Origin of the sequence: Pseudanabaena sp. CCNP1317 (assembly GCF_034931345.1) — a bacterium.
In the GTDB taxonomy this organism is placed as follows: Bacteria; Cyanobacteriota; Cyanobacteriia; order Pseudanabaenales; family Pseudanabaenaceae; genus Pseudanabaena; species Pseudanabaena galeata.
Genome location: NZ_JAYGIF010000107.1, coordinates 1 through 48,864, shown reverse-complemented (window position 1 = coordinate 48,864; position 48,864 = coordinate 1). Strand labels below are relative to the sequence as shown.

The following is a 48,864-nucleotide window of genomic DNA, read 5'->3' as shown; positions in this document are numbered from 1 at the left end:
TACGCCTTATACATTTATCAAGATTGTAGAATACTGATAAGCTAATTATAGCATAGATAACTTCTATTGATTCGAGAATCGCTCAATTTGTTTCTGGCTCACTTTCATCCCGTCACTCATCCTTGTATACGGATAGAGTGCGGGACTTCTCGTTCGCGTTAGTTAAAAACCAAACCCCATAAGGATTTTAAAAACACAAAATGGCTACTCAAATTGTGGCATTTCTAGGGCAACTGGGGCAAACTCTAGTTGAACTGCGGCTTGGCGGACTTTAGCAGCAAAGGCGAGAGGATCGAGGTCGAATTGCTCGAATAGTTCCCGTCCGCGCAGACAGCGTAATTCAGGACTTTCGGCAGCACCACTGACTACCCACAATACAAAATCCTTGTTGCTACGGGCATTTTCAATCTCGATCGCCGAAATTGCAAAGGACTCGCGATCGCTGGTAAAGCTCTTAATTACTACTGCTTCACTCAGATCATCTTTGGTACATTCAAGATCGTATCCAACTTGGGATTTATCTACCGATCGCACCATCCAGCCTTCACGCATATACTGCGCCATCACCGAAATCATCGCCAGTTTTTCGGCAGTGCTAGGATCTTCGATGGAGAAAGGAATTGGTTTTTCAACAACTTTCTCAACGACACGATCAACAAACTTTTCAACTACGCGATCAACGACCTTCTCGACTTCAACGAATTTCTCAACCTCAACTATTTTTTCGACTTCTACAATCTTCTCAACCTCAACAATCTTTTCCACTTCCACTACCTTTTCCACAATCTTCTCGACCTCAACAATCTTTTCGATCGCTTCAGTCAAATTAGATATGGCAGCTTCTGCGTTAGAGATAGCGACTTCATTAGAAATTGGTTCCGTCGCCATAATGAGTCTGCTAGTCTCTTCATCATGATCGTCACTACTATCGGTACTCGTAGACATAGCTAGCGGCCCTTCAGCAATAATTTCGGGCGGATTATCGTCAACAGCATTGGTGTCAGTTTCAGCAGCGCCGATCGCATAGCTGCTTCTTGGTCTAGCCTTAGGCAGAGAATCAATTGCAAGGGTTTCCAACAACTCTTTCGCTTTTTTTGCCTTTTCAGGTTTACCCTGAGTTTGATAGAGAACGATCGCTTTGCGGAAATCATCGCCTGCAAGGGTTTCATCGGCAGTGTCAGGCTGAGAATAAGCTAAGCCGCGATAGTAATAGGCATCGACGTTGCTTGGCTGTAACTCGATCGCATGGCTAAAGTCCCGAACTGCTTCAGGAAATTCCTTAAGAATATAATGGGAGCGTCCTCGTCGGAATACTGCCAAATCTCGCTCAGGGCTGATCTCAAGGGTTTTACTATAGGCAGCGATCGCCTGTTCGTAGCTCTTAAGCTTGAAATAGGTATTGCCTAGAGAAAAATGAGCATCGGCATAATTTGGATCAATGGCGATCGCTGCCTGAAAATCCGCCATCGCTTGCTGAAACTGTCCTAACAAGAAATTAATTTCGCCACGCTTGTAATAGGCCAGCCTCGCCTTATCGGGACGCATGGAAATAGCCTTGCCATAATCTCCCACCGCTTTGGCATATTCCCGCAAACTTACATGGGCATCGCCTAGCCCCAAATATGCCTTGATAAAATTAGGGTTGAGTTTCAGCGCTTGCCGAAATGACTCCAACGCATCTTGAGGGAAACCTTGTTGAATATCCTCTAATCCCCAACGGTAGTAAACATCAATCAGACTAATGCCCTTGCCTGCCCGAAAAGCCTTTTGGGTTTGACGTTCCCACTCGCGATCGAGCATTCGCACATATTCTTCACGAAATACACCCGCATCACTCTGTGGCTCAAGGGGCATTCCTTGAAAATGTGGCAGTTGGCGCAAATAATCTGTCCTGAGTGGCTCATCAAAGTTGACACAGGCATCCCAAGCCACCCATACCCGAAAATTATTAGCTTGTGAGTCAATATCGTAGGCTTCACTCAGTTCCCGATAACGAGCCGATCGCAGTTTGAGTTGATATTCACGATCCGCAGGAACCACTGTCCCCGAAGCAAAATAGCCCTGATTGGCACTACCAATCCGCTTAAAGTAAGCGCGATCGCCCGCCTTGAGCGTTTGAATATTGCCGCAGTTCCACGTAACGATATACTGCTCCCCCTCGGAGATATCGGCGATCGCTTCACGAATGAAATCGCGAATCTCTGGCTCAGTCTGTTCGTTACACAGAAAAATTCTTGTGACCATAGGGCTATTATCTTATGTTTGAACTGATTGTATCTAGAAAATAGAGGGAGTGCTTGGCACTCCCTCTATTTTCTCAAATTTGAGCGTAAACAAGATCGGGACGCAAATCACGTGCGCCATTTAAATAAATATGTTTGATTTGGTGCTGCTCAAGCGGTGTATTTACATGAATTAATACTCTGATACAGCGCTCTAAACTACCTTCAACATACATTTGCTGCACATCTAAAAGTGGGACATTTTCCCATTGCGATCGCGATCGGGCGATTTTGGCAGGAAAGACCACATCAATATCTGTTGTTGCCGAAAAAGTAGCACTTACTATTTCGCGCGGATCAATATCATTTTGTGCCTCGATCTCCTCCATAAGCTCTAGCACAGCCCTCTCTAGGGCTTCGTATGTATTTGCCTCAACTGTTGTTGCACCACGAACGCCACGTACACGCCAACCCACGTTTTACACCATCCGTACTGTATGTAAATGTTTTTGATGTTTAAAGTAACTAGGCTAAACCTCCAAATATGTACCGCTCGCTGCGCGAGCGGTACATATTTGGGCTTCGGTTTTTAATTATGCCGAGGTACTAATCATATTCATCATTTATCAGATTACCCCTAAAAAACAATGTTAAGTTAATTGCGATCGCCTAAAACATAAAATCTCTAGTGAATATGAGTAGTGTCTTTAAAGTTTCACCACTGATTCGGATTACTTTATTACTGTTATATACCGCGCTCACTGCTCCTTTGCCCTTTTTGAGCAACTTTACCCATGCTGCGATTCCTGCCTCATGGTTAAGTATTGGCTTAGTAATCGGGTTTGTGTTTTTGTACGGGGCGCTAAGCGATCGCGTTATTCTTGACGATCAAGGGATTAGTTTGGTTTACCCACGCTGGTTTCCAAATTTATTGCGTAAGGGGTGGTCATTGTCTTGGCAAAATATCAAAGCTCTCAAACCAAGGATTACTGGGCAGGGTGGCATTGTTTATTATTTTGTCAGCAAGGACTCAGAGCAAGCTTATTTGTTGCCGATGCGGGTAGTTGGCTTTACGCAATTAGTCAAACAGGTTGAAGAGCGCACAGGAATTGATACAAGAGACGTGCGTCCTCTGGCTCAACCTTGGATGTATCTAATTTTGCTAATGTTTACTCTTTTATTACTCCTAATGGATAGCTGGACGATTTACACAGCCTTAACTCTTCCCCATTAGACTAAATCTAAAGGACGGTACTTAGCATGTAATTGAGCATTAACTACTATTGCCGCAATGATTTCCATGCAATATTGCATCATCATGCCGAACTCTTCATTAAAATGGTTCGGTTGAGGATGCGTCAGCGTGATAATCCCGATCGCCTCAATGCCATAGATTAAAGGAATTGCCAAAGCTGAACGAGCGACATAGGGTTGATCGGGCAACTGTACCCATCGGTCATCGGTCATCGCATCATAAATGATGCCGATCTGTCGATGGCGAAAAGTCCAGCCAGCTAAACCCTCATCTAAAACTTGGGAAATCACGGAGTCTTTGCGATCTTTTGTTACAGGACTCCGAGCCAATATACTCTCCACAATCTCCCCATCTTCATCAATCAAAAAAATACTTCCTTCACCCGCATTAGTATATTGGGTGAGAACTTCCAATGTGTATTTGAGCGTAGTTTTAAGAATGAGGGAGCCACTTATGGACTGGGCATAGGCGATCGAACTTTTGAGTAAGTTTGTTTGTAACTCGATCGCCGATTGAGATGCAATTAATAGCGAATGCTCATCTAGGCTGGTCTGTAAAGGAACTGAGTTTAAGCGATTAGGGATTGAAGACTCTTGTGAGTTGATTTTTTTCAGGTTCATACGCAATTCCGATGTGCTGCTTCAAAAAAAAGTGTAATCCGATTTTTGGGTTTACAGAGCTTTTTGCAGCAATTTATATAGCAACGTAAGTTTTGCCCCAAAATGTAAGTGGCGGCGCTTTGCGCCGCCACTTACATTTTGGGATTTGGTTTGACTAATACTAATTTCGTTACTATGATCCAAACCTAATTTTGCCCTAGCTGGGCTGACCTAATACCAATTATCGAAAGTGTAGCCACACTTTCGGTAATTAAAATCCAAACCCAGTAGGAGTTTTAAAATCACAAAATGGCGTAGCCATTTTGTGATTTGGGATAAGATCGCTGACGTTTTGCTTCATAGAGTAATAGAGCTGCACAAATAGCCACATTTAAGGACTCAACGCGATCGCTCTGAGGAATTGATACCGCTTCATCGGCAAGTTCAATTAATTCTGGTGATAGCCCATTACCCTCATTACCTAGCAAAATCAAAGTCGGTTGCGTAAAGTCATAGTCCCAATAGGTTTTAGGCGCATTAGCTAATGTAGCAATTACTTTTATCCCCTGTGCTTGCAATTTGCGAATATCCTCAGCAATATATGCAGTTGTTTGCATCGCACAACGAAACCATTGCCCTGCGGTAGCTCGAATAATTTTGGGATTGGTCAAATCTACACTGTCACTACTCACCAACATACCGTCCAGTCCTACGGCAACCGCCGATCGCACGATTGCGCCAATATTTCCAGGATCTTGAATTGTTTCTAAGGCTAAACCTAAGCTATGGATTTGGGCAATTTCACGAGATGTTGTGCAAAATGGCATTAGTGCTGCTGCGATCGCTCCGTCAGGATTTTTGGTAGTGGCGATCGCTTGAAGTACTTCTTCGGAGACAATTTCTAATCTTTCGATTTCCTCAGACCCTGCAATCTGTTCATACAAATCAGGATTGGCGGCGATCCATTTTTCGGTGCAACAAACTATTGAAAGCGGATAAGCTGTAGTGATCGCCTCTGTCAGTGCATGAGTTCCTTCTACTAAAAATAGTCCTTGTTCTTTGCGATCTTTAGCACTCTCACCAAGTGATCGTAGTTGCTTAACTAATGAATTTTTGGTACTGGTGAGCAATTGCTAATTCCTAGGATAAATATTCTTTCATTCACATTTTAATATAGCCGTCACTATAGCGTTTTTCAAGCAAGCGAGTTACAAAGGTTTGTTGCCCCGCCGAAGGCGGGGCAACAAACCCTGTCTTCACTAGACTAATAAACGCTATATACAGCGCTCCTAAATGAGTTGTAAGATTTTGAGGGTTGTGAGAGTGCGCCCCGAAGGGGCGCACTCTCACAACCTATTTAGGATTGCTATATAGCTGTCACCATTCTTGTTAGAACATAAACCCAGATAGTGTGAGGCGGCGCTTCGCGCCGCCTCACACTATCTGGGTGTTGATTTGTCCTAATACAAGTGACTACAGCTATATAGTTATTTTATGTAGAACAAATATGGTCGATCATTCGATCATAATGTTGCTATGTCATCTTGAAAGAGGATTTGGAAACCAAATCCCTACATTTTTATATAGCTTATTATTCTTAAGCAGATAAAACTTAGTACATTCTCAATAATGGGTATTTTTATGGCTTTATTGAGAATTAAATCCTGCTTAAAAGACCAGCTAAAAATCTTTCTAATCAAAGGTTTCACGAGCTTTAATTCTCGCCTTAGGTGTTACAAATATATAAACGAAGTTAAGAAAAATATGACTAGTGGGGTAATATACAAAATATAGGGAGTCACCAATGGTTTAGAGAGGATTGTATATGTCTAAAAGATTCTGGAATTCTTTAGCAATCGCGGCGGCTGTTATCATCCCCACAATTTCTGTGGGAGCGCTAGAAGCTGTAGCTCAGAGCTTTGGAGCGATCGCCCGCTCTCCTTCAACTCAAGACAAAGGCTATTCTTGGAATTATCGAACTCGTGCTGCTGCTGAAAATAGAGCCTTGAGTGAATGTGAAAGTAGAAATGCTCCAGGAGATTGTGAGGTGATGGTGTGGGCTCGTAATGCTTGCATGTCCATCGCTGAGGGAAGCAATGGTGCAGCAGGGACTGCTTGGGCAACTAGAAGTAGGCAAGCGGAAGCCACTGCTCGCAAAGTTTGCCGCGATTATGATGGCGTAAATTGCAAAGTAACACGCACGATTTGTTTACCTAGATAAGCACCAATAAATCAATAATAAATAAAAAAGAGCCAAGCAATGCTTGGCTCTTTTTTATTTATTATTGATTTAACAAACTTTTCTTAATTCTTTGCTATTACTTGAATCTCTATTTTTACAATGTTTAGCGATCGTTCTTGGAGGCTGTATTGGTAGCTTCTTAAACGTGGTAATTTATCGCGTTCCAGCAGGTTTATCAATTTTACATCCGCCATCGCGTTGTCCCCATTGCCTACGGCAACTTGCGCCCCGCGATAATATTCCGATTATTGGCTGGTTTTTGATCAAAGGAAAATGTCGTTATTGTCATACACCTGTGTCATGGCGCTATCCTGCGATCGAAGCACTTACTGCTTTTCTGTTTTGGTGTGTAGCCTCATCTTTCGGAACTTCGATACCAGTCATAATTTTGTGTTTTTATGCTGCCTTTCTCAGTTGGTTGCTAGCACTTGCCATGATTGACATTGATACGATGACATTGCCTAATTCTTTAACGCAATCAGGTTTGGTATTAGGTTTAATTTATCAAATTAGTCTAGCTCTTATGAATACTGGCGATCGCCTCGCTTTTCCCACCCTGTTACTATTTGGGATCGGCGGAGCCGTCCTAGGTATATGGCTGTTAGACATTATGCGAATTGTGGGTAGAGTCTTCCTACAAAAAGAAGCGATGGGTGGTGGCGATCCGAAACTTGCGGCGATGATTGGCATGTGGTTAGGATGGCAAAATGTTTTGCTGACACTTTTGATTGCTTCGGCGATCGGTACTCTTGTTGGAATGATTGCCATATTTACTAAAGATTTAGGCAAACAACAGCCAATTCCCTTTGGACCATTTTTAGCCTTGGGCGGCGCGATTTCACTATTTTTTGGTAAGTCAATTCTTTCAACTTATCTAGGTTGGTTTGGACTAGCTTAATATCCAAGCCCAAGAAGGCGGCGCAAAGCGCCGCCTTCTTGGGCTTGGATATTAAGAAAACATCAGTTCGACGAAAGCGAAAAATGGTAAGAATCGCTAGGCGATTCTTACCATTTTTTGCCATTAGCGGCGTGCGAAGCACGCCGCTAATGGGCTATATCGAACTCATGTTAAGCAATAAGCAGCAAAAAAGTTAATGCTCAGGAAGCTTTATGGACAAGGGGCAGAATCAAAGTCAGGAAGTAATACACCAAAGGCGCAGTAAACACATAACTATCTGCTCGATCAAGAATGCCGCCATGCCCTGGCATGATCTGCCCCGAATCTTTGACCCCAGCATCACGTTTCATCATCGATTCCGTCAGATCACCCAGCAAACCAGCAACTCCGATTAATAAACCTAAAATTGCACCCGATAACCACCATTCATACCATCCCAGACTAAAAGCCCAAATAATCGCCGTAATGCAGCAGCATAGTAATCCTGCGATCGCCCCTTCTACGGTTTTCTTGGGACTAATATCCGAAAGTCTGGTACGCCCAAACACCTTGCCAAATATATAGGCTCCCACGTCGGAAGCCCAAATACAGCAAAAGGCCATCACTACATAAACGGACCCAGAGGATACGGGAAAAGTGATTTTCAGCCACAAAAGCTGATCGATATTGCGTAATTGATTAAAGAAATCAAACTGGTGCAGGCGATCGCTGACTTCAAAAATTGTGCCATCACCAAGCCCTCGAATCCTCACCCAAAAGCTAGGTAGGTAGCCGCCATAAAACAATCCCAATATCGATGCGGAAATATCAGAAATCGTGGCGATGCGTGACTGAAACAACAGATAAAAACAAATAAATGTTCCCGCGATCGGGATTACTGCATCAGCAAGATCAACTCTTACTTGTGAAACGATCAGCAATGCTAAACTGACAAATATCGTGATCTTGCTGGCTGGGACAATTTCCTTGGCTCGTACCAATGCAAAATATTCCATCTCACCAAAAACCACCAGCAATGCAAATGCGGCTGTGAATGCCCATCCACCTAGGGCGATCGCCGCTAGTACGAGGGGAATAACTAATAAAGCACTGATAATGCGAGTCCAAGGCATGAAAATAGCACAACTGAGAAGGTGAACAATTATGAAACCGATTTCAGGATTTTTAGAGCCAAAGGTTCTAAAAATCCTGAAATCGGTTTCATAATGAAAGTAGCTGTTACTTGTAGGCTTTGTCTGTAGATTATATCTGTAAGTGCTATGTCTAAAACCTATTACGCCATCCTCGGAGTCACTCCTTGGGCAAGTGAAATCGATATTCGTCGGGCTTATCGCGATCTTAGCAAGCTCTATCATCCTGATACTACCCAATTGCCTAAAGATGATGCCGTTGAAAATTTTCGCCAAATTAACGAAGCCTATGCAACGCTTAGTAATGCCGAGCGCCGCAGCGCTTACGATCGCCGTATTCAGTTTTCCCGATTTCAGTACGCAACCTTTGATAATGGTGTAAAATCCCAAAAACAAACACCCAAAAACCTCCAAACGGCAGATGATGATGGTTTACCTTCTGATCGACCATTATCTGGTGGTGAACTATTTTCACTCTTGTTAATTGGTGCTACGCTAGTTGCTTGTTTAGTACTAGTTGTTTTAGTTGCCCTACTAAGAGGCGATCGCCTTTTACCTGAAGCGATCACACCTGTATCAGTTTTTTGGACTTACTTCCCGTAAAACATTTCATAAATTCTTTGACAATTCCTATAAACTCGTCTGCTATGGCGCTTCCCTCCCCTACAACCCCACTCTATAATCATCCCTTGCCTGCGCTGGAAGCATGGCTAGACGAGCAAGGATGTTCCCAAGATCAGTCGAATCCTAATGTCTGGCGTGTTACGCGATCGTCATGGCAAGCAGAAATCGTGATGGATGTTGAAGATATCCGTGTGCGCTATATCCAAGATGCCTATGGTGGCAAAGAAATTCAACGCGCATTTCCCTATTCTCTCAGTCGCCAAGATGTTGAAGATGCAATTTTTACAGGTCCCTAGCCAAAAAAATTAGCAATATTCTGAAAGTTTGTTAATATATAGTCAAGCAAGACATAAATGACGAAACTATACATAAGTCACTTCATCGTCTTAGCAAAAGTTTTCCACCTAATTTGATGTTTTTATTTTGGAGGTTCATTGAGTAGGAAATATAACGTTGCCATTCTTGGAGCGACAGGCGCAGTGGGTACAGAGCTTCTGGCTTTGCTAGAAGAAAGAAATTTTCCTTTAGGTAAGTTGAAGCTTTTGGCTTCAGAGCGATCGGCTGGTAAGTCGATCTCCTTTGCTGGTCAAGATTTAATTATTGAGGCTGTTACTGAGTCATCTTTTGACGATATAGATATTGTGCTTGCTTCCGCAGGTGGAAGCATTTCTAAGAAATGGTTACCGATCGCCACTAAGGCAGGAGCTATTTCCATTGATAACTCCAGTGCTTTTCGGATGCATCCTGATGTACCGCTAGTTGTGCCAGAGGTCAATCCTGAAGCGGCTCTTCAGCACAAAGGCATCATTGCCAATCCTAACTGCACGACCATTTTGATGACCGTAGCCATATATCCCCTGCATCAGGTGCAGCCAATCCAACGCATCGTCGTCTCCACTTACCAGTCAGCAAGTGGTGCAGGGGCAAGAGCAATGGAAGAAGTGAAAGTGCAATCTCAAGCAATACTCAATGGTGAGCCTGCTATACCTGAGATCCTGCCCTATCCGCTTGCGTTTAATCTGTTCCCCCATAATTCACCGATGACAGAAAATTCCTATTGCGAGGAAGAGATGAAAATGGTGAATGAAACTCGCAAGATTATTGGCGATCACGATATTCGGATCACAGCTACCTGTGTACGGGTTCCCGTATTGCGAGCGCATTCTGAAGCAATTAATCTAGAGTTTGCTCATCCCTTTAACCCAGACAAAGCTAGAGAAATTTTGGCTACAGCATCTGGAGTAGAGTTGGTAGAGGACTTTACGAAAAATTATTTCCCAATGCCGATTGATGCTAGCGGTAAAGATGATGTATTGGTAGGGCGAATTCGTCAAGATGTCTCTCACCCTAATGGATTGGAATTATGGATATGCGGCGATCAAATTCGGAAAGGAGCTGCCTTAAATGCAGTTCAGATCGCCGAATTACTGATTGCTAAGTCTCTCATCTAATTTAATAAACTCCAATAAACAGTGCAAAACACTATTTAGCTAGCAAAATTAAGTTGGCAAGCTTCTATTTATGAGTATCTATGAGTGAAATCGATTTCGGGCGTTTACTAACAGCAATGATTACTCCTTTCGATAGAGAAGGGAAAGTCGATTATACGAAAGCAGAACAACTTGCCATGCATTTGGTGGAGACGGGAACTGATACGATTGTCGTGTGCGGTACGACAGGCGAATCACCAACCCTAAGTTGGGATGAGGAATACAAATTGTTTTCGGTGTTACAGCAGGCGATCGCTGGTAAAGCGAAGATCATGGCAGGTACGGGATCAAATTCCACTTCTGAAGCGATCGAGGCTACTCAAAAAGCCGCACACCTCGGATTAGATGGTACACTGCAAGTAACACCGTATTACAACAAGCCTCCGCAAGAAGGTTTATATCAACATTTTCGAGCGATCGCCGAAGCTGCACCAGAGCTTCCGATTCTTCTCTATAATGTTCCTAGTCGCACAGGCTGCAAACTAGAACCTGAGACTGTTGCCAAACTAGCTGAGATCCCTAGTATTATTGGGATTAAAGAAGCAACTGGTGATTTAGATCAAGCTAGTCAAATTCGCGCCCTCACACCAGCCGATTTTGCGATCTATTCAGGCGATGACTCTCTCACATTGCCATTAATGGCGGTGGGTGCAAAGGGAGTAGTTAGCGTTGCCTCCCATCTAGTTGGCAAACAACTTCAAACAATGATGCAATCCTTTGCCGCAGGCAAGGTTCAAGAAGCATTGCAAATTCATATTCAACTTTTTCCTTTGTTTAAAGCTTTATTTTTAACTAGTAATCCGATTCCTCTCAAGTTAGCTTTGCGCTTATTGGGATTAGATACTGGCGTAGTGCGATCGCCTCTAGTTGCTGGTAATGCTGACCTTGAAGCAAAGCTCAAAGTTGTACTACAAGAAGTTGGCATTCTTTCCTAGCAACGGTTAACAACTTCACATTTAGAGACATAAAGCTTTATTACTTCTGATAGTTATGAACTTGGGGGGAATACACCTTTTTAGTCATTCTATCTAAGTACTTATAACCACAGAGTTTAGCTTCACCCATTAAATTGAATCACCTTGAATATTCAGAATATTCAATTTTTACCTTTTACTTTTTACTTTACACAAGAGATAACTTATGACTACATCTAATGCACCAGCACTCAAAATCATTGCCCTCGGCGGACTCCATGAAATTGGCAAAAATACATGGGTATTTGAATATAATGACGAAATCATGCTCCTTGATGGGGGCTTGTCTTTCCCTGACAACATGATGCCAGGAGTAAACGTCGTATTGCCTGATATGACTTATCTGCGAGAAAACAAACATAAGATCAAGGGTATGATCGTCACCCACGGTCACGAAGATCATATCGGTGCAATTTCATTCCATTTGAAGCAATTTGAAATTCCTGTTATTTATGGTCCTCGCTTAGCAATGGCTTTGCTGGAAGATAAACTTCGTGAAGCAGGTGTTCTAAATCGTACCGAACTCCGCCGTGTTATGCCCCGCGACATTGTCCGTGTTGGTACTAACTTCTTTGTAGAATTCATTCGCAATACTCACTCGATCGCCGATAGTTTCTCGATCGCCATTAATACACCTGCGGGGATGGTGATTCACTCTGGAGATTTCAAAATTGACCATACGCCTGTTGATGGCGAATTCTTTGATCTTGCTCGTCTTGCGGAACATGGCGAAAAAGGCGTATTGGCTTTGATTAGTGACTCTACTAATGCTGAACGTCCTGGAATTACGCCTTCGGAAAGGGCTGTATATCCTAACCTTGAGAAATACATCATGATGGCAAAAGGTCGAGTGATTATCACCACCTTTGCCTCTTCTGTACATCGTGTGAACATGATTTTGGATATCGCTGATAAGCAAGGTCGGGTAGTTGGCGTGGTTGGCAGATCGATGCTTAACGTCATTGCCCATGCGCGTAATCTTGGTTACATCAAGTGCCGCGACGACTTGTTCCAACCTTTGCAAAATCTACGTCATTATCGTGACGATCAAATTCTAATTTTGACTACTGGTTCTCAAGGTGAGCCAATGTCAGCATTGACAAGAATGTCCCTTTGCAGCCATCGTCAATTGGAAGTACGTCAAGGCGACACTGTAATCTTCTCTGCTAATCCAATTCCTGGCAACACGATTCCTGTGGTGCGGACGATTGATCGCTTGATGGCTCTAGGGGCTAATGTGATTTATGGTAATGACAAAGGTATTCACGTTTCAGGACATGGATCTCAAGAAGAGCATAAGATGATGCTTGCCCTTGTACGTCCAAAGTTCTTCTTCCCTGCTCACGGTGAATTGAGAATGCTCAGACAACATGCAAGGATGGCGGAAGCAATGGGCATCCCTAGCGAAAATATCGTGATTGCCGAAAATGGTGATGTGGTTGAAGTTTGCCAAGACTACATGAAAATTGTCGATAAGGTTCCCTCTGGTGTTGAACTAGTTGATTCTTCTCGCGATGGCATGGTTAAGGGTGATGTATTGCGCGATCGCCAACAGATTTCTGGTGAAGGCATCTTCTCGATCGCCGTATCCGTTGGGCTGGATGGCAAGCTTGCCACATCCCCTGATATTCAACTAAGCGGTGTGGTTCTACCAATGGAACATTCGCAGATTATTTCTCTAGTTGCTAAGGCGATCGATAATTCCTTGTCCAATTCTTGGGGTAACTTTGCTCGTAATGTTGGTTCTCTAGAAGTTGACTGGACTGGCTTACGTGGACAACTTGAGCGCGACCTCACCCGTGTCTTGCGCCAACAAATCCAAAGCAAACCAGTAATCGTGTTCCTATTACAAACACCTCCAAATTCTACGCAATCTGCACCTGTTCCAGCCGCGAAGCCTAATGCTTTGGGTGTGACTTTAAAAGCAGGTAGCGGCAAAGTGATTCCTAAGATTGAGAATGGAAGTAATGGTAACGTTACGACTGCGAATAGTGAAGTAGTTACTACTACAGGTGCGGCAACGGCGAGTGCTGGTAGACGCAAGCGGACTGCGGCAACCGTCTAATACCAATGCACAAAATGGCGTAGCCATTTTACAGCAATTGCCGATCAAATGACCCACAGAAAAACGCTTGAAAGCATTGCTAAGCAATGCTTTCAAGCGTTTTCTTTGTTTGGATTCAAGTGCAAAGCATTGGATATTCTTCTAGTATTACAGCAATCCATGAAAGTATAGCGAAACTTTTATGAATTAAAAACAAAATCCAATAATACCAAAACACGAAATGGCTACGCTATTTCGTGTTTTGATATTATTGGGCGTAATAAGCCCTTGTTCCTTTAGCATCGATCGCTTCACTGAGGCGCGTCAAGGCATGGACATAGGCTGCGGTTCGCATGGAGACTTGTTTTTGGTCAGCAATTTTCCAGATCCGCAAGGTTTCGGCAATCATGCTGTGTTTCAGGCGATCGTTGACTTCTTCGATTGTCCAATACAAGCCACTACGATTTTGTACCCATTCAAAATAACTGACGGTGACACCACCTGCGTTCACTAAAATGTCAGGAAATACCATGATTCCGCGTTTTTCTAAAATTGCATCTGCTGCAGGTGTGACTGGTCCATTGGCAATCTCGAAAATATATTTAGCGCGGATCTCGTGAGCATTATGTTCTGTGATTTGATTTTCTAGCGCCGCAGGAATCAGGATATCGACATCTAGTTTGAGTAATTCTTCATTGGTAATGATTTGATGTTCGACAATATTACAGACTGAATCCTGACAGTACACAGCCTGAAAGCTGCGAGCCGAATTTTTATAGCTAATGATGCTCGGCACATCTAACCCTTGCTTAGCATAAATTCCTCCTTTAGAATCACTGACCGCCACAACTTTGTAACCTGCCTTGCTCAACAGATCGGCGATCGCTGCACCTACATTTCCAAAGCCTTGCACTGCCACGGTTGTCCTTTCACGTTGCATTTTCAACAATGGCAGCAAAGTTTCAATCGCAAAAAAAGCTCCCAATCCTGTTGCGGTTTCGCGTCCCAGACTGCCACCCATCGCGATCGGCTTGCCCGTAATCGCGGCAGGACAAAGCCGTCGTTGAATATTGCTATATTCATCCACCATCCATCCCATAATCGTCTGATTGGTCTGCACATCAGGTGCAGGAATATCCACATCTGCACCGATAAAATCAGCGATCGCATCGATATAGCCACGACTAAGGCGTTCTAATTCAAACTTGGATAACTGCTTTGGATCAACAGCCACGCCGCCCTTTGCGCCGCCAAAAGGTAAATTTACCGCCGCACACTTAAATGTCATCCAAAATGCTAAGGACTTTACTTCATCCATATTTACATTAGGGTGGAAGCGTATTCCTCCTTTCGTTGGTCCCCGCAAATCGTTGTAGCGCACCCGATAGCCTTGAAAAACTTTCAAGGTTCCATCATCCATTCTCACTGGAATAGAAACCTGCAAACTTGCTTTCGGAGATTTTAATCGCTCGATCGCATCTTCAGAAATATTCACATGGGCGATCGCATCGGCTAGTCTCTCGCTTGCCTGATCAAATAAAGACTTTGACACCAATAACTCCCGTAGTTTGTATTCTAGTAAGTCCTAATCATAACTGTTGTTAGGTAAAAGGATTTCCATCAATTGCGTAAGTCTTGGGCTGGCACGGGGGCGCAGCCCTTACAAGGTTCTAAATTTTTTAGGTAGGGGCAATCGCCCCGTGGTTGCCCTGCTTGGCTTTTAATCGCAGCAAGTAATTCTTAAATGGTTTCTTGAATATCATCGGAAGAGATTGTGGTGCTAATCTCAATTAGTGGAAGTAATACCCCGTTTTGGATCTGTCCATTAGTGCTGAGTTCACTGTGACAGAGATATAAGCGATCGCCTGTGCGATCCAGCAAATCCCTAAGCAATCTCTGTAACCTTTGCATATCGGCATCACGTTGATTCTCGATTGTCCATCGTTCCCCATTCCAACCCTTAAGAAAAAGCGGCGCACCAAATAGAGACGCGGCTCCACCCTGTAACCAAAGATCAGAACTAGCATCTAACCAAAATTGCCAACGATGTGCGGGGTTTGGTCTTGCCATCCGATATTGGATAATTGTCGCGAGGACTACGCTATCTTCAGGTTGATTAGGGGCATAGGGATTTGCCGTGACAGTACCTTGCCGAATTAGTTGAATAAAATTTTCGAGAATGACCGCATCTTCTAGATCGAGGCGATATCCCAGTTGCCAATAGTACTGAGCAGTTTCAATCAGTGATTGTAAAGTCGCTGTATGTTCATAATTAAGCTTGCGTGGTTTAAAGAAAGCCTGAATAGCACGATCTATAAATAATAATGGAGCATCCTTGGGCGATTGTTGTTCTATCCATTGCCGTAATTTTTCGTAGGCTTGAGTGGCTGCATAGCCAAGGCGATTCCATTGATTATAGGTTTCAGCTTCTAGGAGTTGCGGAGTTTCGGGATGTCTAGCAAAGCAATAGTCAGCGAGCATTCCAGCCCGCACTGGATCGATCGCTTCAGTAATTACCACCAACATCTCGGCAATGTGATCTCGGCTAACCAGTTGACCGAGATTGGGATAGACCAGTGAGATTAGAGTTAGTAGCGATCGCACTTGAGCCGAATAGGATAATGGCCGTTGATCGTCGAGGGGCGTAATCTTAATATTCTTTTTGCGAAGAATTTCAATAATTGCGTAATTGGCAATATTATCTAAACCGGGGGCAATGATTGCGATCTCGTTGGCTTTGACTGCTCCAGAGGAGATCGCTTCCACAATCGTTTCGGCAACATTACGGAATAGCTTAGCCCGTGAAACTGATTCAATGGAATGAATGTTAGCGTAAGGTTCAATAAATTGTAAAATTGGTTCGTTGACGACTTGTAGAACTGATTCAGAGACTTTAGCACCCAAAGTATTGTCAGCATGGGGTAAATTGATGATTTCGCATTCAGCTTTAAGTACTTGCCAATATTCAGGATCTGCTCCTAATCCCAACCTTGCCGATCCATCAGGATTAAAAGTAAACATTCCAATCGCCCCATTCTTAAGCAGAAACTTGCATAAGTCACAGGCGATCGCTGGCATCTCATCGGCGCGATCAACAATTATATATCGAAATCTCTCTTTGAGTTTCCGTTGATATTGAGGATTGGGAAGTAAGTAATGAGCAAACAAATCCGTAATGATTCCATAGGTAAGCAATCCGCGATCCCAGCAATATTTGCGCCACTCTAGTAAAGCTTCACCAATTTCTTGCCATTGTTCTAATATGTTGTTCTCAGTATCTTCAAGATTGTCGATCACATTAGTCTCGATACCAGCATTTAAAATTGCAGGAATTTCAGTGATCTCACGCCCCCCATAAGCCGCCAATAGAAACAAATCTAATAATCTACGTACAAGGCGATCGCGCCCAACCCCTTCCATTAGCAGAGTTCCCGTTTCGATGCGATTTTTCCAGAGCTTATTCGCAAGTTCTTGCTCATTCTCAACTCTCAGAAGTAAGGGAAACTGAGCTTTAAAATCTAGGTTCTTAACTAACAATGTCCAGAACAACCGCACTTCATCACGAAAAAAACTAAGGGGAGTTATGGCGGTGACGGGATAGCTGCCATGGGTAGCAATCATCAGGCGATCGCTAAGGTGGCGACGTTGTTGGGAATCGACAGTGAGAGCTAAAACTCTTTGCGATGCTGCTTGAGGATTTGCTTGGTAAGCAAAATCTGTTTCAGCCCAATCACTAAACTTCTGAACTAGGCGCTCAGTCTTGCCACTCCAACTACCACCCTCAATCCATAAATTCATGATGACAATGCCTAAAATAGATTAACCAGCAACTTGTAGGGTTACTGATTAATCTATTTTAGGCAATCACAAGCATTTTTCGACAATCTGGGGAAGTTGGTGCAATGGTAAAATGGGAGGGGCTTTAGCACAGACTATACATTTATAATTTTTCAGATAAAGTCTACATGTTAGAAAACATAGATCAAGAGTCAACCACGCAGCACGATCGCTGGATGCAACGCTGTATTGATTTGGCGAAAAAGGCACGAGGACAAACAGCACCAAATCCAATGGTGGGAAGTGTAATTGTGAGAAATGGACAGATATTAGGGGAAGGATTCCATCCTAGGGCAGGGGAACCTCATGCAGAGATATTTGCAATTCGCGCCGCGCAGCAAACGGGTGAAGATTTACAAGATGCTACTTTATATGTCAATCTAGAGCCTTGCAATCATTACGGACGCACGCCGCCTTGTTCGGAAGCTATTATCAAAGCAGGAATTGGTGAGGTGGTCATTGGTGCGATCGATGCTAATCCACAAGTATCTGGCACTGGTCGCGATCGCTTGCTGGCGGCAGGTGTGAAAGTTACTACAGGTATTTTAGAACAGCAATGCTGGAATCTCAATGAAGCATTCTTCTATCGCATGAAAACGAATTTACCCTTTGGCATTTTTAAATACGCGATGACTCTTGATGGCAAAATCGCGACGACTTCTGGGCATAGCTATTGGATTACTGGTGCAGAAGCGCGGCTTTTAGTGCATGACTTGAGAGTGGGATGTGATGCAATTATTACAGGTGGCAATACTGTTAGGCTCGATAATCCCCACTTAAATACTCATGGATTGAGTGTACATTCCCCTTTGCGAGTAGTAGTAACTCAAAGTTGTGATCTACCTGATGAAGCGAATTTATGGAAAGTTACAGACACTGAAAAAACTTTGCTAGTCACTCTACCTAATATCAATCCTCAATTAAAGCAAAAGCTACGCGATCGCCAAGTTGAAGTTCTTGAACTAGAGGATATATCTCCTGAATTTGTGATGCAAGATTTGGGTAAGCGAGGTTGTAATACAGTTTTATGGGAATGCGGAGGGCGTTTAGGTGCATCCGCCATTAAGGCTAAGATGGTACAAAAAGTTTATGCTTTTATTGCGCCTAAGTTGATCGGGGGATTTACGGCTCCTAGTCCTATTGATGATCTAGGATTAATGATGATGACTGACGCGATGAGTCTAGAGCGATCGCAGTTTCAACAAGTTGGTACAGACTTCTTAATTACTGGCTATCTAAACTAATGTGATAGACAACTATGCTATTCGGAAAAGCTGCAATTTACACTAAAGATGCGAAATCTTTGCTCACCAAGGCAAGCGGATTTATCAATGCTTATGACTTTACTTTAAACCCATATCAAGGCTGTCAATATGGCTGTAGTTATTGCTATGCAGCAGCCTTTAGCCCAAATCAAAAGCTTAGGAAGGAATGGGGTGACTGGGTAATCATCAAACAAAATGCTGTTGAATTATTGGAATTAGAGTTAGCTCGATGGAAAAGAAAACATCCAGATATTCCGCCTCGTATTTATATGAGTAGCGTTACTGACCCATATCAAGCGATTGAGTCAAAGCAAAAACTGACGCGGCAACTTTTAGAGGTGATGACCAAATTTCAGCCAATACTGGTGATTCAGACCCGTAGTCCGATGATTGTCCGAGACATTGATATTTTGCAAAAGCTGCAATACCTACGAATTAATATTAGTATTCCTACAGGTAGCGAGTCAGTAAGAAAAGACTTTGAACCAAAGTCACCGAGTATTATTGCCAGATTACAAGCTCTTGGTAAGCTTCAACATAGTCTTTCTAGTGCCAAATATTCAGTTACAATCACCCCACTTTTACCCACACTACCTGAAGAGAAGAAAGCCTTTTTACAAAAATTAGCGATCGCCGAAAGAATTGTCATCCAGCCTTTTCATGCTAACCAAAAGAAGTCGTTAGTTGCTAGTACCCGTGAAGAAGCGATCGCTTTGCAATCTAAATATGCTTGGTGGTATGACAATGAAGCAGAACAATATGAGATATTTAAGCAAGAATTGTGTGATTTGGTTAACTTTTCGCCTAATATAGACATAAGGGAAGGAAAAAACGGATTTGGGTATGACTAATGATTAATTTGTTTAAAAGCTGGTGGCGTTCCTACCAGTTTTCATCTGCTTTAAAGGGGAAAAAGTTTAAGCTTGCCGAAAAAATATTTCAGGAAATCCAAAAATCTGATGCTAATCTTTCTATTCTAGAATCTCTATATCTGGAAAATCAAAGACTGATTTCCAGTTTAGATATTTATAAAAAAGAGACTCTAGGCTTACGCAAGCGAGTATCAGAAATCCATGAGAGTCAAAATTTAGTTGCTCTACCTGTTACAACAAAGTTAGCAAATGACACGATTGAAGTTAATTCTGAGATTGTTAAATTTATTTGTCACGAGACAAAATTTAGATTTGAATCTGGAGATACTGAATTTTTACAATTCACAGGAATTGACAATGAAGTTTTTGATGAGTTGGAATCTAAGCTAGCAAATTATATAAATAGGAATCTTAGTGACTATCATCCAGATGAAATTCGATTAGCCTATCAAGAACTTAAAAAAGTTAAATTAGGTAAAGATCCTGATTACAGTTATCCTTTAATTGAATATGTATATTTATTAGAGTATTTCCTAGATAATACTTACTGTAGCTATCTTGCATGGTTTTTAATTTACCGCTCTGGCAAGTTAAAAAACAACTTAAAGATTTTAGATGTCGCCGCAGGCCATGGAACGATGTTGTATGGACTAGCAGGCTTAATTGAACGTCTTCATAAGAGTGGATTAGAAACTTCGATGCATATAAATTATCATGCATTAGAACAACAAGATTTATTCTTAAAAATAGGTTTAGAATTTTGGCAAGAATACACTTCAGATAATCATCCATCTAGTAATACTTTCTGGAGATTAGATAGTTCTAACTTGTTCGATTACTACAAACAAAAAGTTGACAATTTACCTGTAGAGTTTTTTGATTTTATCGTTGTCTCTCACTGTTTCTTTTGGGAGTATGATCGCCGAGCAACTTCCACACAAATCTATTCAGATATTTTTCAAAAGCATCTTGCTAAGGATGGTTATGTTATCTTAATTGTGCAAGCTAGTAAACTATTTTCTCTGTTTGATGAGAAGAGAAAAACAAAAGAAATCGAAGCTGAAATCATTCAAGACTTTATTGACTCATTTTCTTTGAAGTTGGTTTGGTATAAACGAGTAGACTCTACTATGCAGAGAGGAAAAATGAATATGCTTATTCATGAATTTGCAAAAGAAAATTTACCTCTTCAAAAACATCTTTCTCCAATCAAAAAGAGTCTATTTAATTTAAGATTTGATTGTTATTATATTCTTGATGACTACGTTATCTTAGCTAGAATTTAACTTGTATAAATCACCAATTCTATATCTATGACTGATAAAACGTCGCGCATAAAAATCCCCCCTGAAGCTAGAAAATGTGTTTTTGAGAGGAATAATTATCAATGTCAAAGCTGTCACAAAATTGACCTTACTGCTAAAAGCTTACAAGTTGATCACATTATCCCGCTAGCACAAGGTGGAGCTAATGACTTGAGTAATCTTCAAACTCTTTGTGCAAAATGTAATCGAGAGAAAAGCGCCAAACTTGATCCACGCTTTCGGAGATTGTATAGCGATTAAAACAAAAGCGGCGCAATGCGCCGCTTTTGTTTAGACTGGTTGAAAATAGAATGCAAAGCCTAGAATTGCGTATGTTGCTACTAGCAAAGACCCCTCTAGCCAATTCGATCGCCCATCAGAACTAATCGAGTTGGCAATCAGTACCGCCACAGCAACCGCCACTAACTCAAATGGATTAAAATTTAAATCCATAGGTTGACCCATAAACCAACCGATAATCACCAGCAACGGAGCAACAAATAGCGCGATTTGCATACTCGAACCCACGGCAACCGATACCGATAGTTCCATTTTGTTCTTCATCGCTACCGTAATCGCCGTTGTATGCTCAGCAGCATTACCGATAATTGGCAAGACGATTACCCCAGTAAATAGTTCTGTTAAGCCGAGTTGGGCTGTTGCCTCTTCTAAAGTTCCCACTAAAAGCTCAGATTCCAAAGCAACCAACAAAGTTACTCCCAGTAGAACTGAAATCCACAATTTAAGATTGATTTCCTGTGGATGCCCTTCTTCTTCCTCCACATCATCTGCTTCTGATTTGCCTACGTCATAGAGATAGGCATGGGTTTTCATCGAGAATAGAAGTGTTAGACAATAGACGATAATCAGGACGATCGCCACTGAAATCGATAGCTTTTGTAAAATTTCTTCACTAATCCCCACAGTCGTAAAATTTGCGGCTGTGGGCAACAAAATTGCAATTACAGCCAAATTCATGACCGAAGCATTTAATCGCGCCATGGTTGGCTGAAATTCCTGTTCCTTATAACGTAGTCCACCCAAAAACATGGACAAGCCCATTACCAGTAATAGATTGCCAATGATTGAACCCGTGATGCTAGCTTTAACCACGCTAGTAAACCCTGCATTCAGAGCTACGATCGCAATGATAAGCTCCGTCGCATTACCAAAAGTCGCATTTAACAAACCGCCCCATGAAGGCCCTAAAACTACCGAGATTTCCTCAGTTGCGGTGCTAAGCCAACCTGCTAAGGGCAAAATTGCGATCGCGGAGGTCACAAACACCAGAGTCGAATTCCATCCTAGCAAGTGACCGATGACCGATATAGGTACAAACGCAAGCAAACCATAGGAGAAGATTTTTTTAAACATATTCAGCCGTTGTAGCGTCAAGGCTAAATATACCAACAAAACCCAAAAAAGTTAGGGTCGGTTGCTTCGCAACCGACCCTAACTTTTTTGGGTTTAATTTTTTCTAAGCATTATGACGGTTGCGATAAAATGTTTTAGCAACTCAATACTTGACTGCCGCTCAACAGGAATCCTTTATGACTGAACTTACCGCCGAACAACATCGCACCAAGATGCAACGCCGCCAAGAGGTACAACATCAGCGAGTCGCAGAGCGTAAACTCGAAAAAGGGCTGATCATTATCAACACTGGTGATGGCAAAGGCAAAACGACCGCCGCTTTGGGGATGGTATTGCGATCGCTAGGGCATGGATATAAAGTCGCGATCGTCCAATTTATCAAAGGTGCGTGGGAACCTGCGGAAAAGAAAGTTTTTGAAATGTGGCAGGATCAACTCGTTTTTCAGGCTTTGGGCGAAGGCTTCACATGGGAAACCCAAGACCGCGATCGCGATATTGCCAAAACTAAAGAAGCTTGGGAAGTGGGGCTGGGCTATATCAAAAATCCTGAATACAAACTAGTTTTGCTAGACGAGGTAAATATTGCTCTCAAACTCGGCTATCTTGATGTGGAAACGGTAATTGCTGGTTTAAAAGAGAAACCTGCTGATTCCCATGTGATTCTCACTGGTCGAGGCGCACCTCCTGAACTAATTGAAGTTGCTGACTTAGTAACGAGAATGGAACTTGTCAAACATCCTTTTAGAGAGCAAGGTGTCAAAGCTCAAGCAGGAATAGAGTTTTAGAACCCATTCAAGAATTAATTCAGATCCCCCCCAGCCCCCCTTAAAAAGGGGGGAGAATTAATTCTTCCCCCTTTTTAAGGGGGATTGAGGGGGATCTCTCAGAGATTTTATTGAACCCTTAGAAAAAATATGACAAAAATTGGTGTTGGCATTATTGGAACAGGATTTGGACAGCTTATCCATATTCCTGCTCTACAAATTCATCCTGATACAGAAGTTGCGGCGGTGTATCATCGCGATCGCCTCAAAGCTCAGCAAATAGCTGATAAATTTAACATTCCCCATGCTTGCGATCGCCTTGAAGATTTACTTGCACTGCCACAAGTCCAAGCTGTCACCATCTCCACACCGCCAAGTTTTCATTATGAGCAGGCAAAAGCAGCGATCGAAGCGGGCAAGCATATTTTGCTAGAAAAGCCTGTGACCATGAATTTTCAAGAGGCGATCGCTCTCTATCGTCTTGCTCAAGAACTTCAAGTCATCACTGCCACTGATTTTGAATTTCGTTGTGTTCCGCAATGGCGATATTTCAAACATCTATTAGACCAGAATCATGTGGGCAAAAAAAGACTAATTCAAATTGATTGGCTAGTGCAAGGACGCGCCGATCCTAATCGGGTTTGGAATTGGTATAGCCAAAAAGCTTTTGGTGGTGGTGCATTAGGTGCGATCGGTTCCCATGCCTTTGATTATGTACGTTGGCTATTTGGCGATATCAAAAGTCTCTCAGGTCAACTCAGCACAGGCATTACTGAACGCCCCGATACTGATGGTGTTATGCGTCCCGTCGATGCCGATGATACCTGTAATATTCTCTTAGAACTAGCCGATGGAACTCCCTGTAATATTTCTCTCAGTACTGTCACCTATCGCGGTCGGGGGCATTGGCTAACGGTTTATGGTGAAAATGGAACCTTAGTGCTAGGCAGTTCCAATCAAGCTGATTATGTGCATGGCTTCAGTTTGCGACAAGGCAAAATCGATCGCACCGACATGGAAATCCTACCAATTCCGACTGAATATGACCTTCCAAAAACCTATACTGATGGTCGGCTTGCACCTGTGCTGTCCATATGCGATCGCTGGGTCAAGTCAATTCAATCAGGTCAACCCATGACTCCGAGTCTTTACGAAGGTGCTTGGTCACAGTTGCTCATGGATTTAACCCAAGAGTCTCACCTACAAAAAAAATGGATGGATGTACCTTTGTCGATCTAATTAAGTAGCTCACCATAATTAAAACCTAAAACCAGAAGCTGACCCGCTTGCTACGCGGTCGGTTCAGCTTTCTAGGTTTTTAGTTTACTTATGCCTAGCTACTTAGTAGCGATCGCAATCTTGCTAATTGGGAAGATCTTCAATGGGTTGAGAGAGTGCGCCCCTTCGTGGCGCACTCTCTCAACCCATTGAAGATTGCTATGTATAGAGCATCACTTTTTATCAATGATTATCATAATAAGGGTTAGAGAATCCCTCAATTTCTGTTTTGTGATTTACAAAAATCGTGCAAAAATAGCGCAAATATAAAGTGTATATTTAAAATGTATATTTTATTATCCGTACTGACATCCAAACATACTTAAAGTGTATGTATGTACTAGGTTGCCACTGAGTAAAAAACTAGTTGCGAAGTATTTTAAGTCAAGCATCTAGTTTTTAAAGTTAGTCAAATTTTATGGTGTGAGATTGGTTTTTATGCTTGATCAAATGCTGATGGATCGCTTTCGGATCGTTAAACAGATTGGCTTTGGTGCTTTTGGCGAGACATTTTTGGCTGATGATACTCACAAACGTCTTAGCAATCAATCTAGTTCTCAATGCGTGGTCAAGCGACTAATTACCCAAACTGATCCTGCTCATATTGCGATTACAAGGCAGATGTTTGAGCGTGAAGCCTCTAAGTTGGATGATCTTAATCATTCAGGTATTCCTAAACTGATTGCCTATTTTGAAGATAATGGACAGTTTTACCTAGTTCAAGAGTTTATTGATGGTCATCCGCTCTCGGATGAGATTAACCATACTGTCAAATGGTCAGAATCAAGGACTAGAGGTTTACTACGTGAAGTATTAGAGATTTTGGCGTATGTCCATAGTCACGGTTCTATCCATCGAGATCTAAAACCTAGTAATATCATGCGCCGCCGAGCTAATGACAAGATTGTGCTGATTGACTTTGGTGCAGTGCGTGAGGTGCAGCAAAACCAGACTAATGTGGCGGTTGGTTTGGCGAGTGGCACGATCGCGATCGGTACGCTTGGATATATGCCTGCGGAACAAACTCAAGGTAGACCATGTTTTGCGAGTGACATCTATGCAGTTGGTTGTATGGCGATCGAGGCTCTGACAGCTGAAGCTCCCTATGGTTATGGATTTGAGCAAGATGCAGAAACGGGTGAGTTTAGCTGGCGGCACAAGGCTCAGGTGAGTGATGATTTTGTGGAATATATCGACAAGATGGTGCGCTATGACTTCCGCCAAAGATATCGCAATGCTGAACAAGCTCTAACAGCTTTGCAAAGCCTCAAACCGATGGCTCCACCACCAACGACGATCATCGTTACCCAACCAGATGCGGCTCTTCCATCACCCAATGAATCTAAAACTGTAGAACCAACTCAAGTAACTACTCCACAGCCAGATTTACAATTAACTGAGCCTTTAGCCTCTCTACCAGACTCAGCTTCTTCTTCAACGATAGTCACTGCATCAGAACCTAAGTCTGAGTCAACGGCTTCAACTATTGTCACTAGTCCAGATGTTCAGCATGAAGCATCGCCTGTAAAACTAGCGCAAGCTGTAGAGACAACTCAATCAATTGAACCAAAGCAAGAGAATCAAGCACCATCAGAAACTACACCAAACTTGTCCATTTCTCCAACCAAACCAACTACTGAAAACCTATCACTAGCAACAGAGACGATAAAACCTACAGCATCACATCAATTAATCAATTCAAATTATGGATATCAGCCACCCAAAAACATAGATGTAACACCAAAACTTTCACAGAAAAAACAAGATTTGCCAACAGAAGAAGATTCTAAAAAACAAAAAACTCTGCTTAGCTTAGGCGTAATCGGAGCAATAATCGGTTTTTTTGCACTAGTTGGAAATTTGCAAAACCAAGGTTCTCAATACAGTTCTTCTTCAAGCTATACAAGACCACAAGTAATACCTACCCCTGATAGTAATGCAACAAATTCTACAGTTTCTTCGCCATCAGTCACAACTTCGCCGTCTCTTACACCTAAGTCTACAGAATCACCTAAGCCCATAGAAGCACCTAAACCACCTACTTCTGCTGAGACACCTAAAGCTAACGCTTCTCCGAATGCCAGTGCTAATTATTCTTCAGGAGCTAAACAGATTGATACTGAAGTTAGACAAGGTAATCAATATAAGGAACTATATGATGCAACTGGTGGTATCAGCTATATCAGTTTAGTTGAGATAGAAACTTGTAAGGCTTTAGATCAAGGTGTCAACTTCAAAGATCTGATTACTGCACTCAATAAAGAATTTGATAAACAGGCAAATTCAATACCAGCAGAGAAACTAACAAAGTTGAAGGAGTATACAGGTTTAGTTAGCGCAGCTAGTATCCTTTACTCTTGTCCTAAGCATATGGATAAAGCTTCCAAGTCATTGGATAAATAAATAGGTAAATAGTTCACTAGTAGATAGCAAAGACATTAATTTATACTTGGAAGACATACTAGACTTGTTGGGTAATAAGTCAAAAAACTCGAAAGTTATTCTGTGTAAGAGTTTCAAGGATTTTAATCTAAAAATCCTTGAGGTCTTCTCTGTGTAACGTTTTTAGCGATTTTAATTGTTATTACCCAACAGGTCTACTCAATAGTATGAGAGAATGGCTGCCTAGCATTAAGGGAATAGGTGATCGTTTTTTGTAGGTGATGAGGGGGCGATCGCCGTTTGATTTTGAGAAATAGGCGATCAGTTTTTTGTAAGGGGCGATCGCTGTTTGATATTGAGATTTAGGTGATCAGTTTTTATTGGTTGTGAGGGGCGATCGCTGTTTGATGTGGGGAATAAGCGATCGGGTTTGTTGTGGTGATGGGCGATCAGTTATAATTATGATTAATCCAGTAAGTTATATTGGCTGCTATGACTAACGCATTACAATACATCTGTGATTCAGAGGGGCAAACTGTCTCCGTAGTTGTTCCCATCGCCTTTTGGCAAGAACTAATGGCAGAAAGAGAAACTGCCTATTTGCTCAGCAGTCCAACTATGAAAGAAAGACTGCTTGCAGCTAGAAAACGTCAAGATGGAATCTCTTTGGAAGCAGCCTGTGAAAAACTTGGAATTTGATGCAGATGCCTTTGAAGACTTAGCTTGGTGGATTGAAAATGATCGCAAAAAAGCATTGAAAATCATCAAACTGATTCGTGAAGTCCAACGTAATCCATTTGAAGGTACAGGTCAACCCGAAGCTCTAAAACACGATCTATCTGGCTGTTGGTCGCGCCGTATTGATCAAGAACATCGTCTAGTTTATGAAGTCCTAAACGATAAAATCAGAGTTCTTGCCTGTCGCTTTCACTACTAGAAATCGCTGTTTGATTAGGGAATAGGCGATCGGGTTTTGTGGGTGATGAAAAGGGCGATCGCTGTTTGAGGTGGGGAATAGGCGATCAGCTTTATCCCAAATGTTAAAATTAAATTGGCACTATCAATTAAAAACACATGACTGAACAAATTACGATTCAAGACATTTATGCACTATTCCGCGAAAGCGAACAGCAACGCCAAGAATATCAGCGTATCGCCGAACAAGAAATGGCAGATCTTCGTAAAATTGTTGCCCAAACCAACAAACAAATAGGAGGATTAACTAGTCGATGGGGAGAATTTGTAGAGAACTTAATTAAACCTGCCGCCGCAAAATTATTTAAAGAGCAAGGCATAGACGTGCATCACACTGCCTTACGAGTTGATGCACAAGATGAGAAAGGTTCCATTGAAATCGATATTCTTGTAGAAAACACTAATGAAGTCGTAGCGATCGAAGTGAAATCTCATTTGGAAGTCCGAGATATAAAGCGGTTTTTGCAAACATTAGAACGATTTAAAGAAGCGTTTCCCAAATATCAAAGCTACAAACTCTATGGAGCCGTAGCAGGAATAAAAATAGATGAAAGATCCGATCTCTTTGCAACACAGGAAGGACTATTTGTAATCGCCCCCGCAGGAGATTCAGTCATTATTGCCAACAGCCAAATTCTTGAACCAAGAATTTGGTAGTTCAAGTACTTTTATTAAATAGCGATCGCTGCTTGATGTGGGAAAAAGGCGATCGGGTTTTGGGTGGTGAAGGGGCGATCGCTGTTTGATGGGGAAATGGGCGATCGGGTTTGTGGGTGGTGAAGGGGCGATCGCTGTTTGATGTGGGGAATAGGCGATCACAAAAACCTATCTTAATTGCTAAAATACTTACACCACAATTAATCCCATATATACCATGTCCGATAACACTATCACTCTAGACGACATCTTCGCCCTCTTCCGCGAAAGCGAACAACAACGCCAAGAATATCAGCACCAAGCCGAACTAGAAATGGCGGAACTCCGAAAGACTATTGAACAAACTAATAAACAAATTGAACAAACTAACAAACAAGTCGGAGGACTAACCAGCCGATGGGCAGAATTTGTTGAAAATCTAATCAAACCTGCCGCCGCTAGAATTTTTAGAGAACAGGGAATTGACGTTCATTACACCGCTATGCGCGTAAAGGGTGATGATGATCGAGGCTCAATGGAAATTGATATTCTGGTGGAAAATAGTAATGAAATCGTAGCGATCGAAGTTAAGTCACATTTAGAAATTCGCAATGTGAAGAGGTTTTTAGAAGTATTAGCAAGATTTAAAGAGGCATTTCCAAAATATAAAAATTACAAGGTTTATGGAGCCGTAGCAGGAATAAAAATTGATGAAAAGGCAGATGAATATGCAACACAAGAAGGACTATTTTTAATCGAACCCGCAGGAGATTCTGTGATTATTGCCAATAGTCAAAATTTACAACCGAGAGTCTGGTGATTTTTATTGATTGATAGGCAATCTGGTTTGTGGGTGATAAGTGGCGATCGCTGTTTGATTGAAGGGAATAGGCGATCAGATTTTGTGGGTGTTGAGGAGGTGATCGCTGTTTGATGTGAGGTAGAAGGCGATCGGGTTTTATGGGTGATGAGGGGCGATCGCTGTTTGATGTTGTAGGAATAGGCGATCGGTTTTGTGGGTGGTGTGGGGCGATCGCTATGCAACTCCTATGATTTACAAATAGCTTTAAGAACTTTAAGAATCTGTATAGAAGGCTCAGACTCGATCAGAGATAAAGAAGGAAATAACTGATAGATCGGTGATTCTCCTGCACAGATGCGGATAAACTGGAAATGCAAACCATTTGTTGCTAAACCCCAAACTGAAGACTGAGACTGCAAAGACTCATGAGCATAAGTTAATAATTGCGGAATTCCTGTAAAAGGTTCAATCCCCGCTCTCTTTGCTTCAACTATCAGCACCCAAAGCTTGGTTAAATTTGGAACTCCAGATTTTTTAACCGCCAAAATATCATATCTACCAGTAATGCTAGTATCCGCTTCGAGAATATCAATACGCTGAATATTTTCTTCTAAAAGCAACTCGATCGCTTGGTTATAGTAACCTGTCAAATTCATTAGAGGTGCAAGCGCAAGAAACTTAATTTGTCCTTCGGAAACTCTACCTGACAATAGATACCGCCGAAAATTAGTACAAATCTCGGTTAGTTCTGTTTGCTCAAAATCAGAAATAGATTCCAAATCCAAATAATCAGAAAAAACACCCATCTCTCCAAACTCATGGAAGCCTAATAGATGTTGTACGTCTTCAAAATTTAAATTTTTCGCGGCAAGTGTAACCATATCAATCTCTTGCTAAATTAGCGATACTTTCGATCTTAACATCTAAACAATTACATTGAGGCTCAGTGAATGATGATCGCTGTTTGATGTTGAGATTTAGGCGATCGGAGAGTAGTAGTTAAGGGTTTTGCGGCGTTTGCATTCTTTGTTGGGATTGGGATCGCGTTGTTTGACGTTTTGGATTTCATCGATGACGACAAAATCGATCTTAAAGAGGCATATATATAGTTATAATAGAGATATTTACGGATAATTCGCAATTAAAGCTTTTTCAATATAAAAATACATGTCTGGAATGAGATCATATGCTAATTGAATTTAATGTTGAAAACTATATGTCTTTTAGGGATGAAGCGAACTTTAGTATGGTCGCAGCAAAAATCGTTTCAAAAGACAAGAAATTAGATCAAGAAAATATTATTGAAGTAGATTCAAAGTTAAGTCTATTAAAAAGTGCCGTTATTTATGGAGCAAATGCTAGCGGTAAGAGCAATCTCCATGCTGCTCTACGATTTATGCGTTGGTTTATACTTAGTTCATCTAAAGAGTCCCAAGAAGGTGAATCTATACGTTCTGAGCCGTTTAGATTAAGTACAGAAACAGAAAAACAACCATCCGTTTTTGAGATAATTTTTATTCTCAATAAAAGAAAGTACAGATATGGATTTGAAGTTACTTCTCAAGAAGTTGTATCTGAGTGGTTGTTTGACACTCCAACTACGAGAGAACGAAAGCTTTTTGTGCGTGAGAACAAGCAAATTGATGTAAAAGCTCCATTTAGTGAAGGGACAGGACTTGAGATAAGAACTAGAGACAATGCTCTCTTCTTATCTGTTGTTTCCCAGTGGAATGGTAAAATTGCTAAAGAAATATTGCGTTGGTTTCAATCTTTATCGATAGTAGACCCAAATGATGATCTCCAAAATCGGAGGTATACTGTCAAGTGTTTTGAAGATGGCTTATACAAAGATGAAATTGTTGAATTGATTAAAAAATTAGATTTAGGGATTAATGACATTGAGATAGAAACACTAGAACCCGATTTGTCTCAATTCTCAAAAGGTCTTCAAGAGAGACTTACAGAGATACAATTACGTTCTTTGAGAAGAACTTCAATAACAACATTTCATTGGAAATACGATCAAAGCGGCGACAAGAATTATGAACTTTTTGATCTTGATACCCATGAATCAGAAGGAACTAAAAGATTATTTGCATTAGCAGGACTATTAATAGACACCTTAAAAAAAGGTAGGATTTTATTTTTTGATGAATTTGATTCTAGTATTCATCCTCTGATTACTTGTGCGATCGTTGACCTTTTCAACTCCAAGGAGACAAATCCAAACAATGCTCAAATAGTTTTTATTACCCATGATACGAACCTCTTAAGCCACAAAATGTTTAGAAGAGATCAAATCTGGTTCGCTGAGAAGGACGAAAAAGGATCTACTCATCTTTATTCCCTAGCTGAATATAAAATACCTATTGAAGAAGACTCAAAAAAAGAAACTTTCAAGAAGGTAAGAAATGATGCTTCATTTGAGGATAATTACATTCATGGTAAATATGGTGCTATTCCATTTATCGGTAACTTGCAAAAATTATTAGGTAATTCAAATGGCTAAACGATCACGTACTGAGGCAAGAGTTCAGAGTTACTTAGAGAGAACAGTTGACACACGGGGTATTTTGCCTTCATTTCTGATTATTTGTGAAGGTAAAAAGACTGAGCCTAACTACTTTCAAGCTTTTCGCATTCCAGATCTATCTGTGGAACAATTGGATGTGATTGGATTAGGCGATAATACATTGAGCTTAGTAGAGAGAGCCAAAGAAATAAAAGATCAGAGGAACTATAATTACGTTTGGTGTGTTTTTGATCGAGACTCATTCCCTTCAGGACAGTTTAATACCGCCATAACTTCTGCTTACAACAATGAGATGCATGTAGCATACTCGAATGAAGCATTTGAATTATGGTACTTACTACACTTTCATTTTTATAACACTGGGATATCGCGAACAGCTTATAAATCAAGCTTAACCAAGCTACTTAATCACAGATACGAGAAGAATAGTACAACAATTTATGAAGAGCTTAGACATAGACAACCTACTGCTATTAAAAATGCAACGACTTTACTCAGCCACTACGATCCAAATAGACCTGAGAAAGATAATCCATCGACAACCGTACATCTTTTAGTTCAGTGTCTAAATGCTTTAGTAGAATGTATCCAAAAAGGAAGAAAATCTGAGGATATTGAAGTTCTTTATGAATGTTTAGATGAATACCACTCACAAGCAAGAAAAAAATTGGGATTTTTAATCAAGTGATTTTTTAAATAGTTAAATGAGGGCGATCGCTGTTTTATTTGAGGAGATAGGCGATCGGTTTTATGGGTGATGAAGGGCGATCGCTGTTTTATTTGAGGAGATAGGCGATCGGGTGTTGGGTGATGAGGGGCGATCACTGTTTGATGTTGAGATTTAGGCGATCGGGTTTGTGGGTGGTGTGGGTGCGATCGCTGTTTGATATTGAGATTCAGGCAATTGCATTTATGGAGGCGAGGTGTGCGATCGCTATCCAACAACGTATCGGGTATGCTAGGAATGTAATTGTAGACTATAAACTTTACCAAGACTTATGGATACACACCAAGAAACTGAATATGTATTGAGTAATCCGCGCTTAATGCAACAGATCACGCAGTTCAAGCATAATTCTAAAAAATTGAACCCTAGCCAAGTAAATCTATCTCTCGACTTTGACTACATCCTAAAAAATCCAGAGCTAATTACACAAATTCAATTACTAATCGAAACCCACAAACAGAAGCATCATGCGCTCAGTCGTATTTCATGAAGATACTCTGCAAACATACGAATATTTGAGAGAAACTAATAAACCCATTCACAAAAAATTGTTTAATATTCTCAAAGAAATGCAAAAGGGCGATCCCACTCAAGGAACTGGAAAACCTGAAGCATTGAAATATGAATTAGCTGGATATTACTCGCGCCGAATATCTGACAAAGATCGGCTAGTTTATAGCTTTGATGACGAAAATATATACATCATCGCTATCGGTGGACATTACGAAGCATAGACAAAACAGTAATTGAGATCGCTGTTTGATGAAGGTAAAGGAGATCGGGTTTATAGGTGGTGAGGGGCGATCGCTGTTTGATGTGAGAGAACTGTAGAGATCTTCAGTAGCTATGCCTAAAACCAGAAGCAGTCCCGCCCGCGTAGCGAGCGGGACTGCTTCTGGTTTTAGGTTTTAATTATGGTGAGCTACTTAATTGATAAAAAAAGAGAAGAGGCGCTCAAAGCACCTCTTCCTTTTTAGTTTGAACGGAACTTCTCTAATTCCGAGCGTAATCCTGCTAACTGTTCTGTGAGTTCCTTTATCTCATCACGCATACTTGCTTTTACTGATTGATGAGGCTTCTCCGATACACTATCTACTGCATTGTCCTCAACAGTTTTAGCTGTTGTGGTTACAGTAGTTAAACCTGCTGATTCTGAATTAGTTGTAGGTGAACTGTTTACCTGTTGTGCGATAAACTTGTCCACATAGCTACGAGCTTCCGCCTCGGTTGCTACTCCCTTTTCAGCAAGCTCTTGAGTAATCTCATCAAAACTGCGCCCCAACCTTCTGAGATTTTCTTCGCGTTTGGTGGGGTCTTGGATTACCTCAAGTAATGATGATGTTGCACCGAGGGTGACATAGTAGCCTCGTTGAAAAAGCTTTTCTAAGTCGATGGTATCCATAAAACTCCTGCGAATGTGTAGTTTTGTAATACATTCTAACCGATATATTTGGCACGAGTTTAAAAGCAAGTGGCGGCGCGAAGCGCCGCCACTTGCTTTTTGGGGTTTGATTTGTCTTAATGCAAGTGACCTAAGCAAAAACAGATAATATTTTAAAAGCCTTGCAAAGCAAGGCTTTTAAAATATTATTTTTGTAAATACCATGAGTGCAACAGCGCAGATAAATACGCTTTTAGAAGAGCAAGTTATTTTAGTGGATATAAGCGATCGCCAAATTGGGATTGCGGAAAAATTGCAAGCACATCGGGATGGTTCACTACATCGAGCTTTTTCGATTTTTGTACTGAACTCGCAGGGGCAGCTTTTATTACAGCGACGGGCTAAACATAAATACCATTCAGGAGGACTTTGGACAAATACCTGCTGTAGTCATCCACGCCCCAATGAAATGACATTAGATGCTGCTCATCGTCGCCTGCAAGAAGAAATGGGCTTTGACTGTGAATTGCAAGAGCTATTTAGTTTTGTTTATCGTGCCAATCTAGATCATGAACTAACTGAGTATGAGTTTGATCATGTGCTGCTAGGATATTGCGATCGCGAGCCTGTTCTCAATCCTGAAGAAGCCGAAGATTGGAAATGGATAGATTTAAAGGCTTTACAAACTAATATACGAGAATCTCCACAATTTTATACCTATTGGCTACGCGATTGCTGCGATCGCTTCATTACTGAACTAGGATAAATACAAACAACTCTTTGAGTGGTGCAGAGAAATTTTTAAAACCGACGCTAAGCATCGCTTTTAAAAATTTCTCTGGGTTTTAAGTCAGCGCAAACCGCTATAAGACCTTGTAGTGATTGAGGAAAATATGGAAACTTATTCAGAAGAGCAAGTCGATCAGATTCTCCGTTATGCCCTTGCCAAGAGAACCAATGGTCAAAATCTGACCAAACAGCAAGTATATGAGATTGCTTCCGATATGGGCATCAGTGAAGCCGATTTTTTAGCATCTGTACAGGAATGGCAATCTACACAATCCGTTCGTAAAGAGCAATTAGAGTTTGATAAATACAAAAGAAAATCTTTAAAATCAAATGTACTAAAATACGCGATCGTTAATTCTTTTTTAGTAGCACTCAACCTTTTTACATCTGGTCGAATCGGCTGGGCAATCTATCCTCTATTGTTTTGGGGATTAGCTATTGCACTGGATTCATGGGTTATTTACCAGTCAGAAAGCGAAGAGTACGAAAAGCAATTTCAAAAATGGCTACGTAAACAAAAGCGCGATCAGCTTACTGCCCAAATTACAGGTAAATTAACCACTAGCCTCGAAGAATGGCTTAAATAAAAAAGAAGCCCTAAACCCATAAAAAACTTTAAAATCGTTGCTTAGCAACGATTTTAAAGTTTTTTATGGGTTTGAGCGCAAAGCGCTATATATGCGGATGGAGAGACTCGAACTCTCACATCAAAGATACTAGAACCTAAATCTAGCGCGTCTACCAATTCCGCCACATCCGCGTGGATTAGGTGTTTTTTTGCACCGAATAAAATAATACAGCAATCTTGGTAAATTACTACACAAAATTTTAATAGACATCTATAGCGCTCCTAAATAGGTTGTGAGAGTGCGCCCCTTCGGGGCGCACTCTCACAACCTATTTAGGAGCGCAAATCAAGAAAAAGCTTGTTTAATTAGCTATTGTTGTCAGCATTTAGTTTTGTGGTACTTTGCCCCCGCAACACTAAATGCTTGACTGGCAAGTGAGTAAAAGTAGCCAAACCGAGAATCTAAGGCTGCTAAACAAGGGGCTTAAGCCCCTTGCCTTTCCTATCAAATGATTTAGGATTGCTATACAATCATTTTGATTAGTCTCCCGATCTATATTCCTATTCTGAGCCTACCCTTAGCATCCTTGTTGAGCATGTTTGTCTAGTGCATATTCATAAGCCTCAAAAAATCGATCTAGAGCAAATTTACCCCTGTCCTTGCCCTCGCAAACGCGGCAAGCTAAAACCGATCGCACTAACTGATGCTTTTGGATGCGATCGCTGTTCTTTGCTATTTCAGCTAGAAAACGACGGCTATAGTCTATTGCAGGTAGGTGGGATTGAGTCACAACAACATACATGGCAATGGAATGGCAAGTGGCAACCTATTCGTAGAAATAGCCAGCAAGCTTGGATAGAAATGGCTTTGATATATGCGGCTTCATTATTGTTTTTTGCTTTAGTCATTGTCTGGGCGCTAAATCTCAAATCAACTTTAGGTATTCCTCTAGCCATTTTGTTGTTTACCCTTTTAGGTTTGCTAATATGGCGATTGCTCGTGATTCGACAGCGCGATCTTTAACAACTATTTATTACAGAGTATGTCACCAGAAGACCTTACAGGCTTCATTTATAAATCCCATGCGGCGGCGCTGCAACTCATGCAAATCTCTACTAGAGATCGTGATGGGTTGTTAATAGAAATCGCTAATAGCATTAAAAAGCATAAAAACGCGATTTTAGAAGCGAATACATTGGATTTAGAAGCTAGCCGAGATATGGCTGTGCCTGAGTTGGTACTAGAGTGGCTAAAACTGACTCCCGAACGTCTCAACAATGCGATCGAATGTTTGACCCAGCTTGCAAATCTGCCTGATCCACTTACCCTACATGTGGGGATTAATGGCTATCAACGCGTTCCTTTGGGTGTAGTAGCTTTTATCTATGAGGGCTTTCCTCAATTGGGCTTAATTGCGGCAGGGATGTGTCTTAAGGTCGGTAATACGATTATTCTCAAGGGTGGCAGCGAAGGTACAAATACCCAAGAAGCGATCGCGGCGATCGTGAAGGAAATTCTTGTCGCCAGAAATTTCCCTGAAGCCTGTATGTCCTGTGTCCCCAAGGGTGTCACCCTCAAAGAACTAATTGTCCAAGAAAAGTACTTGCGTTTAGTTATTCCCTATGGTCGTCCTAGCTTTGTGCAGCAGGTGAGTAAACAGGCGACAGTTTCCGCTCTGCCCGTCTCCATGGGCAATTGCTATCTATATTTAGCGGCTTCAGGGAAGTTGGACTTTGCCAAAGAAATTATTCTGAATAGCCGTAAAGGCGATCCTGATGCGGTGAATGCGATCGAGAAGGTAATTGTGCATCGGTCTTGGCTTGATCGCTCTTTAATGGATCGTAGTCTCGGTGAGTGGATTAGTCTTCTTAGAAAGCAAGGCTTAGTGGTGCGTGGATGTGCTGAGACCACCGCCTATTTTCGGCAATTTCTTGAGGAGTCCCATAGCGAGGAAACAGATAAACCAAGTAAAATTCTCATTGACCAATCGATCGAGTCTGAGGATATTTGGGGACATGCTTATTTAGACGAGACGATCGCTATCAAAATTGTGAATGACACTGAAGAGGCGATCGCATGGATCAATCAGTACAGCAGTGGTCATGCCGATGTATTGCTGACAGATTCTTTATCTGAACGAGATCACTTTGTGAGTCGCGTTAATAGCAGTACGATCTTTGTCAATGCCCATAGTCGCTTTAGTCGATGCTCTAAACCTAACGATAGTGGCAATGCCAAAATTGCTTTGGGTATGTCTAGCTTAAAAACGCGGGGAGCTTCTAGATATCCGGGGGTGATTGATATCTATGCACTGACGACGACTAAGCAAGTGCTGACAAATTCATGGATACCATAAATTTAGCAATAGCGCTGAAGTAATACTTCTAATTTATCAACAGGCGATCGCGGCGGAAATCTTGGTAATTCCTGTTCTTGTTGGCGATCGTTAAGCAGACACAGTACAGGTATTTCGTATTGATAGCGATCGAACCAGTCTGGGTTACTGGTGATATCCCTAATTTCTAGCTCGAAGGCAACTTGCTTAACCTGTTGTAATTTTGTCAGCAAACCTTCACAGAGGCAGCATCCTTGCTTGCTATACAAAATTAGTTTCATAGATTTTTTGTTGAATATAACTCCACTATGTTATATTATTAATCCGTCAGAACGCATAGCTCAGTTGGTTAGAGTACCACGTTGACATCGTGGGGGTCGGTGGTTCGAGTCCACTTGTGTTCATATTTTCATAAAGAAGCAGTCAAAAGCAAATTCTGTTTTTCAAAGTGAAAAGTATAAGGAATTTCTGGATATGTGGATTTCCCCCAATGAGGGAGCCAAAGTCTGATTGTCCGTACTCACCGAAATTCATAACCGTGGAGTCAAAGATATTTTGATTGCTTGCGTTGATGGTTTGACTGGTTTTCCCAATGCGTAAAGTGATTATATCTCAACAGATTTTCCTGTCCGATGAGGCAGCTTTCAAGCTCGTTTATTTGGCGATGCGGAATATTTCTAAGAAATGGACAATGCCGATTCGGGATTGGATACCTGCTCTTAATCACTTTGCTATCCTCTTCGAGGATCGTCTCCACATCAAGTTTCTAAACTTTACACATTTTACTTGGCAGCCTCCACATAATCATTTACCTTGCTCTTGCTCATTTGAAAACCGCTATAGCCGATCGCCTAGTCGATAAAATTATTGAGCGCATGATTGAGGATAATGTGCGTTTAATGCTTGTCGATAACGATCCTACGAATATGCCTGCCATTAAGTTCTTCAATCGCAAATTTTATGACTTTAGCTGTAAGCGCAGAGTGTTGTAAGTGAAGTTGTAAATAAATTTGCGATCGCTATTGCATTCTTGTAGTACGTGTAGTATAAATGTAGTGCGACATAGTTCAAGCGCGTAGAACACCGAATCTGATTGTCATTACAGTTACTAATCATGTAGTTGTATAGCAATTGAGAAAGGAGATGCAGCCTCGCGAACTGCTGAATTCCTTTATGCAATGACTTGCCTGTATGGGCTGAAGCATTCAGGGTTATTGCCACCAAACAGATGCTGCTTGGTAGCAAGTAGCATCTATCCCAAAATTGAAACTCTGAATTTGAATTTTGCTACAGGCAAAATTCAAATTCGATAAAACTCTTGTTTTAAATTTTGCTTACGGCAAAATTTAAATTCGATAAACATTGACGGATAGCTCAGTGGGTAGAGCATTGAAAACATCCTTTTTCGTCACTTACCTGCAAAGGTCGCAGATTTAGGGTTATCGCCTGAAACGCCAAGTGTCGAGGGTTCGAGTCCCTCTCCGTCAATTGGGATAAAATCTCAATCTGTGGAAATGTAGTTACACCTTCACTGATTGAGAAGCAAAACCTTGTAGGTTTTGCTTCTCAAAATGGCAAAGCCATTTTGAGAACTGAAATTATCCCAAATCTTGGGGTGGATAGTTCAACTGGTAGAACGCATTTTAGCCCGTAAGGGACGCAGACTTAAGGTTATCAATTGGAATGATCTCACCCTTTGTGTCGCGAGATGTGGGTTCGAGTCCCATTCCACCCCCTTCTAAAAGTTTTTAGCTGTTAGCAATTAGCTTTTAGTTTTTTGAAGATTTTGATTGCCCTTACTGTGCAATCAAAATCTTCAAAAAATATCCCTTCTCTTTGGTCGAGGCGAAGGAAGTTCTCTTTAACTTTTCCCTTACGGGACGGAGAATGTCATGTCTTACAACTTTTTATTCCAGAAACCCAAAGGTACACCTCAAACTCAAGCGATCGCAGGTCGTGAAGCAGAAATGATTCAAGGGCGATCGGGTGGCTTTGCCTTTGATGCAGGTATCTGGCGCATGTTGCGGCGTTGCTTGCTGATTGGTACGGCTAAAAGCACCTACTACGCTGGCAAACACGAACTGTCTGGCGATTTCATCGATACAGTGCGGAGATGTGTTGCCGAAAATCCCGATCTCGTAAAGTGCGAAATTCTCTATGCTAGTGATGGACGTTCCGTGAATAACAGCGCTCCTATTCTGGCGTTAGTCTTGCTATCGATGGGTGACAGCCAAGCGGCGAAGCGGAACTTCATGGAAATCTTTCCACAAGTTGTTCGCACGGGTAGCCATTTCTATGAATGGATGAACTATACCAAGTCGATGCGTGGCTTTGGTAAAGTCATTCGTGAAAGCGGTAAGGCATGGCTCTCCAATCCCGACACCAAGGCGCTAGCCTATCAATTGCTGAAGTACCAACAACGGCAAGGCTTCTCGCACCGTGATGCGCTGCGTTTGTTTCACGTTAAGCCTGAAACCGACGATCAACAAGCACTCTATCAATGGGTGGTCAAGGGTTGGGATGCACTTCCGACCCAAATTCCATCGGATGCTTTGTCGCAAATCTGGTGGTATGAATGGCTAAAGCGTCACCCTGACAGGGCTCATGAAGCGATCGCTAAGGGTAAACTCACCCATGAAATGGCGGCTCCCATCGGACAGATGGATATGCGTGCATGGAAGTTGCTCTTTAAGGAAATGCCCATCGGGGCGCTATTGAGAAACCTTGGTTCTTTAACCGAAATTGGTGTCTTGGCAGCAAAAAACAAGGATAACTTGAAGCATGTCGCCAATGTGTTGAACAATCGCGATCGCCTGAAGAAGGGACGCATTCACCCCATTGATGTTTTGAAAGCTCTCAAAACCTATCAGTCGGGTGGTGCGCTCGGACGTAGCCAAAAGACTTGGGAAGCAATTCCTCGTATTGTCGATATTCTGGAAACTGCTCTAGAAATGTCCTTCGATGCGATCGCGCCAACGGGTGCGACTTTCCTCCATGCGATCGATGTGTCGGGTTCGATGTCTTACTACACCGTTAGTTCCATCGGCTTGACCTGTTGCGAAATTGCAGCAACGATGGCTTTAGCAACGGTGAAGGCGGAAACCAACTATGCGATCCGTGGATTTGCGACCGACTTCCGCGATTTGGGAATCACCAAACAGGATTCCTTCACATCGGCAATGCAAAAGGCCTCGAACCAAAACTTTGGTGGTACTGATGCGTCAGTGGCTTACGATTGGGCGATTAAGAATAGGTTCTATGCGGATGTGTTCTGCTTCTGGACTGATTCGGAGTCTTGGGCAGGTCGTCGTCATCCTAGCGAAGCCTTGGCTGAATATCGCCGCAAGGTGAATGCTAATGCAAAGGCAATCTATGTGACCTTGGCTCCCTATCAACTCTCGCTAGTCGATCCTAAAGATCCTAATTCTTGGGACATGGGAGGTTTCGATCCCGCAATGCCCCGTGCAATCCAAATGGTAGCAATGGGTGAAGTCTAAAAAAAGGAGTCGCAAAGCGACTCCTTTTTTTGTATTTGGGAATTCTTGAGATGTTTGAAGGCTAGGGCTGGCACGGGGGCACAGCTCCTACATCTACATAACCCAAATCTGTATTTCTTAGGTAGGGGCAATCCCCCCGTGGTTGCCCTTCTCGGCTAGTAACAAGAAATCCCTAATCTACGTTGTGCGTCATCAATTAGGCAACCTCGGCTGGTTCCCTTGTTTCCAAGGAAAGCCCACCTGCTCGGATTCCTTCCATTTCTTCTAATACCTGTAAGTATCTACCAGTAATAATTCTCGCGCCACGGCGATGGGTGAAATAGTTCCATCCCCATTGAACCATTACAAGAAGTTTATTATCAAATTCAATCAGATAATATACATGAACAAATGTCCAAATAAACCACGCTAACCAACCCTTGAGACGGATAAACTTAAAGTCAACAACCGCCTCATGGCGACCAATTACAGCTAGGCTACCAAAATCCCAATACTTGAATTTTGAGGGTTCCTTTTCTTGTACCTTCGCTTCAATATGATGCGCCACATATTCACCCTGCTGCATCGCCACAGGCGCAACCCCCGGCAGTGGACGATCGCCTTGGTGTGGATAGTTCGCTAAGTCCCCAATCACATAGACATTAGGAAAATTAGCGATCGACATATCGGGCTGCACAACCACGCGCCCAACGCGATCTAGTTCCGCATTCAGGCGATCGCCTAATACTTTACCCATCGGTGAAGCTTTTACCCCTGCTGCCCAGAGAATCGTTTGCGCGTGAATTTGCTCAACTTGCTCACCCAATTTGAAGGTGACGATATGATCCTCAATATTCGTTACCATCGCGCTAGTTTTGACTTCCACTCCTAACTTCAGTAGGGATTGCTTAGCTGCCTCAGAGAGATCAGTATGGTATGGAGGCAATACGCGATCGGTTCCTTCAATCAGGATGATTCGCGCTTTCTTGGTATCAATATTCGTGAATTCATCACTGAGGGTGCGATGGGCAAGTTCCGCTAAGGTTCCCGCAAGTTCTACGCCCGTTGGACCTCCACCGATGACCACGAAGTTCATCAATGCTTCTTTAAACTTAGGATCATGGGTCTTTTCGGCTGCTTCAAAGGCACTCAGGATACGGCGACGCATATTAATCGCATCTTCAATGGTTTTTAATCCGGGGGCTTGCTCCGACCATTGATCGTTACCAAAATAATGGTGACTAACTCCTGTCGCCACGATCAGCGAGTCATAGCTTATATCTAAGTGATTTTTTAATTTAACTACCTGCGCTTGGGGATCGATATCTAGCACTTCTCCCATAACGACGCTGGTATTTTTGTTTTCGGCGAGGACTGCCCGCAACGGTGAGGCGATATCGGCGGGGGAGAGGCTGCCTGTGGCGACTTGGTAAAGTAGGGGCTGGAAGAGGTGAAAGTTACGTTTGTCGATGAGGATGACTTTAACGGGAACCTTTGATTTGCCTAGCTTTTGGGCGGCATATAGCCCCCCAAAGCCACCGCCAATAATAACAACATGATGGGGTGAGCTTTCATTTTGGGTACTTAGAGACATGGTAAGTATTTAAGTTTGGTGTGATGTTTTTGCTGGTGGCATCTTTTAAAAATTATTATATATGTAAATAAAAATATCCTTTTGTATCTTTTTATAAGCATTGATTGGATATGCTAGGTTAAATGAAGCAATTTTTTAGCAACGAGGTTTCGCCGCAATGCTAAAAACTAAATTGGAGAGCCGTTATGACAGTTTCTAGCGATTCCCTTCAGGATGCAACCCGCAGCAAGATAATTTTTATTGATGCTCCCGACGAGGATTTTGAGCCAATGCCAGAGGGTGATAAACAAAGACGCAATCTTAGCTATACAACCGAAGCATTGCAGTTATGGTTTGAGAAACGGAAAAATGTCTATGTATCTGGAAATCTATTTATCCGTTATCTCGACAATAATATCGAAAAAAGAATTGCGCCTGATACATTTGTGGTATTTGGGATGAGTCAGGAAGACCGTGTAAGTTACAAAATCTATGAAGAAGGTGGAAAAGCTCCAGATTTTGTTTTAGAAATTACTTCAAAGCGAACTGTAATAAAAGACCGCGATGAGAATCCACTAATTTATCGTAGGTTAGGAGTGAAGGAATATTTTCAGTATGACCCGACGGGAGAGTTTCTAAAGCCTGATTCTTTGCAGGGTATACGGTTAGAACAAGGTAAGTATGTAGCGATCGCAGTTTCAGTTTTACCAGACAATATATTGTCCTTGCGTAGTGAAGTCTTGGGGTTGGATTTACATTTATATCCAGATCGAGGTTTTCGGTTTTACGATCCAGTTTCTAATCAAGTTTTGCTTTCCTATGCTGAGGCAGAAAGAGCGAGATTTCAGGCTGAGCTAGAGCGTTCTTTTGAGCAACAGGCAAGATTGCAGGCGGAGGCGATCGCTGAGCAAGAAAAGTTAATTTCGCAACAGGAGCGTCATGAGAAAGAAAAACTTGCCGCATATTTGCGATCGCTTGGCATCAATCCTGATGAAATCTGACCCTATTTGCAGCAATTCTCATTATAAAAATCGGTTTTTTGAAAGCCCCCCGTTGGTGGGCTTTCAAAAAACCGATTTGGGTGTTTCCAGCGCCGAAGGCGCTGGAAACACCCAAATCGGTTTCATAATGAGAATTGCTGCCCTATTTGATGGTTTTTGGACATTCTGCGATCGCCACGATAAAGCAAAAAACATGTCAGAATAGTGACAACGTAAAGTACCAAAAAACTATGGTTACTGTACCTTCTCAATACCGTTTGCCAACTGCGGAAGACCTACCCGATTCCGATGAAACGCCTGTGGATAACGAACTCCAAAATGACATTCCCAATCTTTTATTAAACCTATTGCGAGAGATTTGGAGCGATCGCTCTGATTGGTTTTGGGGTGTCGATATGGGAGTGTATTACGAACCAAATATTGAGGAGCCAGCCAAGTCTAAGGCGATCGTTCCCGATGGGTTTCTTGCTTTGGGTGTACCGAAGCAAACTGGTGAAGGTGGACGCTTGAGCTATGTGGTTTGGCAGGAAAAAGTAATGCCTATTCTGGCTTTAGAAGTTGTTTCTAAAAAATACAATGGGGAATACGATACGAAGTTAGCCAAGTATGCAGAGGTGGGAATTCTCTATTATGTGGTGTACAATTCTACTTCTGGTCGCCGATTGTATAAGGATCATCAATCTTTAGAGGTGTACAAGTTAGTTGATGGAAAATATCAACTTTTGCCTGCGGTGGTGCTTTTAGCGGAGGGCGGGAGAATGGTATGGATTCCTGAGATTGGTTTGGGAATTGGTTGTGAGCAGGGTATTTATGATGGTTGGCAACGCGAATGGGTCTATTGGTACGATCGCTCTGGGAAAAGATATCTCACTACTCAAGAACATGCGAACTTAGAGCGTCAGGCTAGACTTGAGGCTGAGGCGTTGTTACAAAAGTATCGCGATCGCTTCGGTGATATCTCTGAATAATCAAAAAGGCGATCGCTGAGCAAGCAAAGTTAATTTCGCAACAGGAGTGTCAAGAAAAATAAAAACTTGCCGCTTATCTGCGATCGCTTAACATCAATCCTGATGAAATCTGATACATCTAGCTTAGTTTTGATATCGATATGATTGAACTTGTCTAAGCCAACTTTTATATACTTCTAATTCTTTTTCTTTTGATAGCATTCGTTTCGTATTAGAGACAAAAAGATATACCAGACAACCACCAAAAAATATTGAAAGTAAAACTATGGGGATAGATACAATTGTCAGACCAACGAGACTCAACACTTGAAATTTATTCAGTTTTGGATATTCTTTCTCAAGAAGTTGCTTCTTGCGTTTTACCAATAAATCCTCGTGGTCATATGCAATTTCGCTATACAACTTAGACTGATTCATTAATAATGGTTCGCGTGAAATCTTTTGAAGAGTAATTTCAACAAACTTCACAAATTTTTCTTCTGTTTGTTTGAAATTAGCTTTATGAGCAAAATAATCAATAAGCTTTGTGATCCAACTATCCTCGCCAAGGAATAAATCACGAAGTGTAGTGATCGCTGCTCCTATCCCTGTTGCTACAGATTCTGCCAATCGCACTACATTACCTATGAGAATATGTGCAGTAGACTTAAGAAGATCGATTGCAGCTTTTCTGCTTTTTTCAGCCGCAGCAAAATATTCAGCTTTAGCGAAAACCACTACACCATGAATAAAATCGGCTAATTCTACGCCTAAACTAGATTTGTCATGAGAACGCTCTACTGCATTAATAGATAACGTAACCATGTCTGGCATAAGAGAAATATTGTTCAGCCCTGTAATAAACTTTAGTTGGTAACTGATTAATTCTCTTCTAGCTGGATCAAGAGCTTGAGAAACATCATTAATATGATTAACAGCCCTACTCAAATCACTTTCATTTAATTTATATTCCATAATATATATATATCTTTGATTTGAGAAGTAGAGTGTCAGTTGGTTGGAATACGTTTTTTAGTGATTTCTAGCATGACTATATTTCATTTTTTTTTTCGTGTCAAGATTTTTATATTATTAATTTTTGAATCAATTTTTTATCTGATTCGCCTTATTGCAGGACTAAAAACCTAAAATAATCTCCTAACAAGGGTCTCAGACAAAATATTCGCGATTCATGCTGGGTAAAGATTTCAGAGTGTGATTGCCAATTTTGCAGGATGAATAAATACAATGTAACGCACTTTTTAATGCTAACTGTTTGTGCGTTACGCTCCGCTAACACACGCTACGGGATTGGTTATTTGTTTCAAATTTTTTGAGTGCGATCGCCAATTTTGTAGTGCGATCGCTGCTTTTGGTAGATACGTTAATGCAATTAAAAAAAACTTGTAATTATCACAATGCAAATCAGATAGAAATTTCAACATAATCACCAAGTTTAACGACATTGATAACACCACAAACTTTATCAGTCTGCATCCGAATTTTTGGCCAAGAGGTAGAAAGCAAAACAACAATAGCAATCTGGCGATCGCTTAAATTCTGTTGATAGCGCAAATTTCGATCCGTTGTCACCAATATTTGATATCCCTTATCTTCAGCAGATTTAAGCAGATCCCCATTCGACAGATTAGACCACCCCTCTTCGTAGGCTGTTGTCACAAAGTGTTCTGTCAAATATTGCCGCAAAGGTACAGGCGTTCCCTGATCAAAAAGAATCCTCATAATTTAAGCCGCAATAGCTAACATATCAAGCTCATAGTTTAATACAGCCTCGACCTGTGATCGCTTTACAGGCGGAAACCATTCCAAAAAATCATCCACAGTAGCACCATCGCGCAAATTTTCAAATAATGCCGAAACTGGAACTCGTGTCTTCCGAAATACCCAAGCACCACTCACTTTATGAGGTTCCCTTTCGATGGCATCTAGACTTTCCCATTGCCTCATATAAAATACCTCTGCAAAGTAAAAATGTACTCAACAACCTGATTATAAACTAATTTGAAAGTGCGATCGCCAATCTTGCAGAGTGTAATGAAATTTAGTGCGATCGCTAATTTTGTAATGCGATCGCTAATTGTTCAATAGGCTGAATCATGAATCAAGTAAAATTCTACTCATTTTTCAATAGTTGAGATTCTAATAAGTCTAGATTCGATACCTGAGAGGGATGATCATGATTCCACTGTAGAGCCTTATCTAGTTTCTTGGAGAAAGAATCCTCATGTACCCAACTTTCAGAAGGAAATGATTGCTTCAATAGAAGATTATAAAACGCTTCCCATTCCTTACCCCACTGCTCCAAATTAATGACAACGGCAGTCTTCTCTCCTTGATCATCTATGATATATTCAATGCCTTTCATAGGAAAAAATAGCAGTAATTTCAGTAAATTATATCATTTTTCACTTTTGAAAGTGCGATTGGTGATCTTGTAATTTACTGCCCAGAAAGTAACTTACCTATAAATGCCCAGATCCCTGACTTTTTGGATGACTAGCGAAAGCTATCTGCGATCGCACAAAAACTCTGTCTCTGCATCTTAACTTCCAGACTGACAAGCGATCGCAATAAAATGATGATTCGTATGATCACCGCTTTGCTGGGTTATGTTCATACATTGACATTTGCTATAGGATTAAGTAGTATGACAATATAATCCTACTAAACTATCGTAGGCAAATTAAGCAATGAGTAAGAAAGTCAGCATTACCTTGGATGACGAAGTTCTCAGCTTTGTTGATCGATTAGCAAGCAATCGCAGCAGTTTTATCAACGACATCCTCTGGAAAGAGAAGCAGAGGATTTTTATGAAAGAACTAGAAAATGCTTATAAAGAACAAGCAAACGATCCAATGTTTCAAGAAGAGATTTCTGTTTGGGACGTTACTGTAGAAGATGGTTTAAATGCCTAATGGAACGCTAACTTATAAGCGAGGAGAAATATGGTGGGTCGATCTGAACCCAATTGTCGGCAGTGAGACTGGCAAAGAACGTCCTTGCTTAATTTTGCAAAATGACATTGGCAATCAAAATGGATTAACCACCATAGTTGCGCCATTACTGCCTAATAAAAAAACTTATCCATTCGTTGTGAATGTTATACCGACCCCGAAGAATGGACTAAGCGGCGATCGGCATATTAATTTGAGTCAAATGAGGGCTGTAGATGCTCGAAGAATCAAGAATAAACAGGGTGTATTAGAGGATATCTATTGGAAAGAAATTGCGAAGGCTGTATCTATTGAGCTTGGCTTCAATGACTTCTCTTCTTAACTACTAGACGGACAAGCGATCGCTTAAAATAGTTACATAAAGAGTAGCCAAAAACTTTATGACCGCAGCACCAACCTTAGCGAAACGATATATCGAGCAACGCGATCTGAGGATACTGGATCGAAGGAACCCGTATTTCTCTGGATTCAGTTACGCTCCACTAACACACGCTACGAGGTTGGTTATTTATTTCTAATTTCTTGAGTGTGATCGCTAGCTATTTCTTATCCTACAGACTGTGTTAATCGCCACATTCAGATTATGTTAAAGTAGAAAAATGTGTATCTCGGTATTGCGATGGAAAGTACTCAAACACTTGTGCCAACAGCTAACCCAAATGTAGTTAAATTAGCCAACATCAACATCCCTGATCATACTCAACTACCAGAGTCTGATGGTACTTTCGTGAAGAATTTTCAAGAACATCCGCAAAGCATTGTTTTAACAAGTTCCATTGAACCGATTTTACAGAAATTACATCCCGATGGACGTTATTGCATTGGTCAAGATAGCGGTATTTATTGGCGGATGACTGAGCCTCCAGAAAAGGGAGCAGAAGCACCTGATTGGTTTTATGTACCTAATGTGCCACCACTTTTGAATGGAGAGTTTCGGCGTTCCTATGTATTGTGGAAAGAATTTGTCGTTCCTCTAATTGCGATTGAGTTTGTATCTGGTAGTGGTAAGGAAGAGAGAGATTATACATCTCCTCATGAAGGTGAAAAAGCAGGAAAGCTTTGGGTTTATGAACAAGCAATTGGTATCCCTTTTTATGTCATTTTTGACGCTAGTAAAGCTTTAATTGAGGTCTATCACCTAATTGATCGCAAGTATGTAAAAATGCAACACAATGATCGCGGTCATTATCATATTGCACCGATGGGAGTGGAGATCGGGCTTAAGCAGGAGGCTGATTTGTACTGGTTGCGTTGGTGGGATGAATCGGGCAATCTATTGCTCACGGGTGATGAAAGAGCAGCGAAAGCTGAGACGATCGCTAACCAAGCATCTCAACGAGCCGATCAAGCGGAATTGGCAAAGCAACAAGCTGAGGCGTTATTACAAAAGTATCGAGATCGCTTCGGTGATATCTCTGAATAATCAAAAAGGCGATCGCTAAGCAAGAAAAATTAATTTCGCAACCTTAGTACAGGACAAAAAGTTGCAAAAGTAGACAGGAAGGGGTTTTATAAAAGATAACCACATCACAAATAAAACCCCTATGAAAGAGATTAGCGTATTTTGCGAAAAGTTACATGAACATCTGCA

Annotated in this window: 52 protein-coding genes, 4 tRNA genes and 3 pseudogenes; 39 read left to right on the top strand and 20 right to left on the bottom strand. The window is 41.6% G+C overall.

All coding sequences use genetic code 11. From position 1 onward, the window contains the following. Positions 1-204: 204 nt before the first annotated feature. Both VB775_RS19775 and aroH read right to left on the bottom strand, forming a co-directional pair. A complete protein-coding gene (locus tag VB775_RS19775) occupies positions 205-2,244 on the bottom strand; it encodes a tetratricopeptide repeat protein (protein WP_281007829.1) in 2,040 nt (679 codons plus the stop codon). Positions 2,245-2,317: 73 nt separating this feature from the next. Then, entirely contained in the window at positions 2,318-2,698 is a 381-nt protein-coding gene (gene aroH, locus VB775_RS19770; RefSeq protein ID WP_094533703.1) for a chorismate mutase, read from the bottom strand. A gap of 218 nt (positions 2,699-2,916) precedes the next feature. Here aroH and VB775_RS19765 point away from each other — a divergent pair, with 218 nt between their 5' ends. Further along, positions 2,917-3,456, top strand: coding sequence for a hypothetical protein (locus VB775_RS19765; protein WP_281007828.1), 540 nt, complete (start codon positions 2,917-2,919; stop codon positions 3,454-3,456). Here VB775_RS19765 and VB775_RS19760 read toward each other — a convergent pair. Together VB775_RS19760 and VB775_RS19755 are read right to left on the bottom strand one after the other, a co-directional pair. After that, complete coding sequence (locus tag VB775_RS19760; protein WP_281007827.1) at positions 3,453-4,097, bottom strand: GAF domain-containing protein; 645 nt, start codon at positions 4,095-4,097, stop codon at positions 3,453-3,455. The genes VB775_RS19765 and VB775_RS19760 overlap by 4 nt on opposite strands. 281 nt (positions 4,098-4,378) lie before the next feature. After that, positions 4,379-5,206 (bottom strand): TrmH family RNA methyltransferase, encoded by an 828-nt coding sequence (locus VB775_RS19755; protein ID WP_281007826.1) that lies wholly within the window; start codon positions 5,204-5,206, stop codon positions 4,379-4,381. Between the two features lie 695 nt (positions 5,207-5,901). Here VB775_RS19755 and VB775_RS19750 point away from each other — a divergent pair. Both VB775_RS19750 and VB775_RS19745 read left to right on the top strand, forming a co-directional pair. Beyond that, positions 5,902-6,297 (top strand): DUF4189 domain-containing protein, encoded by a 396-nt coding sequence (locus VB775_RS19750; protein WP_281007825.1) that lies wholly within the window; start codon positions 5,902-5,904, stop codon positions 6,295-6,297. Between the two features lie 91 nt (positions 6,298-6,388). Continuing rightward, positions 6,389-7,216, top strand: a complete 828-nt coding sequence (locus VB775_RS19745) for a prepilin peptidase (RefSeq protein WP_281007824.1) — start codon at positions 6,389-6,391, stop codon at positions 7,214-7,216. A 200-nt stretch (positions 7,217-7,416) separates the two neighbouring features. Here the strand turns inward: VB775_RS19745 and VB775_RS19740 are convergent, their stop codons facing one another. After that, the gene (locus tag VB775_RS19740) at positions 7,417-8,328 is read right to left on the bottom strand and encodes a phosphatidate cytidylyltransferase (RefSeq protein WP_281007823.1); all 912 of its coding nucleotides are present in this window, start codon (positions 8,326-8,328) and stop codon (positions 7,417-7,419) included. Between the two features lie 147 nt (positions 8,329-8,475). On the opposite strand from VB775_RS19740, the gene VB775_RS19735 reads away from it, so the two are divergent. From VB775_RS19735 to VB775_RS19715, 5 genes are all read left to right on the top strand, one after another. Then, a complete protein-coding gene (locus VB775_RS19735; RefSeq protein ID WP_281007822.1) occupies positions 8,476-8,949 on the top strand; it encodes a J domain-containing protein in 474 nt (157 codons plus the stop codon). Between the two features lie 44 nt (positions 8,950-8,993). Beyond that, the gene (locus tag VB775_RS19730) at positions 8,994-9,266 is read left to right on the top strand and encodes a DUF3143 domain-containing protein (protein WP_281007821.1); all 273 of its coding nucleotides are present in this window, start codon (positions 8,994-8,996) and stop codon (positions 9,264-9,266) included. A gap of 138 nt (positions 9,267-9,404) precedes the next feature. Then, on the top strand, positions 9,405-10,421 hold the full coding sequence (locus tag VB775_RS19725; RefSeq protein WP_281007820.1) for an aspartate-semialdehyde dehydrogenase: 1,017 nt from the start codon (positions 9,405-9,407) through the stop codon (positions 10,419-10,421). A gap of 80 nt (positions 10,422-10,501) precedes the next feature. Beyond that, complete coding sequence (gene dapA, locus VB775_RS19720) at positions 10,502-11,395, top strand: 4-hydroxy-tetrahydrodipicolinate synthase (protein WP_281007819.1); 894 nt, start codon at positions 10,502-10,504, stop codon at positions 11,393-11,395. A gap of 205 nt (positions 11,396-11,600) precedes the next feature. Beyond that, positions 11,601-13,499, top strand: coding sequence for a ribonuclease J (locus VB775_RS19715; protein WP_281007818.1), 1,899 nt, complete (start codon positions 11,601-11,603; stop codon positions 13,497-13,499). Between the two features lie 247 nt (positions 13,500-13,746). On the opposite strand, the gene VB775_RS19710 is transcribed toward VB775_RS19715, so the two are convergent. Both VB775_RS19710 and VB775_RS19705 read right to left on the bottom strand, forming a co-directional pair. Further along, the gene (locus VB775_RS19710; protein WP_281007817.1) at positions 13,747-15,030 is read right to left on the bottom strand and encodes a Glu/Leu/Phe/Val family dehydrogenase; all 1,284 of its coding nucleotides are present in this window, start codon (positions 15,028-15,030) and stop codon (positions 13,747-13,749) included. A gap of 188 nt (positions 15,031-15,218) precedes the next feature. Further along, on the bottom strand, positions 15,219-17,276 hold the full coding sequence (locus VB775_RS19705) for a hypothetical protein (RefSeq protein WP_281007816.1): 2,058 nt from the start codon (positions 17,274-17,276) through the stop codon (positions 15,219-15,221). Positions 17,277-17,443: 167 nt separating this feature from the next. Here VB775_RS19705 and ribD point away from each other — a divergent pair, with 167 nt between their 5' ends. From ribD to VB775_RS19685, 4 genes are read left to right on the top strand one after another with little or no spacing between them, the layout of a single operon-like run. Beyond that, on the top strand, positions 17,444-18,559 hold the full coding sequence (ribD, locus tag VB775_RS19700) for a bifunctional diaminohydroxyphosphoribosylaminopyrimidine deaminase/5-amino-6-(5-phosphoribosylamino)uracil reductase RibD (RefSeq protein WP_281007815.1): 1,116 nt from the start codon (positions 17,444-17,446) through the stop codon (positions 18,557-18,559). A gap of 14 nt (positions 18,560-18,573) precedes the next feature. Then, positions 18,574-19,431, top strand: a complete 858-nt coding sequence (locus VB775_RS19695) for an SPL family radical SAM protein (RefSeq protein WP_281007814.1) — start codon at positions 18,574-18,576, stop codon at positions 19,429-19,431. After that, positions 19,431-20,738: a hypothetical protein gene (locus tag VB775_RS19690; protein WP_281007813.1), complete on the top strand. Its 1,308-nt coding sequence runs from the start codon at positions 19,431-19,433 to the stop codon at positions 20,736-20,738. Before VB775_RS19695 ends, VB775_RS19690 begins: the two co-directional genes overlap by 1 nt. Before the next feature lie 27 nt (positions 20,739-20,765). Continuing rightward, entirely contained in the window at positions 20,766-21,017 is a 252-nt protein-coding gene (locus tag VB775_RS19685; RefSeq protein WP_281007812.1) for an HNH endonuclease, read from the top strand. Between the two features lie 30 nt (positions 21,018-21,047). Here VB775_RS19685 and cax read toward each other — a convergent pair whose 3' ends face one another. Continuing rightward, positions 21,048-22,130: a calcium/proton exchanger gene (gene cax, locus VB775_RS19680; protein ID WP_281007811.1), complete on the bottom strand. Its 1,083-nt coding sequence runs from the start codon at positions 22,128-22,130 to the stop codon at positions 21,048-21,050. Positions 22,131-22,306: 176 nt separating this feature from the next. Between cax and cobO the strand changes: the two genes are divergently transcribed. The 5 genes from cobO (at position 22,307) to VB775_RS19655 (ending at position 27,491) form a co-directional block, all read left to right on the top strand. Beyond that, complete coding sequence (gene cobO, locus VB775_RS19675) at positions 22,307-22,915, top strand: cob(I)yrinic acid a,c-diamide adenosyltransferase (protein WP_281007810.1); 609 nt, start codon at positions 22,307-22,309, stop codon at positions 22,913-22,915. Between the two features lie 129 nt (positions 22,916-23,044). Continuing rightward, complete coding sequence (locus VB775_RS19670) at positions 23,045-24,133, top strand: Gfo/Idh/MocA family protein (protein WP_281007809.1); 1,089 nt, start codon at positions 23,045-23,047, stop codon at positions 24,131-24,133. 477 nt (positions 24,134-24,610) lie between these two features. Then, positions 24,611-26,575 (top strand): protein kinase domain-containing protein, encoded by a 1,965-nt coding sequence (locus tag VB775_RS19665; protein WP_281007808.1) that lies wholly within the window; start codon positions 24,611-24,613, stop codon positions 26,573-26,575. 471 nt (positions 26,576-27,046) lie between these two features. Then, positions 27,047-27,253 (top strand): prevent-host-death protein, encoded by a 207-nt coding sequence (locus VB775_RS19660; protein WP_281007807.1) that lies wholly within the window; start codon positions 27,047-27,049, stop codon positions 27,251-27,253. Then, positions 27,210-27,491 carry a Txe/YoeB family addiction module toxin gene (locus tag VB775_RS19655; RefSeq protein ID WP_407072943.1) on the top strand — a complete coding sequence of 94 codons (282 nt, stop codon included), beginning with the start codon at positions 27,210-27,212 and terminating at the stop codon, positions 27,489-27,491. Before VB775_RS19660 ends, VB775_RS19655 begins: the two co-directional genes overlap by 44 nt. 14 nt (positions 27,492-27,505) lie before the next feature. Here VB775_RS19655 and VB775_RS19650 read toward each other — a convergent pair whose 3' ends face one another. Then, entirely contained in the window at positions 27,506-27,652 is a 147-nt protein-coding gene (locus tag VB775_RS19650; protein WP_323216913.1) for a hypothetical protein, read from the bottom strand. Here VB775_RS19650 and VB775_RS19645 point away from each other — a divergent pair. Together VB775_RS19645 and VB775_RS19640 are read left to right on the top strand one after the other, a co-directional pair. Then, on the top strand, positions 27,629-28,186 hold the full coding sequence (locus VB775_RS19645; RefSeq protein ID WP_281007804.1) for a DUF3782 domain-containing protein: 558 nt from the start codon (positions 27,629-27,631) through the stop codon (positions 28,184-28,186). The genes VB775_RS19650 and VB775_RS19645 overlap by 24 nt on opposite strands. A gap of 217 nt (positions 28,187-28,403) precedes the next feature. After that, positions 28,404-28,985 carry a DUF3782 domain-containing protein gene (locus tag VB775_RS19640; protein ID WP_281007803.1) on the top strand — a complete coding sequence of 194 codons (582 nt, stop codon included), beginning with the start codon at positions 28,404-28,406 and terminating at the stop codon, positions 28,983-28,985. On the opposite strand, the gene VB775_RS19635 is transcribed toward VB775_RS19640, so the two are convergent. Together VB775_RS19635 and VB775_RS19630 are read right to left on the bottom strand one after the other, a co-directional pair. Continuing rightward, a complete protein-coding gene (locus VB775_RS19635) occupies positions 28,958-29,209 on the bottom strand; it encodes a hypothetical protein (protein ID WP_281007802.1) in 252 nt (83 codons plus the stop codon). The genes VB775_RS19640 and VB775_RS19635 overlap by 28 nt on opposite strands. A gap of 3 nt (positions 29,210-29,212) precedes the next feature. Beyond that, positions 29,213-29,848: a restriction endonuclease subunit R gene (locus VB775_RS19630; RefSeq protein WP_281007801.1), complete on the bottom strand. Its 636-nt coding sequence runs from the start codon at positions 29,846-29,848 to the stop codon at positions 29,213-29,215. 305 nt (positions 29,849-30,153) lie between these two features. On the opposite strand from VB775_RS19630, the gene VB775_RS19625 reads away from it, so the two are divergent. Both VB775_RS19625 and VB775_RS19620 read left to right on the top strand, forming a co-directional pair. After that, complete coding sequence (locus VB775_RS19625) at positions 30,154-31,476, top strand: AAA family ATPase (RefSeq protein ID WP_281007800.1); 1,323 nt, start codon at positions 30,154-30,156, stop codon at positions 31,474-31,476. Further along, positions 31,469-32,188 carry an RloB family protein gene (locus VB775_RS19620; protein WP_281007799.1) on the top strand — a complete coding sequence of 240 codons (720 nt, stop codon included), beginning with the start codon at positions 31,469-31,471 and terminating at the stop codon, positions 32,186-32,188. The genes VB775_RS19625 and VB775_RS19620 overlap by 8 nt, the downstream gene beginning before the upstream one ends. On the opposite strand, the gene VB775_RS19615 is transcribed toward VB775_RS19620, so the two are convergent. Further along, positions 32,125-32,493: a hypothetical protein gene (locus VB775_RS19615; RefSeq protein WP_281007798.1), complete on the bottom strand. Its 369-nt coding sequence runs from the start codon at positions 32,491-32,493 to the stop codon at positions 32,125-32,127. The genes VB775_RS19620 and VB775_RS19615 overlap by 64 nt on opposite strands. A gap of 5 nt (positions 32,494-32,498) precedes the next feature. On the opposite strand from VB775_RS19615, the gene VB775_RS19610 reads away from it, so the two are divergent. Both VB775_RS19610 and VB775_RS19605 read left to right on the top strand, forming a co-directional pair. Then, the gene (locus tag VB775_RS19610) at positions 32,499-32,717 is read left to right on the top strand and encodes a hypothetical protein (RefSeq protein ID WP_281007797.1); all 219 of its coding nucleotides are present in this window, start codon (positions 32,499-32,501) and stop codon (positions 32,715-32,717) included. Further along, a complete protein-coding gene (locus VB775_RS19605) occupies positions 32,695-32,961 on the top strand; it encodes a Txe/YoeB family addiction module toxin (protein ID WP_281007796.1) in 267 nt (88 codons plus the stop codon). The genes VB775_RS19610 and VB775_RS19605 overlap by 23 nt, the downstream gene beginning before the upstream one ends. Before the next feature lie 239 nt (positions 32,962-33,200). Here the strand turns inward: VB775_RS19605 and VB775_RS19600 are convergent, their stop codons facing one another. Next, on the bottom strand, positions 33,201-33,629 hold the full coding sequence (locus VB775_RS19600; protein ID WP_281007795.1) for a hypothetical protein: 429 nt from the start codon (positions 33,627-33,629) through the stop codon (positions 33,201-33,203). Positions 33,630-33,831: 202 nt separating this feature from the next. Between VB775_RS19600 and idi the strand changes: the two genes are divergently transcribed. Beyond that, the gene (gene idi, locus VB775_RS19595) at positions 33,832-34,374 is read left to right on the top strand and encodes an isopentenyl-diphosphate Delta-isomerase (RefSeq protein ID WP_281007794.1); all 543 of its coding nucleotides are present in this window, start codon (positions 33,832-33,834) and stop codon (positions 34,372-34,374) included. A 127-nt stretch (positions 34,375-34,501) separates the two neighbouring features. Next, the gene (locus VB775_RS19590) at positions 34,502-34,984 is read left to right on the top strand and encodes a 2TM domain-containing protein (protein ID WP_281007793.1); all 483 of its coding nucleotides are present in this window, start codon (positions 34,502-34,504) and stop codon (positions 34,982-34,984) included. Between the two features lie 92 nt (positions 34,985-35,076). On the opposite strand, the gene VB775_RS19585 is transcribed toward VB775_RS19590, so the two are convergent. Further along, positions 35,077-35,157: transfer RNA gene (locus VB775_RS19585), tRNA-Leu, on the bottom strand. A 415-nt stretch (positions 35,158-35,572) separates the two neighbouring features. On the opposite strand from VB775_RS19585, the gene VB775_RS19580 reads away from it, so the two are divergent. Together VB775_RS19580 and VB775_RS19575 are read left to right on the top strand one after the other, a co-directional pair. Further along, positions 35,573-35,989: a hypothetical protein gene (locus VB775_RS19580; RefSeq protein WP_281007792.1), complete on the top strand. Its 417-nt coding sequence runs from the start codon at positions 35,573-35,575 to the stop codon at positions 35,987-35,989. A gap of 19 nt (positions 35,990-36,008) precedes the next feature. After that, positions 36,009-37,322, top strand: a complete 1,314-nt coding sequence (locus VB775_RS19575; protein WP_281007791.1) for an aldehyde dehydrogenase family protein — start codon at positions 36,009-36,011, stop codon at positions 37,320-37,322. 2 nt (positions 37,323-37,324) lie between these two features. Here VB775_RS19575 and VB775_RS19570 read toward each other — a convergent pair whose 3' ends face one another. Continuing rightward, positions 37,325-37,582, bottom strand: a complete 258-nt coding sequence (locus VB775_RS19570; RefSeq protein WP_281007790.1) for a glutaredoxin family protein — start codon at positions 37,580-37,582, stop codon at positions 37,325-37,327. Positions 37,583-37,631: 49 nt separating this feature from the next. Here VB775_RS19570 and VB775_RS19565 point away from each other — a divergent pair. From VB775_RS19565 to VB775_RS19540, 7 genes and pseudogenes are all read left to right on the top strand, one after another. Beyond that, positions 37,632-37,705, top strand: a tRNA-Val gene (locus tag VB775_RS19565). A 55-nt stretch (positions 37,706-37,760) separates the two neighbouring features. Next, a pseudogene (locus VB775_RS19560) lies at positions 37,761-37,898 on the top strand (transposase); the annotation flags it as partial. A 25-nt stretch (positions 37,899-37,923) separates the two neighbouring features. Further along, positions 37,924-38,055: pseudogene (locus tag VB775_RS26580) on the top strand (IS256 family transposase); the annotation flags it as partial. A gap of 88 nt (positions 38,056-38,143) precedes the next feature. After that, positions 38,144-38,257 (top strand): annotated as a pseudogene (locus VB775_RS26575) (GNAT family N-acetyltransferase); the annotation flags it as partial. Positions 38,258-38,664: 407 nt separating this feature from the next. Continuing rightward, positions 38,665-38,789: transfer RNA gene (locus VB775_RS19550), tRNA-OTHER, on the top strand. A 125-nt stretch (positions 38,790-38,914) separates the two neighbouring features. Then, a tRNA-OTHER gene (locus VB775_RS19545) sits at positions 38,915-39,036 on the top strand. Between the two features lie 157 nt (positions 39,037-39,193). Next, positions 39,194-40,798 (top strand): TROVE domain-containing protein, encoded by a 1,605-nt coding sequence (locus tag VB775_RS19540; protein ID WP_281007787.1) that lies wholly within the window; start codon positions 39,194-39,196, stop codon positions 40,796-40,798. A 196-nt stretch (positions 40,799-40,994) separates the two neighbouring features. Here the strand turns inward: VB775_RS19540 and VB775_RS19535 are convergent, their stop codons facing one another. Continuing rightward, on the bottom strand, positions 40,995-42,371 hold the full coding sequence (locus VB775_RS19535) for an NAD(P)/FAD-dependent oxidoreductase (RefSeq protein WP_281007786.1): 1,377 nt from the start codon (positions 42,369-42,371) through the stop codon (positions 40,995-40,997). 185 nt (positions 42,372-42,556) lie between these two features. Between VB775_RS19535 and VB775_RS19530 the strand changes: the two genes are divergently transcribed. After that, positions 42,557-43,351 (top strand): Uma2 family endonuclease, encoded by a 795-nt coding sequence (locus VB775_RS19530; protein ID WP_281007785.1) that lies wholly within the window; start codon positions 42,557-42,559, stop codon positions 43,349-43,351. Positions 43,352-43,581: 230 nt separating this feature from the next. Continuing rightward, on the top strand, positions 43,582-44,319 hold the full coding sequence (locus VB775_RS19525) for a Uma2 family endonuclease (protein WP_281007784.1): 738 nt from the start codon (positions 43,582-43,584) through the stop codon (positions 44,317-44,319). Between the two features lie 123 nt (positions 44,320-44,442). Here VB775_RS19525 and VB775_RS19520 read toward each other — a convergent pair whose 3' ends face one another. From VB775_RS19520 to VB775_RS19505, 4 genes are all read right to left on the bottom strand, one after another. Then, the gene (locus VB775_RS19520) at positions 44,443-45,273 is read right to left on the bottom strand and encodes a hypothetical protein (RefSeq protein WP_281007783.1); all 831 of its coding nucleotides are present in this window, start codon (positions 45,271-45,273) and stop codon (positions 44,443-44,445) included. A gap of 450 nt (positions 45,274-45,723) precedes the next feature. Continuing rightward, positions 45,724-46,041: a hypothetical protein gene (locus VB775_RS19515; RefSeq protein WP_281007782.1), complete on the bottom strand. Its 318-nt coding sequence runs from the start codon at positions 46,039-46,041 to the stop codon at positions 45,724-45,726. 3 nt (positions 46,042-46,044) lie between these two features. Then, positions 46,045-46,266 carry a DUF433 domain-containing protein gene (locus VB775_RS19510; RefSeq protein ID WP_281007781.1) on the bottom strand — a complete coding sequence of 74 codons (222 nt, stop codon included), beginning with the start codon at positions 46,264-46,266 and terminating at the stop codon, positions 46,045-46,047. Positions 46,267-46,432: 166 nt separating this feature from the next. Continuing rightward, complete coding sequence (locus VB775_RS19505; RefSeq protein WP_281007780.1) at positions 46,433-46,684, bottom strand: hypothetical protein; 252 nt, start codon at positions 46,682-46,684, stop codon at positions 46,433-46,435. 325 nt (positions 46,685-47,009) lie between these two features. Here VB775_RS19505 and VB775_RS19500 point away from each other — a divergent pair, with 325 nt between their 5' ends. The 3 genes from VB775_RS19500 to VB775_RS19490 all read left to right on the top strand — a co-directional run bounded on the left by VB775_RS19500 (position 47,010) and on the right by VB775_RS19490 (position 48,696). After that, positions 47,010-47,234 carry a hypothetical protein gene (locus tag VB775_RS19500; RefSeq protein WP_281007779.1) on the top strand — a complete coding sequence of 75 codons (225 nt, stop codon included), beginning with the start codon at positions 47,010-47,012 and terminating at the stop codon, positions 47,232-47,234. Next, positions 47,227-47,595, top strand: coding sequence for a type II toxin-antitoxin system PemK/MazF family toxin (locus tag VB775_RS19495; protein ID WP_281007778.1), 369 nt, complete (start codon positions 47,227-47,229; stop codon positions 47,593-47,595). Before VB775_RS19500 ends, VB775_RS19495 begins: the two co-directional genes overlap by 8 nt. Before the next feature lie 297 nt (positions 47,596-47,892). Then, on the top strand, positions 47,893-48,696 hold the full coding sequence (locus VB775_RS19490; RefSeq protein WP_407072956.1) for a Uma2 family endonuclease: 804 nt from the start codon (positions 47,893-47,895) through the stop codon (positions 48,694-48,696). The last annotated feature ends 168 nt before the right edge of the window (positions 48,697-48,864 follow it).

What these genes read in the sequence shown, in the direction of transcription:
- VB775_RS19610 (WP_281007797.1), top strand. Translation starts at nt 32,499, where the DNA reads ATGGATACACACCAAGAAACTGAATATGTATTGAGTAATCCGCGCTTA.
- VB775_RS19705 (WP_281007816.1), bottom strand. Translation starts at nt 17,276, where the DNA reads ATGAATTTATGGATTGAGGGTGGTAGTTGGAGTGGCAAGACTGAGCGC.
- VB775_RS19510 (WP_281007781.1), bottom strand. Translation starts at nt 46,266, where the DNA reads ATGAGGCAATGGGAAAGTCTAGATGCCATCGAAAGGGAACCTCATAAA.
- VB775_RS19740 (WP_281007823.1), bottom strand. Translation starts at nt 8,328, where the DNA reads ATGCCTTGGACTCGCATTATCAGTGCTTTATTAGTTATTCCCCTCGTA.
- VB775_RS19630 (WP_281007801.1), bottom strand. Translation starts at nt 29,848, where the DNA reads ATGGTTACACTTGCCGCGAAAAATTTAAATTTTGAAGACGTACAACAT.
- VB775_RS19570 (WP_281007790.1), bottom strand. Translation starts at nt 37,582, where the DNA reads ATGAAACTAATTTTGTATAGCAAGCAAGGATGCTGCCTCTGTGAAGGT.
- VB775_RS19540 (WP_281007787.1), top strand. Translation starts at nt 39,194, where the DNA reads ATGTCTTACAACTTTTTATTCCAGAAACCCAAAGGTACACCTCAAACT.
- VB775_RS19495 (WP_281007778.1), top strand. Translation starts at nt 47,227, where the DNA reads ATGCCTAATGGAACGCTAACTTATAAGCGAGGAGAAATATGGTGGGTC.
- VB775_RS19760 (WP_281007827.1), bottom strand. Translation starts at nt 4,097, where the DNA reads ATGAACCTGAAAAAAATCAACTCACAAGAGTCTTCAATCCCTAATCGC.
- VB775_RS19750 (WP_281007825.1), top strand. Translation starts at nt 5,902, where the DNA reads ATGTCTAAAAGATTCTGGAATTCTTTAGCAATCGCGGCGGCTGTTATC.
- VB775_RS19735 (WP_281007822.1), top strand. Translation starts at nt 8,476, where the DNA reads ATGTCTAAAACCTATTACGCCATCCTCGGAGTCACTCCTTGGGCAAGT.
- VB775_RS19775 (WP_281007829.1), bottom strand. Translation starts at nt 2,244, where the DNA reads ATGGTCACAAGAATTTTTCTGTGTAACGAACAGACTGAGCCAGAGATT.
- VB775_RS19765 (WP_281007828.1), top strand. Translation starts at nt 2,917, where the DNA reads ATGAGTAGTGTCTTTAAAGTTTCACCACTGATTCGGATTACTTTATTA.
- VB775_RS19590 (WP_281007793.1), top strand. Translation starts at nt 34,502, where the DNA reads ATGGAAACTTATTCAGAAGAGCAAGTCGATCAGATTCTCCGTTATGCC.
- VB775_RS19665 (WP_281007808.1), top strand. Translation starts at nt 24,611, where the DNA reads ATGCTTGATCAAATGCTGATGGATCGCTTTCGGATCGTTAAACAGATT.
- dapA (WP_281007819.1), top strand. Translation starts at nt 10,502, where the DNA reads ATGAGTGAAATCGATTTCGGGCGTTTACTAACAGCAATGATTACTCCT.
- VB775_RS19515 (WP_281007782.1), bottom strand. Translation starts at nt 46,041, where the DNA reads ATGAGGATTCTTTTTGATCAGGGAACGCCTGTACCTTTGCGGCAATAT.
- cobO (WP_281007810.1), top strand. Translation starts at nt 22,307, where the DNA reads ATGACTGAACTTACCGCCGAACAACATCGCACCAAGATGCAACGCCGC.
- VB775_RS19520 (WP_281007783.1), bottom strand. Translation starts at nt 45,273, where the DNA reads ATGGAATATAAATTAAATGAAAGTGATTTGAGTAGGGCTGTTAATCAT.
- VB775_RS19535 (WP_281007786.1), bottom strand. Translation starts at nt 42,371, where the DNA reads ATGTCTCTAAGTACCCAAAATGAAAGCTCACCCCATCATGTTGTTATT.
- VB775_RS19730 (WP_281007821.1), top strand. Translation starts at nt 8,994, where the DNA reads ATGGCGCTTCCCTCCCCTACAACCCCACTCTATAATCATCCCTTGCCT.
- VB775_RS19505 (WP_281007780.1), bottom strand. Translation starts at nt 46,684, where the DNA reads ATGAAAGGCATTGAATATATCATAGATGATCAAGGAGAGAAGACTGCC.
- idi (WP_281007794.1), top strand. Translation starts at nt 33,832, where the DNA reads ATGAGTGCAACAGCGCAGATAAATACGCTTTTAGAAGAGCAAGTTATT.
- VB775_RS19655 (WP_407072943.1), top strand. Translation starts at nt 27,210, where the DNA reads ATGGAATCTCTTTGGAAGCAGCCTGTGAAAAACTTGGAATTTGATGCA.
- VB775_RS19695 (WP_281007814.1), top strand. Translation starts at nt 18,574, where the DNA reads ATGCTATTCGGAAAAGCTGCAATTTACACTAAAGATGCGAAATCTTTG.
- VB775_RS19690 (WP_281007813.1), top strand. Translation starts at nt 19,431, where the DNA reads ATGATTAATTTGTTTAAAAGCTGGTGGCGTTCCTACCAGTTTTCATCT.
- VB775_RS19715 (WP_281007818.1), top strand. Translation starts at nt 11,601, where the DNA reads ATGACTACATCTAATGCACCAGCACTCAAAATCATTGCCCTCGGCGGA.
- VB775_RS19625 (WP_281007800.1), top strand. Translation starts at nt 30,154, where the DNA reads ATGCTAATTGAATTTAATGTTGAAAACTATATGTCTTTTAGGGATGAA.
- VB775_RS19640 (WP_281007803.1), top strand. Translation starts at nt 28,404, where the DNA reads ATGTCCGATAACACTATCACTCTAGACGACATCTTCGCCCTCTTCCGC.
- VB775_RS19530 (WP_281007785.1), top strand. Translation starts at nt 42,557, where the DNA reads ATGACAGTTTCTAGCGATTCCCTTCAGGATGCAACCCGCAGCAAGATA.
- VB775_RS19685 (WP_281007812.1), top strand. Translation starts at nt 20,766, where the DNA reads ATGACTGATAAAACGTCGCGCATAAAAATCCCCCCTGAAGCTAGAAAA.
- VB775_RS19525 (WP_281007784.1), top strand. Translation starts at nt 43,582, where the DNA reads ATGGTTACTGTACCTTCTCAATACCGTTTGCCAACTGCGGAAGACCTA.
- ribD (WP_281007815.1), top strand. Translation starts at nt 17,444, where the DNA reads ATGTTAGAAAACATAGATCAAGAGTCAACCACGCAGCACGATCGCTGG.
- VB775_RS19490 (WP_407072956.1), top strand. Translation starts at nt 47,893, where the DNA reads ATGGAAAGTACTCAAACACTTGTGCCAACAGCTAACCCAAATGTAGTT.
- VB775_RS19575 (WP_281007791.1), top strand. Translation starts at nt 36,009, where the DNA reads ATGTCACCAGAAGACCTTACAGGCTTCATTTATAAATCCCATGCGGCG.
- VB775_RS19600 (WP_281007795.1), bottom strand. Translation starts at nt 33,629, where the DNA reads ATGGATACCATCGACTTAGAAAAGCTTTTTCAACGAGGCTACTATGTC.
- VB775_RS19660 (WP_281007807.1), top strand. Translation starts at nt 27,047, where the DNA reads ATGACTAACGCATTACAATACATCTGTGATTCAGAGGGGCAAACTGTC.
- VB775_RS19645 (WP_281007804.1), top strand. Translation starts at nt 27,629, where the DNA reads ATGACTGAACAAATTACGATTCAAGACATTTATGCACTATTCCGCGAA.
- VB775_RS19605 (WP_281007796.1), top strand. Translation starts at nt 32,695, where the DNA reads ATGCGCTCAGTCGTATTTCATGAAGATACTCTGCAAACATACGAATAT.
- cax (WP_281007811.1), bottom strand. Translation starts at nt 22,130, where the DNA reads ATGTTTAAAAAAATCTTCTCCTATGGTTTGCTTGCGTTTGTACCTATA.
- VB775_RS19670 (WP_281007809.1), top strand. Translation starts at nt 23,045, where the DNA reads ATGACAAAAATTGGTGTTGGCATTATTGGAACAGGATTTGGACAGCTT.
- VB775_RS19620 (WP_281007799.1), top strand. Translation starts at nt 31,469, where the DNA reads ATGGCTAAACGATCACGTACTGAGGCAAGAGTTCAGAGTTACTTAGAG.
- VB775_RS19500 (WP_281007779.1), top strand. Translation starts at nt 47,010, where the DNA reads ATGAGTAAGAAAGTCAGCATTACCTTGGATGACGAAGTTCTCAGCTTT.